This window comes from Cellulomonas sp. P4_D11, from assembly GCF_056401915.1.
In genome coordinates this window covers 55302-112972 of sequence record NZ_JBFUIK010000008.1, presented here as the reverse complement: position 1 = coordinate 112972, position 57671 = coordinate 55302, and the positions used below count along the sequence as shown (strand labels likewise).

The 57671-nt window shown below is 71.7% G+C and carries 48 protein-coding genes (2 of these 48 cut by a window edge); 19 read left to right on the top strand and 29 right to left on the bottom strand.

Annotated elements, in window-relative coordinates; translation table 11 throughout:
- Positions 1-424, bottom strand: partial view of an FAD-binding protein gene (locus tag AC1DT4_RS07355; RefSeq protein WP_477089123.1) — the start only. Its footprint begins 1598 nt before the window's first position; 424 of the gene's 2022 nt are visible here — the first part of the coding sequence; it begins with the start codon at positions 422-424; its stop codon lies beyond the left edge, outside the window.
- Positions 424-1182, bottom strand: coding sequence for a 3-ketoacyl-ACP reductase (locus AC1DT4_RS07350; RefSeq protein ID WP_477089122.1), 759 nt, complete (start codon positions 1180-1182; stop codon positions 424-426). Before AC1DT4_RS07350 ends, AC1DT4_RS07355 begins: the two co-directional genes overlap by 1 nt.
- 105 nt (positions 1183-1287) lie before the next feature.
- Between AC1DT4_RS07350 and AC1DT4_RS07345 the strand changes: the two genes are divergently transcribed.
- Complete coding sequence (locus AC1DT4_RS07345; RefSeq protein ID WP_477089121.1) at positions 1288-2247, top strand: AEC family transporter; 960 nt, start codon at positions 1288-1290, stop codon at positions 2245-2247.
- A 1-nt stretch (position 2248) separates the two neighbouring features.
- Here the strand turns inward: AC1DT4_RS07345 and AC1DT4_RS07340 are convergent, their stop codons facing one another.
- From AC1DT4_RS07340 to AC1DT4_RS07295, 10 genes are all read right to left on the bottom strand, one after another.
- Positions 2249-2905 (bottom strand): class II aldolase/adducin family protein, encoded by a 657-nt coding sequence (locus tag AC1DT4_RS07340; protein WP_477089120.1) that lies wholly within the window; start codon positions 2903-2905, stop codon positions 2249-2251.
- A 164-nt stretch (positions 2906-3069) separates the two neighbouring features.
- A complete protein-coding gene (locus tag AC1DT4_RS07335; RefSeq protein ID WP_477089119.1) occupies positions 3070-3843 on the bottom strand; it encodes an SDR family oxidoreductase in 774 nt (257 codons plus the stop codon).
- Positions 3844-3919: 76 nt separating this feature from the next.
- Complete coding sequence (locus tag AC1DT4_RS07330) at positions 3920-5392, bottom strand: rhamnulokinase (protein ID WP_477089118.1); 1473 nt, start codon at positions 5390-5392, stop codon at positions 3920-3922.
- A gap of 88 nt (positions 5393-5480) precedes the next feature.
- On the bottom strand, positions 5481-7514 hold the full coding sequence (locus tag AC1DT4_RS07325) for a bifunctional aldolase/short-chain dehydrogenase (RefSeq protein ID WP_477089117.1): 2034 nt from the start codon (positions 7512-7514) through the stop codon (positions 5481-5483).
- Positions 7511-8665, bottom strand: a complete 1155-nt coding sequence (gene rhaI, locus AC1DT4_RS07320) for an L-rhamnose isomerase (RefSeq protein ID WP_477089116.1) — start codon at positions 8663-8665, stop codon at positions 7511-7513. The genes AC1DT4_RS07325 and rhaI overlap by 4 nt, the downstream gene beginning before the upstream one ends.
- Complete coding sequence (locus tag AC1DT4_RS07315) at positions 8662-9027, bottom strand: L-rhamnose mutarotase (protein WP_477050617.1); 366 nt, start codon at positions 9025-9027, stop codon at positions 8662-8664. Before AC1DT4_RS07315 ends, rhaI begins: the two co-directional genes overlap by 4 nt.
- A 111-nt stretch (positions 9028-9138) precedes the next feature.
- On the bottom strand, positions 9139-10188 hold the full coding sequence (rhaS, locus tag AC1DT4_RS07310; protein WP_477089115.1) for a rhamnose ABC transporter substrate-binding protein: 1050 nt from the start codon (positions 10186-10188) through the stop codon (positions 9139-9141).
- A 32-nt stretch (positions 10189-10220) separates the two neighbouring features.
- Positions 10221-11267 (bottom strand): ABC transporter permease, encoded by a 1047-nt coding sequence (locus tag AC1DT4_RS07305; RefSeq protein WP_477089114.1) that lies wholly within the window; start codon positions 11265-11267, stop codon positions 10221-10223.
- Positions 11267-12295: an ABC transporter permease gene (locus tag AC1DT4_RS07300; RefSeq protein WP_477089113.1), complete on the bottom strand. Its 1029-nt coding sequence runs from the start codon at positions 12293-12295 to the stop codon at positions 11267-11269. Before AC1DT4_RS07300 ends, AC1DT4_RS07305 begins: the two co-directional genes overlap by 1 nt.
- The gene (locus AC1DT4_RS07295; protein WP_477089112.1) at positions 12292-13806 is read right to left on the bottom strand and encodes a sugar ABC transporter ATP-binding protein; all 1515 of its coding nucleotides are present in this window, start codon (positions 13804-13806) and stop codon (positions 12292-12294) included. The genes AC1DT4_RS07300 and AC1DT4_RS07295 overlap by 4 nt, the downstream gene beginning before the upstream one ends.
- A 334-nt stretch (positions 13807-14140) precedes the next feature.
- On the opposite strand from AC1DT4_RS07295, the gene AC1DT4_RS07290 reads away from it, so the two are divergent.
- The 3 genes from AC1DT4_RS07290 (at position 14141) to AC1DT4_RS07280 (ending at position 18503) form a co-directional block, all read left to right on the top strand.
- On the top strand, positions 14141-15187 hold the full coding sequence (locus AC1DT4_RS07290) for a LacI family DNA-binding transcriptional regulator (RefSeq protein ID WP_477089111.1): 1047 nt from the start codon (positions 14141-14143) through the stop codon (positions 15185-15187).
- A gap of 221 nt (positions 15188-15408) precedes the next feature.
- Positions 15409-16533, top strand: coding sequence for a Gfo/Idh/MocA family protein (locus AC1DT4_RS07285; RefSeq protein ID WP_477089110.1), 1125 nt, complete (start codon positions 15409-15411; stop codon positions 16531-16533).
- On the top strand, positions 16530-18503 hold the full coding sequence (locus tag AC1DT4_RS07280) for a beta-galactosidase (protein WP_477089109.1): 1974 nt from the start codon (positions 16530-16532) through the stop codon (positions 18501-18503). Before AC1DT4_RS07285 ends, AC1DT4_RS07280 begins: the two co-directional genes overlap by 4 nt.
- 114 nt (positions 18504-18617) lie before the next feature.
- On the opposite strand, the gene AC1DT4_RS07275 is transcribed toward AC1DT4_RS07280, so the two are convergent.
- On the bottom strand, positions 18618-19754 hold the full coding sequence (locus AC1DT4_RS07275) for a glycoside hydrolase family 3 N-terminal domain-containing protein (protein ID WP_477089108.1): 1137 nt from the start codon (positions 19752-19754) through the stop codon (positions 18618-18620).
- A gap of 57 nt (positions 19755-19811) precedes the next feature.
- Here AC1DT4_RS07275 and AC1DT4_RS07270 point away from each other — a divergent pair, with 57 nt between their 5' ends.
- From AC1DT4_RS07270 to AC1DT4_RS07250, 5 genes are all read left to right on the top strand, one after another.
- Positions 19812-20747 (top strand): ABC transporter ATP-binding protein, encoded by a 936-nt coding sequence (locus tag AC1DT4_RS07270; protein ID WP_477089107.1) that lies wholly within the window; start codon positions 19812-19814, stop codon positions 20745-20747.
- Positions 20744-21955, top strand: coding sequence for an ABC transporter permease (locus AC1DT4_RS07265; RefSeq protein ID WP_477089106.1), 1212 nt, complete (start codon positions 20744-20746; stop codon positions 21953-21955). The genes AC1DT4_RS07270 and AC1DT4_RS07265 overlap by 4 nt, the downstream gene beginning before the upstream one ends.
- A gap of 75 nt (positions 21956-22030) precedes the next feature.
- Positions 22031-23110, top strand: a complete 1080-nt coding sequence (locus AC1DT4_RS07260; protein ID WP_477089105.1) for a DUF6157 family protein — start codon at positions 22031-22033, stop codon at positions 23108-23110.
- Positions 23107-23406 (top strand): putative quinol monooxygenase, encoded by a 300-nt coding sequence (locus AC1DT4_RS07255; RefSeq protein WP_477089104.1) that lies wholly within the window; start codon positions 23107-23109, stop codon positions 23404-23406. Before AC1DT4_RS07260 ends, AC1DT4_RS07255 begins: the two co-directional genes overlap by 4 nt.
- 30 nt (positions 23407-23436) lie before the next feature.
- Positions 23437-24084, top strand: a complete 648-nt coding sequence (locus tag AC1DT4_RS07250) for a hypothetical protein (protein WP_477089103.1) — start codon at positions 23437-23439, stop codon at positions 24082-24084.
- Positions 24085-24152: 68 nt separating this feature from the next.
- On the opposite strand, the gene AC1DT4_RS07245 is transcribed toward AC1DT4_RS07250, so the two are convergent.
- Positions 24153-24638, bottom strand: a complete 486-nt coding sequence (locus tag AC1DT4_RS07245) for a MarR family transcriptional regulator (protein ID WP_477089102.1) — start codon at positions 24636-24638, stop codon at positions 24153-24155.
- A 65-nt stretch (positions 24639-24703) separates the two neighbouring features.
- Between AC1DT4_RS07245 and AC1DT4_RS07240 the strand changes: the two genes are divergently transcribed.
- The 3 genes from AC1DT4_RS07240 to AC1DT4_RS07230 are packed head-to-tail and all read left to right on the top strand — an operon-like array spanning position 24704 to position 27667.
- A complete protein-coding gene (locus AC1DT4_RS07240) occupies positions 24704-25369 on the top strand; it encodes an NAD(P)-dependent oxidoreductase (protein WP_477089101.1) in 666 nt (221 codons plus the stop codon).
- Between the two features lie 46 nt (positions 25370-25415).
- Positions 25416-27053, top strand: coding sequence for a bifunctional 3'-5' exonuclease/DNA polymerase (locus AC1DT4_RS07235; RefSeq protein WP_477089147.1), 1638 nt, complete (start codon positions 25416-25418; stop codon positions 27051-27053).
- Positions 27054-27103: 50 nt separating this feature from the next.
- Entirely contained in the window at positions 27104-27667 is a 564-nt protein-coding gene (locus AC1DT4_RS07230) for a flavodoxin family protein (RefSeq protein WP_477089100.1), read from the top strand.
- On the opposite strand, the gene AC1DT4_RS07225 is transcribed toward AC1DT4_RS07230, so the two are convergent.
- The 4 genes from AC1DT4_RS07225 to AC1DT4_RS07210 form a co-directional block, all read right to left on the bottom strand.
- Positions 27629-28138, bottom strand: coding sequence for a hypothetical protein (locus AC1DT4_RS07225; protein WP_477089099.1), 510 nt, complete (start codon positions 28136-28138; stop codon positions 27629-27631). The genes AC1DT4_RS07230 and AC1DT4_RS07225 overlap by 39 nt on opposite strands.
- 70 nt (positions 28139-28208) lie before the next feature.
- A complete protein-coding gene (locus AC1DT4_RS07220; protein ID WP_477089098.1) occupies positions 28209-28934 on the bottom strand; it encodes a cupin domain-containing protein in 726 nt (241 codons plus the stop codon).
- A gap of 25 nt (positions 28935-28959) precedes the next feature.
- Positions 28960-29877 (bottom strand): DUF6807 domain-containing protein, encoded by a 918-nt coding sequence (locus AC1DT4_RS07215; RefSeq protein WP_477089097.1) that lies wholly within the window; start codon positions 29875-29877, stop codon positions 28960-28962.
- Positions 29874-31313, bottom strand: coding sequence for a Gfo/Idh/MocA family protein (locus AC1DT4_RS07210; protein WP_477089096.1), 1440 nt, complete (start codon positions 31311-31313; stop codon positions 29874-29876). Before AC1DT4_RS07210 ends, AC1DT4_RS07215 begins: the two co-directional genes overlap by 4 nt.
- Before the next feature lie 108 nt (positions 31314-31421).
- On the opposite strand from AC1DT4_RS07210, the gene arfA reads away from it, so the two are divergent.
- Together arfA and AC1DT4_RS07200 are read left to right on the top strand one after the other, a co-directional pair.
- Entirely contained in the window at positions 31422-32933 is a 1512-nt protein-coding gene (gene arfA, locus AC1DT4_RS07205; protein ID WP_477089095.1) for an arabinosylfuranosidase ArfA, read from the top strand.
- A 40-nt stretch (positions 32934-32973) separates the two neighbouring features.
- Positions 32974-33972, top strand: a complete 999-nt coding sequence (locus AC1DT4_RS07200) for an alpha/beta hydrolase (protein WP_477089094.1) — start codon at positions 32974-32976, stop codon at positions 33970-33972.
- A gap of 8 nt (positions 33973-33980) precedes the next feature.
- Here AC1DT4_RS07200 and AC1DT4_RS07195 read toward each other — a convergent pair whose 3' ends face one another.
- The 5 genes from AC1DT4_RS07195 to AC1DT4_RS07175 form a co-directional block, all read right to left on the bottom strand.
- Complete coding sequence (locus tag AC1DT4_RS07195) at positions 33981-35363, bottom strand: hypothetical protein (protein WP_477089093.1); 1383 nt, start codon at positions 35361-35363, stop codon at positions 33981-33983.
- A 224-nt stretch (positions 35364-35587) separates the two neighbouring features.
- Positions 35588-36262 (bottom strand): hypothetical protein, encoded by a 675-nt coding sequence (locus tag AC1DT4_RS07190; protein ID WP_477089092.1) that lies wholly within the window; start codon positions 36260-36262, stop codon positions 35588-35590.
- Between the two features lie 44 nt (positions 36263-36306).
- The gene (locus AC1DT4_RS07185; protein WP_477089091.1) at positions 36307-37218 is read right to left on the bottom strand and encodes a carbohydrate ABC transporter permease; all 912 of its coding nucleotides are present in this window, start codon (positions 37216-37218) and stop codon (positions 36307-36309) included.
- Positions 37218-38135: a carbohydrate ABC transporter permease gene (locus tag AC1DT4_RS07180; protein WP_477089146.1), complete on the bottom strand. Its 918-nt coding sequence runs from the start codon at positions 38133-38135 to the stop codon at positions 37218-37220. The genes AC1DT4_RS07185 and AC1DT4_RS07180 overlap by 1 nt, the downstream gene beginning before the upstream one ends.
- 139 nt (positions 38136-38274) lie before the next feature.
- Positions 38275-39600 (bottom strand): ABC transporter substrate-binding protein, encoded by a 1326-nt coding sequence (locus AC1DT4_RS07175; protein WP_477089090.1) that lies wholly within the window; start codon positions 39598-39600, stop codon positions 38275-38277.
- Positions 39601-40427: 827 nt separating this feature from the next.
- On the opposite strand from AC1DT4_RS07175, the gene AC1DT4_RS07170 reads away from it, so the two are divergent.
- Positions 40428-41639 (top strand): alpha-hydroxy acid oxidase, encoded by a 1212-nt coding sequence (locus AC1DT4_RS07170; RefSeq protein ID WP_477089089.1) that lies wholly within the window; start codon positions 40428-40430, stop codon positions 41637-41639.
- Between the two features lie 189 nt (positions 41640-41828).
- On the opposite strand, the gene AC1DT4_RS07165 is transcribed toward AC1DT4_RS07170, so the two are convergent.
- The 4 genes from AC1DT4_RS07165 to AC1DT4_RS07150 all read right to left on the bottom strand — a co-directional run bounded on the left by AC1DT4_RS07165 (position 41829) and on the right by AC1DT4_RS07150 (position 49736).
- Positions 41829-45335, bottom strand: a complete 3507-nt coding sequence (locus AC1DT4_RS07165; RefSeq protein WP_477089088.1) for a rhamnogalacturonan lyase family protein — start codon at positions 45333-45335, stop codon at positions 41829-41831.
- Positions 45336-45585: 250 nt separating this feature from the next.
- Positions 45586-46470, bottom strand: coding sequence for a hypothetical protein (locus AC1DT4_RS07160; protein WP_477089087.1), 885 nt, complete (start codon positions 46468-46470; stop codon positions 45586-45588).
- A gap of 162 nt (positions 46471-46632) precedes the next feature.
- Complete coding sequence (locus tag AC1DT4_RS07155) at positions 46633-47790, bottom strand: Gfo/Idh/MocA family protein (protein ID WP_477089086.1); 1158 nt, start codon at positions 47788-47790, stop codon at positions 46633-46635.
- Positions 47787-49736 carry a DUF6807 family protein gene (locus AC1DT4_RS07150; RefSeq protein WP_477089085.1) on the bottom strand — a complete coding sequence of 650 codons (1950 nt, stop codon included), beginning with the start codon at positions 49734-49736 and terminating at the stop codon, positions 47787-47789. Before AC1DT4_RS07150 ends, AC1DT4_RS07155 begins: the two co-directional genes overlap by 4 nt.
- 168 nt (positions 49737-49904) lie before the next feature.
- Here AC1DT4_RS07150 and AC1DT4_RS07145 point away from each other — a divergent pair, with 168 nt between their 5' ends.
- The 4 genes from AC1DT4_RS07145 (at position 49905) to AC1DT4_RS07130 (ending at position 54510) form a co-directional block, all read left to right on the top strand.
- Positions 49905-50843 (top strand): carbohydrate ABC transporter permease, encoded by a 939-nt coding sequence (locus AC1DT4_RS07145; RefSeq protein ID WP_477089084.1) that lies wholly within the window; start codon positions 49905-49907, stop codon positions 50841-50843.
- Positions 50836-51747 (top strand): carbohydrate ABC transporter permease, encoded by a 912-nt coding sequence (locus tag AC1DT4_RS07140; RefSeq protein ID WP_477089083.1) that lies wholly within the window; start codon positions 50836-50838, stop codon positions 51745-51747. The genes AC1DT4_RS07145 and AC1DT4_RS07140 overlap by 8 nt, the downstream gene beginning before the upstream one ends.
- A gap of 65 nt (positions 51748-51812) precedes the next feature.
- Positions 51813-53123, top strand: coding sequence for an ABC transporter substrate-binding protein (locus AC1DT4_RS07135; RefSeq protein ID WP_477089082.1), 1311 nt, complete (start codon positions 51813-51815; stop codon positions 53121-53123).
- Between the two features lie 178 nt (positions 53124-53301).
- Positions 53302-54510, top strand: a complete 1209-nt coding sequence (locus tag AC1DT4_RS07130) for an MIR domain-containing protein (RefSeq protein ID WP_477089081.1) — start codon at positions 53302-53304, stop codon at positions 54508-54510.
- Here the strand turns inward: AC1DT4_RS07130 and AC1DT4_RS07125 are convergent.
- The gene (locus AC1DT4_RS07125; RefSeq protein WP_477089080.1) at positions 54503-55933 is read right to left on the bottom strand and encodes a serine hydrolase domain-containing protein; all 1431 of its coding nucleotides are present in this window, start codon (positions 55931-55933) and stop codon (positions 54503-54505) included. The genes AC1DT4_RS07130 and AC1DT4_RS07125 overlap by 8 nt on opposite strands.
- Before the next feature lie 210 nt (positions 55934-56143).
- Positions 56144-57671: the 3' portion of an ATP-dependent Clp protease ATP-binding subunit gene (locus AC1DT4_RS07120; RefSeq protein WP_477089079.1), read on the bottom strand. The gene runs 1058 nt beyond the window's last position; only the last 1528 of its 2586 coding nucleotides appear in the window; its start codon lies off the right edge, out of view — the gene reads right to left on this strand; its stop codon occupies positions 56144-56146.

Below are 57671 nucleotides of genomic sequence, written 5' to 3'. Positions count from 1 at the left end.
TCGTGTACGGGCCGACGGACGTGGCGCGACGACGAGGGTCGTGGTCGGTCTTGTAGCCGATGAACTCGCCGTACCGGTTCTGCGGGAACGGGACCCCGAGGTCGCACAGGCGCAGGAAGCCGCGGGCGCTCAGGGCGGCCTCGGCCAGCGCGTTGTCGCCGTCCATCGCGCCGCCGGAGTAGAGGGTCTCGGCCATCTCTCGCACGGAGTCGCCGTCGCCGCCGGACAACGTCAGCTTGTAGTAGGTCTGCTTGTCCGAGCCTGCGTTCCGCGACGAGCCGGCGTTGACCTTGTCGGCCACCATCACGACGTCGGTCTGGCCCAGCTCCCACAGGCGGTCGGCCGCGCAGAAGCCGGCCGAGCCGGTGCCGACGACGACGGTGTTGACGGTGACGACGGGCACGCCGTCCAGGACGTCGGCCATCACAGCACCGGGATGTGCATGCCGCCGTCGACGTGGAACACCTCGCCGGTCGAGTACGGGGTCTGCCCCGAGGCCAGGATCGAGACGGCGCCGGCGACGTCGGACGGCCGTCCCCACCGGTTGATCGGCGCCAGTCCGTTCTCGATCATCGCGTCGTACTTCTCGGTGACCCCCGCGGTCATGTCCGTCGCGATGACGCCCGGCCGGACCTCGTAGACGGCGATCCCCTCCGGGGCCAGGCGCACCGCGAACAGCTGGGTGGCCATGGCGACACCGGCCTTGCTGACGCAGTAGTCGCCGCGGTTGGTGGAGACGGCGGTCGCGGAGATGCTCGACACGTTGATGACGGTGGCGCGCGGAAGGGCATCGGACCCGACCGCGATGACCCGGTTGGCGAACGTCTGCGTGAGGAAGTACGGCCCGCGCAGGTTGATGCCGAGCACCCGGTCGAAGCTCTCGGGGCCGGCCTCGAGGAGGTCAGCCCGCACGGCGGGAGCGACCCCGGCGTTGTTCACGAGCACGTCGAGGCGACCCCAGGCCCCGACCGCGTCGTCGACGAACCGGGCGTGGTCCTCGAGGTCGGCCACCGACCCGCGCACGTAACGCACCCGGCCGGGCGCGTCCAACGACTCCAGCAGCTCGGTCGGCTCCTCGCGCGTGGCCAGGATGGAGACCGCGAAGCCGTCGGCGAGCAGCCGCTGCGTGATCCCGAGGCCGATCCCCCGATTGCCACCGGTGACCAGTGCGACTGCCGGCATCGTTGCCTTCTCTCGTGTGCGGGACGCGCGCGTGACCTGCGCGTCGCTTCCGATCGTGCCACGGGACCCGGCATCGAGGCAAGCGCTTTCCCGCCGCTTCGCCTCATGCGAGGATCGGAGCGTGACGACCCGACGCCGCCCGGCGACCTGATGGGCGGCGTCGTCGTCGCCTTCGGCACGATGGGCGCCGTCGTCGTGCTCGGCTGGCTGCTCGCGCGCCGCCGGATCCTCGGGGACCGGGCCGCGCCGGTGCTCGCCCGAGTCGTGTTCACTGTCGCGACGCCCGCGCTGCTGCTCAGCACGGTCGCGCACGCCGACCTCCACCTCCTGCTGTCCCGCACCGCGCTCGTCACCTGGACGTCGACGGCCGTGGTCGCCCTGCTCGCCGTGCTGGTGCTGCGGCTCGCGTGGCGCCGAACCTCGGCCGACGTGACGATCGGGACGCTCGCGTCGTCCTACGTCAACGCCGGCAACCTCGGGCTCCCGCTCGCCGTCTACCTGCTCGGCGACGCCGTCGCGGTGGTGCCGACCCTGCTGTTCCAGCTGCTCGTGCTCGCCCCCGTGGCGTTCGCCGTCCTCGACGCGCGCAGCGGGCCGATGCGCGTCGGCGCAGTCGCGCGGCGCACGCTGAGCAACCCGATCATCGTCGCGACCCTGGTCGGGCTCGTGCTCGCGGCGCTCCCGTGGCACCTGCCCGATGCGGTGTTCGAGCCGTTCCGGCTGGTCGGCGCGGCAGCCGCCCCGCTCGCGCTGCTGACGTTCGGGATGTCGCTCGCCGTCCCCCGCACCATCGACTCCGCCGCGCCCCGACCCGACCTCGCGCTCGCCGTCGGCCTGCGCACGGTCGCGCACCCGGTCCTCGCGTGGGGTCTGGGCACGGCGCTCCACCTGCCTCCGCACGCGCTGCTCGCCGTGGTCGCGATGGCCGCCCTGCCGACTGCCCAGAACGTCCTCGTCTACGCGATGCAGTACCGGCACGGCGAGGCCCTCGCCCGCGACGCCGGCCTCGTGACGACCGTGCTGTGCGTGCCGGTCCTGCTCGTCGTCGCCGCGACGCTGGGCTGACCTACGGCAGCCGCGCGCCCTCGGGGACCACGATGCGGTCGTAGACGAGGACGTTCGGGACGCCGGCGAGGCTCGCGTGGTGCAGCACCTCGGCGTTCTCCTCGACCGCGACGGCCACCTTGAACGCCCGCTCGAGCGTCGTGCCGACGGCCAGCAGCCCGTGGTTCGCCCAGACGACCGCGTCGACGTGGTCGCCCATGAGCTCGGCGCTCCGCCGGCCGAACTCCGCGTGCGTGGAGAACTCGAAGGGCATGACGGGGACCGGCCCCTTGGCGTACAGCACCATGTTGAGCAGCACCGGGTCGATGGTCCGGCCGAGGACCCCGAGCACGTTCACGAAGGTCGACTCGGTGTGCACGATCGCCCGGACCTCGGGACGCCGGCGATAGTGCGCGAGGTGCACGGGCAGCTCGGTCGACGGCAGCAGGCTTCCGGACAGGACGCTGCCGTCGAGGTCGACCACCACCAGGTCGTCCGGGGTCATCCGGTCGTACCGCACGCCCGACGGCGTGATCACGACGGCGTCGTCGCCCAGGCGGACGCTGATGTTGCCCTGGGTGTTGAAGTTCAGACCGGCCCGGACGGACTCGCGGCAGTAGTAGAGGATCTCGTCGCGCACCTGCGGGGTCGCTCGCGCGGTGCGGTGGGACTGCAGCATGGCCGACACCTCTCGATCTGGATGAATCGTTTCACCCCATGGTGGCGTGATCGGCGCCCCCGGGCGCGGGACCTTGGTCCCCGCGCCGACGGGAGCTCCGGCTGGACGATGGCCCGACCGGCGCGCGGACCCGTCCGCAGCGGCCCCGCGCGTCGGTCTCACGCTCACCAGGTGCTGTCGCCGCGGATCACCGCGTCGGAGCCGCCGTCGACGAAGACGAGCTGCCCGCACAGGTGCGAGTTCTCCTCGCTCACCAGCCACACCAGCAGCCGGGCCGGCACCTCGGGCTGCATGTAGCCGTTGAGCGGCATCGGCACCACGTCCGCCATCGCGGCACGCTGCTCGTCGGTCGCGAGCAGGTCGGCCGTCATCGGCGTCTCGACGATCCCCGGACCGATCCCGTTCAGCGGGATGCCCGCGGCGGCCCAGGCCGGCGTCGCCGCGGTCCGACGCATCCACCGGCTGAGCGCGACCTTGCTCGACGCGTAGATCAGGTCGCCATGGCCCGCGTCCACCATCTCCTGCGCCCGGACCATGGCCTTCTGCTCGTCGCCGGCCAGCGCGGCGTCCACCAGCAGCTCGTCGTGCGGCATGAGGCTCGCCATCGAGCTGGTCAATGCGGCTCGGGGCGCGTCGGAGCCGAGCAGCAGCGGCCGGAGGCCCTCGAGGGTGGCCAGCGCGCCGAAGTAGTTGACGGCGACGGTGGCCGGGACCGGCAGGGCGAGGCCGGCGTTGGCGACGACCGCGTCGATGGTCCCGCCGCTGAGCTCCCTGACCTGCGCGACCATGGACGCCCGGCCCTCGGCCGTGGTGAGGTCCACCGTGACGTCGGCGTCGTGGAGGTCCACGCCGATGACGCGGTCCCCGCGGTCGCGCAGGATCTCCGCGGTCGCGAGCCCGATGCCCGATGCCGATCCGGTGACGACGACGGTGCGCATGACGACTCCTTCGGGACTGGGCCCGACGCCATCGAGGGGCCTCGTCTCCCACGCTAGGAACCGCGCGCCGCGCCTCCTACGGACCTTCGTCCCGTCCCACCCGCGAGGCCGCTGTGTCCCACTGCCGGTCGGTCGGTCCACCCGTCGCGCCGGGCTCGTACCGCCGCAGCCCGAGACCGCGCGCGCCGACCGCCCGCAGCTCCGCCAACCCCCCGGACAGCGCCCCGGCCGCGCGCGCCTGGACCAGCACGTTCCCGAGCGCGGCGCCCTCGACCGGCCCGGCCACCACCGGCAGCCCGGTCGCGTCGGCGGTGAGCTGGCACAGCAGCTCGTTGCGCACGCCTCCGCCGACGACGTGCACCACGGAGACCGGCCTGCCGGCGAGCGCCGACGCCTGCCGGACCGCCCCGCGGTACGCCAGGGCGAGCGAGTCGAGGATGCAGCGCACGGTCTCGGCCTGCGACTGCGGGGGCGTCTGCCCGGTCCGCACGGCCTCCGCGGCGATGCGCGCGGGCATGTCGCCGGGCGGCAGGAACGACGGCCCGTCGATGTCGACGACCGTCGTCAGGGCGGGGACCCGGGCCGCGGCGGCGAGCAGGTCGGGCAGGTCGGCGGGCAGGCCGGCCTCGTTCCAGGTCCGGATCGACTCCTGGAGCACCCAGAGGCCCATGACGTTGCGCAGGTACCGGACCGTGCCGTCGATGCCCGCCTCGTTGGTGAAGTTGGCGGCGCGGCTCTCGTCGGTCAGCACCGGGCGGTCCAGCTCGAGGCCGACCAGGGACCACGTGCCGCAGGAGATGTAGGCGAAGTCGTCGGCGGTGGCCGGGACCGCGACGACGGCCGACGCCGTGTCGTGCGACCCCACGGTCCAGACCGGCACCGACCCGAGCAGCCCGACGTCCTCGCGCACGTGACCGAGCAGCGCGCCGGCGTCGCGCAGCGGCGGCAGGAGGCCGGTGTCGATGCCGAGCCGGTCCGCGAGGTCCGTCGCCCAGGCGCGCGTGGTCGCGTCGAGCAGGCCGGTGGTCGACGCGTTGGTCACCTCGGCCACCTGGACGCCGGTGAGCCAGTACCCGAGCAGGTCGGGGATCAGCAGCGCGCGCCGGGCCGCGCCCAGGGCGGCGGTCCCCTGCGCGGCGACCAGCTGGAACAGCGTGTTGAACGGCTGCACCTGCAGCCCCGTGCGCGCGTACAGCTCGGCGGCCGGGATCGTCGCGAAGACCTTGTCCGCGACCCCGTCGGTGCGGACGTCCCGGTAGTGGAACGGGCTCCCGAGCAGGGCGCCGTCGGCGTCGAGCAGCCCGTAGTCGACCGCCCACGAGTCGATGCCGACGCCGTCGAGCGCGCCGACCTCGCGCGTCGCGGCGCGCAGCCCGTCGAGGATCCCCCGGTAGAGCCCGAGCACGTCCCAGTGCAACGAGCCGCCCACGCGCACCGGCCTGTTGGGGAACCGGTTGACCTCGTGGAGGCTGACGCGGTCGTCGGCGACGGTCCCGACGATGACCCGGCCCGACGACGCCCCGAGGTCGACGGCAGCGAACGCGCTCATCTGACCCCGTCACGGCCGAGAACGGCAGATCGCCGCGAGAACGGCACCTCGTAGTGCCGTTCTCGCGGTGAGGTGACGTTCTCGGGGCTCATCGCAGGAAGGCCGCTGCCACGCCGGAGTCGACCGGGACGTGCAGGCCGGTGGTCTGCACCAGGTCCGGGCCGGTCAGCGCGAACACCGCCGCGGCGACGTGCTCCGGGAGCACCTCGCGCTTGAGCAGCGTGCGCTGGGCGTAGTACGCGCCCAGCTCGGACTCGGGCACGCCGTAGGTGGCCGCGCGCTGGGCGCCCCAGCCGCCGGCGAAGATGCCCGAGCCGCGCACGACGCCGTCGGGGTTGACCCCGTTGACCCGGATGCCGAACGCCCCGAGCTCGGCAGCGAGCAGCCGGACCTGGTGGGCCTGGTCGGCCTTGGTCGCCGAGTACGCGATGTTGTTCGGGCCGGCGAACAGGGAGTTCTTCGACGCGATGTAGACGATGTCGCCGCCCATGTCCTGCGCGATCATCGCCCGCGCGGCCTCGCGGGCGACCAGGAACGAGCCCCGCGCCATGACGTCGTGCTGCAGGTCCCAGTCCTTCGCCGTGGTCTCCAGCAGCGGCTTGGAGATCGACAGCCCCGCGTTGTTGACGACGAGGTCGATGCCGCCGAACGCGAGCGACGTGGCCGCGATCAGGTCGGCCACCTCGGCCTCCGACGTCACGTCGGCCCGCACCGCGACGGCCACGTCGGGCCCGCCGAGCGACGCGGCGACCTCGGAAGCGCCCTCGAGGTTGAGGTCCGCGATCACGACGCAGGCACCCTCGGCGGCGAGCCGCTCGGCGATCGCGCGCCCGATGCCCGACCCGGCGCCCGTCACCAGCGCGACGCGCGTGGCCAGCGGCTTCGGCGCCGGCATGCGCTGCAGCTTGGCCTCCTCCAGCGCCCAGTACTCGATGCGGAACTTCTCGGCCTCGTCGATCGGCACGTAGGTGCTGATCGCCTCGGCGCCGCGCATCACGTTGATCGCGTTGACGTAGAACTCGCCGGCCACGCGCGCGGTCTGCTTGTCCTTGCCGAACGAGAACATCCCCACGCCCGGGACCAGCACGATCGCCGGGTCGGCGCCGCGGATCGCCGGGCTGTCCGGCGTCGCGTTGCGGTCGTAGTAGCCCTGGTAGTCGGCCCGGTACAGCGCGTGGAGCTCCTTGAGCCGGCCGACGACGTCCTCCAGCGGGGCGTCCGCCGGCAGGTCCACCACGAGCGGCTTGACCTTGGTGCGCAGGAAGTGGTCCGGGCAGCTCGTGCCGAGCTCGGCCAGGCGCGGCAGCTCCGCGCGGGACACGAAGTCGAGCACGACGTCCGAGGCGGTGTAGTGGCCGACCTGCGGCCGGTCCGTCGACGCCAGGCCGCGGATCACCGGCGCGAGCGCGGCCGCGCGGGCGCGGCGCTCGTCGTCGGGAAGGGCCTCGGCCACCACGGACCCGAACGGGTGCGGACCCGACGCGAGCTTCGAGGCGATGAACTCTTCCGCGGTGCGCACGATGTGCAGCGAGCGCTCCTCCGCCTGATCGGACGTGTCGCCCCACGCGGTGATCCCGTGGCCGCCCAGGATGCAGCCGATCGCCTGCGGGTTCTTGGCCTTGATCTCCGCGATGTCCAGCCCCAGCTGGAACCCGGGCCGGCGCCAGGGCACCCAGACGACCGAGTCGCCGAAGACCTCCTGCGTCAGGGCCTCGCCGTCGGCGGCGGTCGCGAACGCGATGCCCGAGTCGGGGTGCAGGTGGTCCACGTGCGCGGCGTCGACCAGCGCGTGCATCGCGGTGTCGATCGACGGCGCGGCACCGCCCTTGCCGTGCAGGCAGTAGTCCAACGCGGCGACCATCTCGTCCTCGCGCTCCACCCCCGGGTACACGTCGACCAGCGCGCGCAGCCGGTCCAGGCGCAGCACCGCGAGGTTCTTCTGCGTCAGGGTGCCCAGGTCGCCGCCGGAGCCCTTGACCCACAGCAGCTCGACGTCCGAGCCCGTGACCGGGTCCGTCGCCGTGCCCTTGGCGGAGGTGTTCCCGCCGGCGTAGTTCGTCGTGCGCGGGTCCGCCCCCAGGCGGTTCGACCGTGCGACCAGCTCGTCTGCGACCGTGCTCATGCTCCCCATCCCGCCTGCGTGCCGCCGACCCGCTCGGCGACGATCTTCTCCGCGTAGCCCGACGCCTTGTACGCCCCGATCGGGTCGGGGTCGAGGCCCTGCGACTCCCGCAGCTGCGCGAGCAGCGGCCGGACGTCGGTGTTGTACGCGTCCATCACCAGGCCGTTCGCGCCCAGGACGTCCCCCGCCGTCTGCGCCGCGAGCAGCGCATCGGCGTCGACCAGCAGCGCCTTCGCCGTCGCCTCCTGCACGTTCATGACCGAGCGGATCTGCCCCGGGATCTTCGGCTCGATGTTGTGGCACTGGTCGAGCATGAAGTTCACGCCGCTCGTCGGTGCCAGGGCACCCGACTGCACGATCTCGTGCATGATCCGGAACAGCTGGAACGGGTCCGCCGAGCCGACCATGAGGTCGTCGTCCGCGTAGAACCGCGAGTTGAAGTCGAACGCGCCGAGCCGACCGGCGCGCAGCAGCTGGGCGACGATGAACTCGATGTTGGTGCCCGGCGCGTGGTGCCCGGTGTCCAGCACGACGAACGCCCGGTCGCCCAGCGCGAGGCAGTGCAGGAGCGACGTGCCCCAGTCGGGGATGTCCATCGAGTAGAAAGCCGGCTCGAAGAACTTGTACTCGAGGATCAGCCGGTGGTTCGGGTCGAGCGCCGCGTAGATCTCCGCCAGGGAGTCCGCGAGCCGGTCCTGCCGGGCGCGCAACGAGTCCTGGCCGGGGTAGTTCAGACCGTCCGGCAGCCAGAGCTTGAGGTCCGTGGACCCGGTGGCGCGCATGACGTCGATGCACTGCAGGTGGTGGGCGACCGCCTTCTTGCGCACCGCCGCGGACGGGTGCGTGAGCGAGCCCAGCATGTAGTCGTCGTCCTGGAACAGGTTCGAGTTGATCGCCCCGATGCTGACGCCGAGCCGCTCCGCGTGCGCCGCGAGGTCGTCGTAGTCGTCGACCAGGTCCCACGGGATGTGCAGGCTGACCCGCGGGGCGACGCCCGTGTAGCGGTGCACCTGCGCGGCGTCCGCGATCTTCTCGTAGGGGTCGCGGGGCACGCCCTGCTGGGCGAACACCTTGAACCGGGTGCCCGAGTTGCCGAACGCCCACGAGGGGAGCTCGATCGTCTGCTGGGCCAGGACGTCAGTGATGGTCATGCGCGGAGCTCCTGTGCATGGGTCGGGAGGCCGGCCGCGAGCAGCTGGTCCTCCAGGTGGAACACCTCGTCGAGGACCCGGAAGCCCTCGTCGGGATTGCCGTCGTCGACGAAGAAGTCGCTCATCTCGGCCTGCCAGCGCGGGTTCACCGCGGTGCGGGTCATGGCCTCCTGGGCGGCGGCGTAGTCGTCGGTCTCGAGGTAGCCGACGAGCAGGCCGTCGTCGGCGAGGAACAGCGAGTAGTCGCGCCAGCCGGTGTCGCGCAGCGCCTCGAGCATCTCGGGCCACACGGCGGCGTGCCGGGACCGGTACTCGTCCAGCCGGTCGGGCCGGACGCGGGAGATGAAGCACACGCGGGTCATGCGACGCCTTTCTCGAATCGTCTTTGAAACGATTCATGCAGCCTAGGTAAGCGCTGGCCGACCTGTCAAGGGGCCGGGTGCGCACGCGCACCCGGCCCCTTGCGCCCGACCTCAGAAGTCGAAGTCGCCGATGTTGTCCTTGTTGAACTTGTACGGCTCGCCGAGCAGCACCGTGGCGTCGGCGCCCACCGTGAAGTCGCCGAGCTTGCCGGCGGTGAAGGTGTCACCCTCCTTGCCGGTGATGTCGCCCTTGACCAGGGCGTCCGCCGCGTAGGCCGCGAGGAACCCGAGGTCCTCCGGGTTCCACAGGGCGAACTCCGTGACCGTGCCGTCCTCGACGTACTCGCGCATCTGGTTCGGCGTGCCGAGCCCGGTCACCGCGACCTTGCCCTTGTAGTCGGACGTCGAGATGTAGCGGGCCGCGGCCGCGATGCCGACCGTCGTCGGCGCGATGATGGCCTTGAGGTCCGGGTGCGACTGCAGGAGTGCGGCGGTCTTGTCGAACGACGTCTGGTCGTCGTCGTCGCCGTAGACGGTGTCGACGAGCGTGATGTTCGGGTGGTTGTCGGCCAGGTCCTTCTTCATCATCTCGATCCACGAGTTCTGGTTCGTGGCGTTCGCGCTGGCCGACAGGATCGCGATCTCCCCGGCGTCACCGATCTGGTCGGCCACCATGTCGATCTGGACCTTCGCGATGCCCTCGGCCGTCGCCTGGTTGATGAACAGGTCACGGCAGGACGCGTCCGTGTCCGAGTCGAAGGTGACCACCTTGGTTCCGGCCTGGCGCGCCTCGTCGAGGGCGTCGCAGATCGCCTTCGGGTCGTTGGCCGACACGATCAGCGCCTTGGTGCCCTGCTGCGCCGCGGTGTTGATGAACGGCACCTGCGCGTCAGGCGACCCGGTGTCCGGGCCGACCTCTGAGAACGTGCCGCCGAACTCCTCGGTCGCCGCCTTGGCGCCCTTGGTGCTCGTGTCGAAGTAGGGGTTGCCCAGGTTCTTCGGGAGCATGACGACGGAGACGTCGCCGCCGCCGCCTCCGCTGCTGGCGTCGGTCGAGCCGTCGCCGCTGCCCCCGCTGTCGCCGGAGCACCCGGCAATCGTGAGGGCGATCGTCACAGCCAGTGCGGCGAGAGCTGCGGGCCGCTTCGTGGTGAACTTCATCGTTCTTCCTTCCTGGGCGGGTACATGGTCGGTCAGGCCGGGCTGGGGCGTCCGGCCGTGGGTGTCGCGGGGGTGGACGGTGCCTTCGCGGGGCGCTGTCGTCGTCGGACGAACCATCCGACGACGCTCGTGGAGATCACCGACACGACCAGCAGGGCGCCGATGATGATGTTGATGACGTTGACCGTCACGCTCTCGAGCCGCAGGGCGCTGGAGATGACGCCGATGAGCAGGACGCCGGCGAGCACGCCGTGGAGCGCACCGCGGCCGCCGAAGATCGAGACGCCACCCAGCAGGACCGCAGCCACGACCTGGAGCTCCATGCCCGTCGCGTTGTCGCCGCGCGCACTGCCGTAGCGCAGCGTGAAGAAGACGCCGGCGAACGCCGCGACCGTCGATGCCAGGACGAACAGGATGAGCTTGGTGCGCGCGACGGGGACGCCCGAGAAGTGGGCGGTGTCCGCGCTCAGACCGATGTCGTACACACCGCGCCCGAAGGGCGTGAAGTGCAGCAGGACGATGAACACCGCGGCGAGCACGACGATCGGGATGACGACCACGGGGAACTGGCTGCCGCCGATGCGTGCGGTGGCCAGGTCGGTCCACCGCTCGGGGAAGTCGGTCACGGCCTTGGTGCCGAGCAGCCCGACGGCGATGCCGCGGTACAGCGCGAGCGTGCCGATCGTGACGGCCAGCGAGGGCAGCCCGACGTAGGCGACCAGGAACCCGTTGAGCAGGCCGCACACGACGCCGACCGCGAGCGAGACGGTCGCTGCCGCGGGCACCGAGAATCCCGCCTCGGTCAGCACGCCCAGGGTGACGCTGCTCAGCCCGACCACGCTCGCCACCGAGAGGTCGATCTCGCCGGTCACGATCACCAGCGTCATCGGGAGCGCGATGAGCAGGATGGGCGCGGTGTCGAGCACCAGGTACGGCAGGGTCAGCGGGTTGCCGAAGTTGGGCACGTTCCGCAGCGAGTAGAGGACGACCACCACGAGGAGGGCGATCATCGCCATCTCCCGGGTGAGCAGGGCCCGCTGCCACAGCGGCCTGGCGTGAGCGGGGTAGCTGCGAGCCATCAGGCATCCCTCGCTTCGACGAGCCTGCGGGCGTTGCGCCTGGCGAGCACCCGGTCGAGGACGATCGCGCCGATGATCAGGACGCCGACGACGGCCTGCTGCCAGAAGTCCGGGATCCCGAGGATCGGCAGGGCTCGGTTGATGGTGACCAGGAGCACCGCTCCGAGGGCGGCACCCCACACGGTGCCGCTGCCACCGAAGATCGCCACGCCGCCGATGACCGCGGCCGCGACCGCCTGCAGCTCGATCCCAACCCCGGCGCCGGAGCTGATGGTCCCGTATCGGGCCGCGTAGACGACCCCGGCCACGCCGGCCAGCGAGCCGCACAGGACGAACGCGCCGATCACCCGGCGGCGCACGGGCAGGCCGAACAGCACGGCCGCAGCCGGTTCCGACCCGATCGCGTACAGCTCACGCCCACCGCGCGCGGTGTACAGGTAGTAGCCGACCACGACGAGGAAGACGATCGAGATCATCGTCAGGACGGGGATCGTCGCGAGCGTCTTGGTGCCCAGGGCGAGGAAGGCGTCAGGCAGGTCGGACGCGTTCACCCGGTTGCTGCCCGCCCAGCTCAGCACGATGCCCCGGTAGATGTAGAGCGTGCCCAGCGTGATCACGAGAGCGGGGACCTTGCCGAACGCGACCAGCACGCCGTTGATCAGGCCGAGCCCCGCGCCGGCGGCCATCGCGATCAGGAACACGACGATGATGGGGATCGACGGGTTGGCGACGAAGATCCGGCCGGACAGGTACGCGGTCAACGCCAGGACCGACCCGACGGACAGGTCGACGTTTCGCGTGATGATGACGACGGCCTGCCCGACCGCCAGCAGGATCAGGATCGACGGCGTCACCAGGAGGTCGCGCCAGCTGTTCGGGCTGAACAGGAACGTGTTCGTCTTGATCGTCGCCGCCGCGATCACCACCACCAGCACGATCGCGATCGCGAGCTCGCGCGAGCGCAGCACCGTGCGCGCCGCCCGCCTCGCGGGCGAGAGCTGGCTGGGCTCGACCAGGAGCTCGGTCACGACTGGTGCTCCAGGGTCGCGGTCGCCGCGTGCATGACGGCTTCCGGGGTGGCGTCGGCGCGGGGGAGGTCAGCGGTGATGCGACCCTCGGCGACGACGAGCACGCGGTCGGCCATGCCGAGCACCTCGGGGAGCTCGGAGGAGATCATCAGGATCGCCATGCCCCGCCCGGCCAGCTCGGAGAGCAGCCGGTGGACCTCGGCCTTCGTCCCGACGTCGATCCCGCGCGTCGGCTCGTCGATGATGAGGAGCGTCGGCTCGGTGGCCAGCCACTTCGCAATGACGACCTTCTGCTGGTTGCCGCCGCTCATCGTGCTCCCGGTCATGTCGAGCGCATTCGTCTTGACCTCCAGACGCGAGGCCCACGGGCCGGCCGCCGCGCTCTCCCGACCCGTGGTCAGCAGCCCGTAGCGGGAGATCCGCGACCGGATCACCGCCGTGACGTTCTTCGCCACGGTGGACTCGGTGACGAGGCCCTGCTGGCGGCGATCCTCCGGGATCAGCGCCATGCCCGCCGCGACGGCGGCGCGGGGACGACCCGGCACCACCGGCCTCCCGTGCAGCTCCACGGTGCCGGCGTCGTACCGGTCGACCCCGAAGACCGCGCGGGCGATCTCACTGCGGCCCGCACCGACGAGCCCGGCCAGGGCGACGATCTCGCCGGAGCGCACCTCGAACGAGACGTCGTGGAACACCCCGGAGCGCTGCAGGCCGCGCACCTCCAGAGCCACGTCGCCGATCTGCGCCGGCACCTTGGGAAAGAGGTCGTCCACCTGGCGTCCGACCATCTGCGTGACGATCTCGTTCACCGACGTGTCGGCGATGGCGGACGTCGCGATGTACTCGCCGTCGCGCAGCACGGTGACGGTGTCGCACAGCTCGAAGACCTCGTCGAACCGGTGGGAGATGAAGACCAGCGCCCGGCCCTCGTCGCGGAGGCTGCGCGCCACCTGGAACAGCCGCCGGACCTCGACGCCCGAGAGCGCGGCCGTCGGCTCGTCCATCACCAGCACGTTGGCGTCCAGCGAGATGGCCTTGGCGATCTCGATGATCTGCTGGTCGGCGATCGACAGACCCTCGGCCGGGCGGAGGGGGTCGAGGTGGACGCCGAGCCGCGCGAACAGCTCGGCCGACCGCGCCCGCATGGACCGCCGGTCGATCCGGCGCCCGGACCGCAGCGGTTGACGGCCCATGAAGATGTTCTCCATGACGCTGAGGTCCGGAAAGAGCGTCGGCTCCTGGTAGATGACCGCGACGCCGGCGGCCTTCGCCTCGGCCGTGGACGTGAAGTCGACGTCCTCGCCGTTCAGGCGGAACACTCCCGCGTCCCGGCGGTACAGGCCGGACATGATCTTGACGATCGTCGACTTGCCCGCGCCGTTCTCGCCGACGAGGGCGTGGATCGAGCCCGGGTGCACGGTGAGCGAGCCGGAGCGCAGGGCGACGACGGGGCCGAACGACTTGGCCACACCGGCCAGCTCGAGCGCCGGGACGCTGCCAGCGACCACCATGCAGCGTCTCCGTTCCGACGACGGTGTCGAGAAGGTTAAAACGATTCAATCGGGTAAAACGGACCTTAGGCCCTTGTTCGGCCGGCCGTCAACGGACTGTTTGAATCGTAATAATCGGAAGCTCCAGACCCCGGTCCGCACCTCTGGCCCCCACGGGTTCGCATTGCTCGGTCTTGTGCGTGGTGAATCGATTCACTACCGTGAGCACGTGTCCTGCGCCATGGCCGCCGCAGGGACAACTAGCATCGGGCGGACGCAGTGCGGCCGAGGCCCGACGCGCCGGTCGCCTGCGGCCGCCGGTCGATCGAGTGCGTGACGGAGAGGACGACGGTCGATGTCGACGACGACACGGGGACGCGCGGACCGCCGTCCGTCCATCACGGACGTCGCCAGGCGGGCAGGCGTGTCCGTCGGCACGGTCTCGAACGTGCTCAACCGCCCCGACCAGGTCAGCGACTCCACGCGCGACCGCGTGCTCGTGGCCATCGAGGAGCTGCAGTTCGTCCGCAACGCTTCCGCGCGGCAGCTGCGCGCCGGGACCATCCAGACCGTCGGTGCGATCGTCCTCGACATCGCCAACCCGTTCTTCACCGAGGTCGCGCGCGGCGTCGAGGACCGGCTGGCCGCCGACGAGTACACGCTCATGCTGTCGTCCTCCGACGAGGACCCCGAGCGCGAGGCCCGGTACCTCCGGCTCTTCGAGGAGCACGGCGTGCAGGGCGTCATGGTCACGCCGTCCGCCGGCTCGCTCGACGGGCTGCTGGCCCTGCGCGACCGCGGCATCGACGTCGTCCTGCTCGACACCACCTCCCCGGTCGACGACATCTCGTCGGTCGCCGTCGACGACGTCCGCGGCGGCGCCCTGGCCGTCGAGCACCTCATCGCTCTCGGTCACACCCGCATCGCGTTCATCAACGGGCCGCTGACCATCAAGCAGTGCCACGACCGCCGCGCCGGCGTGCTCGAGGCGCTCGCGACCGCCGGGCTCGACCCCGCGGAGGCCCTCGTCGAGATCACGATCGGCTCGCTCAACGCCGACGGCGGCGAGGCCGGGATCGACGAGCTGTTCGGACTGGACGGCGAGCGCCCGACGGCCCTGTTCTGCGTCAACGACCTCACCGCGCTGGGCGCTCTGCGCGCGCTGCGGGCCCACGGTGTCGCGATCCCCGGCGAGATGGCGGTGGTCGGCTACGACGACGTCGTGTTCGCGTCGATGCTCACCGTGCCGCTCACCTCCGTCCGCCAGCCCACCCACCAGCTGGGCTGGACCGCCGCCGACCTGCTCCTGCGGCAGCGGTCGGAGGGCGCGTCCTTCCAGCATCAGCGGGTCCAGTTCCAGCCGGAGCTGGTGGTCCGCGGCTCGTCGGACCCGTCGGCCTGACGCGCGCGGCCGGTCGACGCTGAGCGAGCTGGTCGCGCCGACAACGGCCGGTCAACGGCCGCGAGGTCGTGAGTTTCGGACGATGTCGTGCGTTGCAGCTCGCGACTTCGTCCCGAACTCGCGACCTCGCGGTGCCGGGCGGGGGCGGCGCGCGTGGACGGATCGATAGGCAAGCGCTTACCGTTGCCGGGCACGGTAGTGGACGACGCGAGGGAGCGGACGTGACGGAGTTGTCGGAGGGTCGGCTGAGGGTCGCCCTCGTCGGGACCGGGGCCATCGCCCACGCGCACGCCGGGGTTCTCGCGGCGGACCCGCACGCGGAGGTCGTCGCGGTCGCCGACCCCAACCCGGCCGTGCGGGACGCGTTCGCCGACGAGTTCGGCGTGCCCGGCCGGTACGACAGCCTGGACCAGCTGCTGGGGACCGAGTCGGTCGACGTCGTGCACCTGTGCACGCCTCCGGGACTGCACAAGGACCAGGCGATCACCGCGCTGCGGGCCGGTGCGCACGTGGTCTGCGAGAAGCCGCCGGTGCTCTCCCTCAAGGACCTGGACGACGTGCTCGAGGTCGCCCGCGAGGTCGGCCGCGAGTACGCCGTGGTGTTCCAGCAGCGCACCGGCACCGCCGTCGGCCACGTGCAGAGGCTGCTCGCGGACGGGACGCTCGGCCGCCCGCTCGTCGGCGTCTGCCACACGCTCTGGTACCGCAAGCAGGAGGACTACTACGCGGTCCCGTGGCGCGGGAAGTGGGCGACCGAGGGCGGCGGACCGCTCCTCGGGCTCGGCATCCACCAGCTCGACCTGCTCGGGTTCCTGCTCGGCGAGTGGGCGGAGGTCGACGCCCGCGCCTTCCGCCTGGACCGCGACCTCGAGACCGAGGACACGTCCACGGCCGTGATCCGGTTCGCCAACGACGCGATCGTGTCGGTGCTGACCACGGCGCTGGCCCCGCGGCAGGTCAGCTACGTGCGGGTCGACACCACGCTGGGCACGGTCGAGGTCGAGCACCTGTACGGGCACGACGCCCGCTCGTGGCGCCTGACCGCGGCCCCCTCGGTCACGGGCGGCGAGGCTCCGGAGAACCCGTCATCCTGGACCCTGCCCGCCGACGACGAGCCCTCGGGCCACACGCCGCTGCTCCGCGCGGTCTACGACGCCCTGCGCGCCGGCGAGCCCCTGCCGCCCGTAGCGTCGGACCCGCACCGGTCGCTCGAGCTGGTGACCGCGATCTACGCGTCGGCCTCCCTCGGCCGGCCCGTCACCAAGGCCGACCTGGCGCCGGGCAGCGAGCTGCGCGACGGCTTCCTGCACGGCGTCGAAGACCTACGACAGACGAGGACCCGATGATCCAGTACGGCGGCGACTACAACCCCGAGCAGTGGCCCCTGGCCACGCGCATCGAGGACGTGGAGCTCATGCAGCAGGCCGGCGTCACGCTGGTCAGTGTCGGGATCTTCAGCTGGGCGCAGCTGGAGCCGCGCGAGGGCGAGCACGAGTTCGGGTGGCTGGACGACATCCTCGACCGGCTCCACGCCGCCGGCATCAAGGTCACGCTGGCCACCGCCACCGCGAGCCCGCCCCCGTGGCTGACGCGCAAGCACCCGGAGTTCCTGCCGGTGCTGGCGGACGGCACGGTGCTGCACCCGGGGGGCCGGCAGGCGTACCGGGTCTCGTCGCCGGCGTACCGCGAGTACGTGCTGCGGATGACGCGGACGATGGCGGAGCGCTACGGGCAGCACCCGGCGCTGGCGATCTGGCACGTCGACAACGAGCTGGGCTGCCACGTGCCGCACGACTTCTCCGACGACGCCGCGACGGCGTTCCGGCGCTGGCTCGCGGACCGGTACGGCACCGTCGAGGCGCTCAACGACGCCTGGGGCACGGCGTTCTGGTCGCAGCGCTACGACGACTTCGACGAGGTGCTGCCCCCGCGCAGCGCGCCGACGTACCCCAACCCGACGCAGCAGCTCGACTTCGCGCGGTTCTCCTCCGACGAGCTGCTGGTGCACTACCGGGCACTCCGGGACGTGCTGCGCGAGGTCACGCCGAACATCCCGACGACGACCAACCTCATGCTCAGCACGGGCACGAAGTGGATGGACTACTTCTCGTGGGCGGCCGACCTCGATGTCATCGCCAACGACCACTACACGCGCGCCCACGACCCCGACGCGCACATCGAGCTGGCATTCAGCGCGGACCTGTCCCGCGGGGTGGCCGGCGGCGAGCCGTGGATGCTCATGGAGCACTCGACCAGCGCCGTGAACTGGCAGCCGCGCAACCGCACGAAGCGCCCGGGCGAGATGATCCGGCACTCGCTGGCGCACGTGGCCCACGGCGCCGACGCGGTGATGTTCTTCCAGTGGCGGCAGTCGGCCGCGGGGGCGGAGAAGTTCCACTCGGCGATGCTGCCGCACGCGGGCACGGACACGGAGGTGTGGCGGAACACGGTCGCGCTCGGGTCGGCGCTGCGGGCGCTCGGCGAGGTCGAGGGCAGCCGGGTCCGCGCGCAGGCCGCGATCGTCTTCGACTACCCGGCGTGGTGGGGCACCGAGCTGGACAGCCACCCGTCCACGGCCGTCACCTACCCGGACCGCGTGCTCGCGCACTACCGGGCGCTGTGGCAGCGCAACATCGCCGTGGACATCGTGCGGCCGTCGGCCGACCTGTCGCGCTACGAGCTGGTCGTCGTGCCGACGCTCTACCTGGTCTCCGACGACGACGCGGCGAACATCGCGCAGGCCGCCGCCGACGGGGCGTCGGTGCTGGTCACGTACTTCTCCGGCATCGCCGACGAGCACGACCACGTCCGCCTCGGCGGCTACCCGGGCGCATTCCGCGAGCTGCTCGGGGTCCGGACCGAGGAGCTCTGGGCGCTGCAGGACGGCGAGGTGCTGACCCTGGACGACGGCTCCCCGGCGGACGTCTGGTCCGAGCAGATCCACGTCGGCCCCGACACCGAGGTGGTGCGGACGTTCGTCGACGGCGACCTCGCGGGCTGGCCCGCGCTGACGCGCCGACCGGTCGGCGCCGGCGCCGCCTGGTACCTGGCGACGCGGCTCGACGCCGACGGCGTGCAGGGCGTGACCGACGCGCTGATCGCGGAGGCGGGGCTGACGCCCGGCGACGCCCCGGAGGGTGTCGAGCTGGTGCGCCGGCACGCCGACGACGGACGGTCCTGGCTGTTCGTCCTCAACCACACCACCGACGAGGTCAAGGTGAGCGCGGCCGGGCACGAGCTGCTCCGCGACGAGCCGGTGGCCGGCGGCACGCTCGTCGTCGCACCCGGCGCGGTCGCGGTGGTGCGCGAAGGCTGACCGCCCGACGACGACGCCCGCCAGGTCCAGGACCGGGCGGGCGTCGTCGCGAGAACGTCACTTCCCCGCGACGACGTCACCGTGAGCTGCCGTTCTCACGGCGACGTGACGTTCTCAGCGCGCGTGCTTCGCGGCCAGGACCCGCAGGACCGCCGCGTCGACCTTCGCCGCGAAGGCGTCGTCGGCCTGCGCCTTCTGCGTGAGGGCCGCAATCATCGCCGGCAGGACGGTCGGGTCCTTGGAGGCCAGGACGATGTCGCAGCCGGCCTCGATCGCGTCGACTGCGCGGTCGCCCGGGCTCCAGGCGGCGACCTGTTCCGCGGCGGAGACGTCGTCCGTGATGACGACCCCGTCGAAGCCGAGGGTGCCGCGCAGCAGGTCGGTGACCACGGGTGTCGAGAACGCGGCCGGCGCGGTCGGGTCGATGAGGGCGTAGATCGCCGTCGAGACCATGACGAAAGGCGTCTCGCGGTCGACGGCGTGCTGGAACGACGCGACCTGGTTCGACGACGGGCTCGTGACGTCGTCGGTGACGTTCGCCGTCGTGTCGGTGTCGCCGGTGACGCGGCCCAGGCCGGGGAAGTGCTTCACGGCGGTGTCGACGCCCGCGGCGGACATTCCCGCGGCGAACGCGTCGGCGTGCGTGGTGACCGTGGACAGGTCGTAGCCGAACTCGCGCTGGTAGTGGCCGATCGGGGCGTTGGACGCGGCCCCCTGCTCGGTCGGGATGTCGGCGACGGGCGCGAGGTTCACGGTCACGCCCGCGGCGGCCAGCTCCTGACCCCACGTCGTGGCGGCAGCCTGCAGGTCGGCGGCCGACATCGACCCCTGCGTCAGCGCGGCGGGCATCGTGCTGAACCCGGGACCCGTGAGCGTCTGCACCTGGCCGCCCTCCTGGTCGACGCCGACGAACAGCGGGGTGCCGTGCGTCGTGTCGTCGGAGACCTGGTCGGTGAGCTCGTGGACCAGGTCGAGGACGGACTCCGTGCCCGCCGCCGATCGGTTCTGCAGGAACACGTTGCCGACGTGCGAGTCGGTCACGGCGTCGATGCTCGCCTGCTGCGGCGCCGCGAGGTTGACGCCGACCATGACGATCTGGCCGATCTTCTGCTCGAGGGTCCACCCGTCCAGCGGGTCGGGCGAAGCGGTCGGGGTCGGGAGCGCTGACGTGGGCGGTGCCGACGCCGCACCGCCGGAGCAGGCCGCGAGCGCCAGGACCAACCCGACACCCCAGACAGCGGCGGATCGCATGACTGCATCTTGCTATGGGGTCGATCCGGGTGGGTGCGGCATGTTTGGATCGAGCGCATGGGCGCACTGACGATGGAGTCCCTCAACAAGACCTACGGCGACATCCGCGCGCTGCGCGACCTCTCGATGGAGGTCCGCGCGGGCGAGATCGTCGGCTTCGTCGGCTCGAACGGGGCCGGCAAGTCGACGACCATGCGGATCGTGCTCGGCGTGCTGGAGGCCGACTCGGGCGAGGTGCGCTGGGACGGCAGGCCGGTCGACCTGGCCGTGCGGCGCCGCATCGGGTACATGCCCGAGGAGCGCGGCCTCTACCCGCGCATGAAGGTCAGCGACCAGCTGACCTACCTCGCACGGCTGCACGGGCTCTCGGCCTCGTCCGCCAAGGAGGCGATGGAGCACTGGACCGAGGTGCTGGGCATCGCGGAGCGGCGCGGCGACGAGATCCTCAAGCTGTCCCTCGGCAACCAGCAGCGCGTGCAGCTTGCCGCTGCGCTCATCCACTTCCCCGAGATCCTCGTGCTCGACGAGCCGTTCTCCGGCCTCGACCCGGTCGCCGTCGACGTGATGAGCGGCGTGCTGCGCGACCAGGCCGCGGCGGGCGTGCCCGTCCTCTTCTCGTCGCACCAGCTCGAGCTGGTCGAGGCTCTGTGCGACCGGGTCGGCATCATCAAGAGCGGGTCGATGGTGGCCTTCGGCGGGATCGAGGAGCTGCGGCGGACCGATCACCGGCGCTGGGTGGTGGACGGCGCGCCGGCGGCCGCGTGGGTGTCGGCGGTCCCGTCGGCACGCGTGGTCTCGACGGACGGGCCACGGTCGGTGGTCGAGGTGCAGGGACATGCTGCCGACGACGCCGACCAGGCGATCCTGCAGGCGGCGCTGGCCGCCGGCGCGGTCCGCGAGTTCAGCCTGCTGCGGCCGTCGCTCACCGAGCTCTACCGGCACGTGGTCAGCACGGACGCCGAGGCGACCGAGCGTGAGGCGGTGTCCGCATGAGCCCCCGACCGACCATCGTCGAGCTGTCCTCCGGGGCTGCCGTCCGGCTCATCGCGGGCCGCGAGATCAGCACCCGCGTCCGGTCCAAGGCCTTCGTCTGGACGACGATCGCGCTCGTCGCCGCCGTCGTCCTGGGCGGGGTGCTGCTCAACCTCGTCGGCAAGAGCGACTCCACGCAGCACGTCGGCGTCACGCCCGACGCCGCGGGCATCACCGACCAGATCGTGGCCACCGGCAAGGTGACCGGCGCGACGATCGAGACGCAGGACGTGTCCGACCAGGCCGCCGGCGAGGCGCTGCTCAAGGACGGGACGATCGACGCGCTGGTGACGTCGACGGAGCCGCTGACGGTCGTCGTGCACACCAAGCTCTCCGACTCCCTCGCGCCGACGTTCGCGTCGCTGGCGCAGCAGGAGGCCCTGTCGTCGGCGGTCACCGACCTCGGGGGCGACCCCGGCGAGGTGGGCCGCGAGATCGCGCAGGCGTCGCCCGACGTCACCGCGCTCGAGCCCGAGCCGGAGCGCGACGGCGGACAGATCGTCGCGGGGTTCGTCGCCGGGATCCTGCTGTTCATCTCGCTGATGACCGCGGGGCAGCTGGTGGCGCAGGGCGTCGTCGAGGAGAAGTCGAGCCGCGTGGTCGAGCTGCTGCTGGCGACGGTCCGGCCGTGGCAGCTCATGGCCGGCAAGGTGCTGGGCATCGGGGTGATCGGCCTGTCCCAGGTGGTGCTCGTCGTCGGCGCGGGCGCGGGGACCGCCGTCGCGCTCGGGCTCGTCGACACCAGCTCGATCAACCTGGGCGTGACGGCCCTGTGGGTGGTGATCTGGTTCGTCATCGGCTTCACGATGTACGCGCTGGCGCTGGGTGCCCTCGCGGCGCTCGTGTCGCGGCAGGAGGACGTCGGCTCGGTGACCGCGCCGGTCATGACGCTGATGATGATCCCGTACATCATCGGCGTGTCCATCGCGCCGTGGGACCCGACCAACCCGATCGTCGTGTGGCTGTCCTACATCCCGTTCTGCGCGCCGCTGCTCATGCCGATGCGGATCGCGCTGGGCGAGGTGGAGCCGTGGGAGGTCGCCCTCGCGCTCGGCCTGTCGCTGGCCCTCATCCCCGTGCTCGTCTGGTTCGCCGGCCGCGTCTACTCCAACGCGGTGCTGCGCAGCGGCGGCCGGATCAAGTTGAAGGATGCACTAGCGAGGTCCTGAACCTGCAGGTCAACGGCACTGTCCATCACCCGTCGGGGTTGCAGCTGGACGCATGTCCCCTAGAGGATGCCCGACATGTCCGCGCCCCCGCCGCCCGATGCCGTCGAGCCGCTCCTCCCGTCCGGGATCGCCGAGGCTGCGGCGGTCCTGGCGGCGGCGCTCGCCGACGACCCGGGGTTCGTGCACCTGTTTCCCGTCCGCGCTCGTCGTGAGCGGGAGCTGCGCGCGCTCTACCGCATGACCCTGTCGGACTCGGTGCGGTACGGGCACGCGTTCGTCACGCGGCTGGACGGCGAGGTGACCGGCGCGATCGCGCTGTACCCACCGGGGACGTACCCGATGACCGCGCTGCGCTGGTGGCGCCAGGCGTTCCGGATCGTGCGGATCGCGGCGCACACCCGTGAGCACAGCGTCGGGATCATCCGCTTCGGCGACGTGACCTCGGCGGGCGTGCCGTCCGACGCCTGGTACGTCGAGGCGCTCGGGGTGCGGCCGGACCTGCAGCGCGCCGGCCGCGGGAAGCGCCTGATGGCGACCGCCTTCGGGCTGGTCGACGCCGCCGGCGGGCCGTCGTACCTCGAGACGACCAAGCCCGACAACGTCGCGTACTACTCGGCGCTCGGCTACGAGCCCGTGCGATCCCGGGTGCCGATGGCGACCGACGAGGCGGGGCCGTGGATCTTCCCGATGAGCCGCCCGGGGTTGTCGGAGGCTCGCGCTAGCGTCGGCTGGATGGAGAACGTCGACTACACCTCCACGTTCATCGCGGTCGCGCCCGATCTCGACCGCGCGACCGCCGTCGAGCCCGTCCCCCGCGGCGACGCCCCGACCATCGCGTCGGCGACCTTCGACCTGATCGCCTCCTCGCCCTATCAGCTGCGCTCGTCGGACGTGATCTTCCGGGTCTGGGCGTCGCGGCACGACGTCGACGCCGCGTCCGCCGACGAGTGGGCCGCGTTCTACTCCACGCCGCACGCCTGCCTGCGGTCGAGCGACCTGGGCAAGCGGTACGGCTGGGGCATCCACGCCGACGCCGACGGGCGGCTGGCCGTGTATCCGGTCGGGTCGGCGGAGTACTCGTCGCTCGCCGCGGGGACGGCGCCCGACGGCTCCGCGGTCACCGTGACGGCGGCGATGCGGAGCTCGCGGCGATGACGTACTCGTACACCGGGACCACGCGGACCCTCCCCGGGCGGCGGTCCGCCGTGGTGGAGATCCTGCTGCGCGACGTCTCGGGCCTCGCCTCGGTCGGCTGCCGGTCGTACGTGGTGTCGCTCGTGGCAGACGACGAGGACCTCATCGCGGTGTCCGAGGTCTGGGAGTCGGCCGCGCACCATGCGGCGTCCCTGCAGCTCCCGGCCACGCGTGCCGCAATCGCCGAGGCGATGCCCCTGCTCGCCGGAGAGTTCACGAGCGTCGAGGGTGACGTGGTCGGTGGGTTGGGGGCTTGAGGACGAGCCGGCTCGGGCCGATAGAGCCCTGTGACGAACGCGCCGGCCCCTCCCCGCACCGCCTGGATCATCGTGGTCGCGGCTGTCGGCAACGTGCTCCTCATCGCCGGAGCGATCGCGGCCGCAGTCGCGGTCTCCCACCACGTCGAGGCCGCACCCGAGACGCCGACGTGCTGGAACCACATCGAGACGGACCCGTGCCTCCCGCTCGAGGGCCTCACCGGCGCGATGTGGGCGTTCGACCCGAACCAGGTCGTCGTCGCCGACTGCGACCGCCTCCGCGGTGACGACTACTTCCCGGAGGCCCAGGAGTCCTGGCACTGCTACTGGCCCGACCAGGCCGTCGACGTGTTCATCGCCCGCTTCTCGTCGATCGACGACGGACCGGCGATCTGGCGCGACATCGCGGACTACAACGGATTCACGGAGTACTACCCCAACCGCTGGCCGAGCGGCGACTCCCTCGGCCCGAGCTTCTCGGGGAGCACGCGGTCGACCAAGAACTTCGACGCCCCGTTCCTCACCCTCTGCTACGACGACATCCCGTACTGCATGGAGATCGACGCCGCGAGCAACCGGGGGCTGGAGGCGGCAGAAGACCGGATCGGGACCCTGGGGTCCGACGAGGTCGAGGCCTACCTGACGCAGCTGGCGGCGATGCCGTCCGGGGACATCTGAGCGGGGTCGACGTGCACCGCCGGCCGACGGAACGACGCAGGTCGGCAACGCGACACGCGTCGCACCCCTCAGTCGCGGACGAGGTCCTCGGTCGCCACGGCACCCGCGTCGCGGGCACGGGTGAGGAAGTCCGCGATCACCGACAGCTCCTGCTCCGAGTAGTCATCGAGCAGCTTCTCCATCGAGCCGTTCATGCCCGAGTACAGCTGGTAGATCTCGGCTCCGCGCTCCTTCGCGGCGCGGACGACGATGGCGCGGCGGTCCTCGGGTGAGCGCTCGCGCACGATCCAGCCGCCCTTCTCGAGTCGGTCGAGCACGCCGGTCATGGTCGCGGGGTGCAGGCCGGCCAGGCGGGCCAGCGCGGACGCGCCCAGCGGTCCGTGGCGGTTGATGAGGTCGAGGCAGTCGAGGTCGACGTCGCGCATGTCGAGCCGCTGGCCGACCTGGTGGTTGAGGAGGGCCAGCTGGATGCTCAGCTCCCGCATCGACTCGCGCACGGAGACGGCCAGGCGGCGCTTGCGGCGGCGGTCGTCGGCAGACGCTTCGACATTCATATGTTACGTTCTCCATATCTTCTTGTTCTCTGAACAGACCGTACACCGAGACCCGGAGCACACCCATGAAGCTCACGATCATCGCCGCGACCGGCGGCATCGGACGTCAGCTGCTCGAGCAGGCCACCGCCGCCGGCCACGACGTCACCGCCGTGGTCCGCGACCCGCGCAGGCTGCCGAGCACGACGGCCCGCGTGGTCACCGTCGACCTGGCGCAGGACACGGCCGCGCTGCAGAACGCTGTCGCGGGTGCCGACGCCGTCCTCTCGGGGCTCGGGGCTCGGACGAAGGCCGACGAGGGAATCGCGACCCGAGGGACGCGGGCGATCGTCGACGCCATGCGCGCGACGGGCTCCGCGCGGCTCGTGGTCGTCAGCGCGGCGCCGATCGGGACCGTGCCTTCCCCCGCGATCCCGCACCCGCCGAAGCACGACGCCGGCGACGGGTTCTTCATGCGCCACCTCGTCAGCCGCATCCCGAAGGTGCTGTTCAAGGACCACTACGCCGACCTCGCGGCCATGGAGGACGTGGTCAGGGGCAGTGGGCTCGACTGGACGATCGCGCGCCCGCCGAAGCTGACGGACAAGGCCCTGACCGGCGAGTACCGGACCGCGCTCGACCAGAACGTCCGGGGCGGCTGGTCGATCTCGCGCGCCGACGTCGCCCACCTGATGCTGCGGGTCCTCGACCAGCCCGAGACGGTCGGGCACGTGGTCGGCGCCGCGAGCTGAAGCCGTCCCCTGTCGGACCCGGCGGCGACAATGAGCTGTGCCCTTGCTGCTGCTCGCCGACGACCCGTCGCGCCCCGACGGCGTCGTGCTGCAGTCGCTGTCCGACGACGGAGCGCCGGAGGCGTCGGAACCCGTCGCGGCCGACGACCTGGCGGCGGCCGTCCGCGAGCGCGAGGCCGACCGGCCGCGGTGGGTCTGGGACGACACGTCCCGCCGGTACCCGCCGCTGCTGGCCGCGGGCGTCCGGGTCGAGCGGTGCCACGACCTGCGGCTCTGCCACGCGATCCTGCGGCGGAGCGTGTACTCGCAGTCGTCCGAGCTCGCGACGGCCGGGCCGGGCCCGTGGGACGGGCCGCGCACGTCGGCGCCCGTCGAGGTCAGCCTGTTCGACGAGCCTCGCACCGAGGTTCCCGACGACCCGCTGGACGAGCTCCGGCGCCAGCTCGCGGCCGTCGCGGGCGCGGTGGAGCCCGGCCGCCTGCGCCTGCTCCTCGCGGCCGAGTCCACCGGCGCGCTCATCGCCGCCGAGATGCAGCACGACGGCATGCCGTGGAGCGTCGAGGCGCACGACGCGCTGCTCACCGATCTGCTCGGGCCGCGTCCTCGCAGCGGTCGGCCGGCCAAGCTCGAGGCGCTTGCCGACGAGGTCCGCGCGGCGCTCGGGCAGCCGTCGCTCAACCTCGACTCGCAGCCCGACCTCCTGCGCGGGCTGCGGGCCGCCGGCTGCGACGTCGAGTCGACGAGGACGTACGAGATCAAGGCCCTCGAGCATCCCGTCCGCGATCCCCTGCTCGCGTACAAGAAGCTGTCGCGGCTGCTGAGCGCCAACGGGTGGGCGTGGATGGAGGCGTGGGTGCACGACGGGCGGTTCCGGCCCGACTACGTGCCCGGCGGCGTCGTCACCGGGCGGTGGGCCACCAGCGGGGGCGGCGCCCTGCAGCTGCCCGCGAGCATCCGGGCCGCGGTGCGCGCCGACCCGGGCTGGGCGCTGGTGGTCGCGGACGCCGCGCAGCTGGAGCCGCGCGTGCTCGCCGCGATGTCGGGCGACGGGGCCATGGCCGCGGCGGGCAGGCACGCCGACCTGTACCAGGGCGTGGTCGACGCGGGCATCGTCGAGACCCGGTCCGAGGCCAAGTACGCGATGCTCGGCGCGATCTACGGCGCGACCACGGGCCCGTCCGCGGTCCTCATGCCGCGCCTGACCAGGGCGTACCCGCGGGCGGTCGCGATGGTCGAGGCCGCGGCCCGCGCCGGCGAGCGCGGCGACGTGGTCTCCACGTGGCTCGGCCGGACCTCCCCCGCCCCGGACGCCGCGCGCCAGGCCGAGCTGCGGGCCGCGTCCGCCGAGGGCGCCGACGCCGAGGACGTGCGGGCCGCCCGGCGGCACGGCCGGGACTGGGGCCGGTTCACGCGCAACTTCATCGTGCAGGGCACCGCCGCCGAGTGGGCGCTGTGCTGGATGGCGTCGCTGCGGCGTCGGCTCCTGGCCCTGGAGGGCCGACCGCACCTGGTGTTCTTCCTGCACGACGAGGTCATGGTGCACGCGCCCGCGTCGGTGGCGGAGGACGTGGCCGAGGTCGTGCGCGCGTCCGCGGTCGAGGCCGGGCGGCTGCTGTTCGGGGACACGCCCGTGGACTTCGCGCTGAACGTGGCCGTCGTCGACACGTACGACCAGGCCAAGTAGCAGGACGTTGGACCCGGGCCGCGGGCCGCCGGCAACGGGATCGTGAGCGCATGAGTGCTCTCGTGGTGTTCGAGTCGATGTACGGCAGCACCGCCGCGGTCGCCGAGGCCGTCGCCGCCGGCATCGCGGAGGTCCGGGTCCCGGTGACCGTGTGCGAGGTCGGCGTGGCCGGCCCTCCGCGACTGGACCACCCGCCCGGCTTGCTCGTCGTCGGCGCGCCGACCCACCAGCGCGGCCTGTCCACGCCGCGCACGAGGGACACGGCCCGCGAACAGAGCGCCCGAACGGTCTCTCCGGGCGACGGCGTGCGGGAGTGGCTCGACGAGCTGGTCGGCCGCGTCGCGGGGCAGTCGGTGGCCGTGTTCGACACCGCCCTGGCCGGTCGACTCGCCGGCTCGGCAGCGCACACGATCGGGAAGCGGCTCACCCGGGCGGGCGCGCGGCTGGTGGTGCCGCCCGAGTCGTTCACGGTGAGCGGGCGCAGCAGCGGGCTGCTCCCCGACGAGCTCGAGCACGCCCGGTCGTGGGGACGCAGCATCGCGATCTTCGCCGCCGAGCGACCGGCGGCGCGCAGGTCAGTGCGAGAAGAAGTACTTGAGGGCGATCACCAGTAGACCGAACCCCGCGGCGAGGAACGTCTCGCCCGCGAGGGCAGCCCCGCGGACGCCCGCCCGGTGTGCGGCGAGCGCGGCGACCGAGGCGAGCATCGCGACCGTGAACCAGAGGGCGAGGAACGCCGCGTCGATGACGTTCATGCCGAGCAGCCGACCGATCGCGAAGACCGCGAGGACGGGGAGGCTGCCGAGGAGCACGCCGGTGTTGTTGCGCAGCGCGTGCTTGAGCCGGTGCCCCGAGCTGTGGTCGACGTCCTCGAAGCGACCGCCGACCGCGTCCGCGTAGACGTGCGCGAGCCAGTAGGTCACGGAGACGAACGCCGTCGCGACCAGGACGACGTCGCCGCTGTCGGCGCCGGCACTCGTGGCGGCGAGCACCACGCTCGACACCAGCGCCCCGTAGAGCACCTCGGCCGCTCCCTTGTGGCGCAGGAAGCGGTCGACCCGAGTGAAGTGTTGCTCCGCGCTCATCGAACCTCCGTCGTCGGACAGCCTGGGTTCCTATGGTGGCGCACCACGGACCGCGACCAGCGCCGGACGCTCAGACCGCCGTCGGCCAGGTCTGCAGCCGGCCGCACATCCCGAACCGCCGGGGGGCGGGCGCGGCCTCGACGGTCGAGACGGTCCCGCGGGCGAGGTGCGGGGCGGCCCCTCGGATCAACCCCTCGAGCGCGGCGGCGGTCGACTCCGTCTCGGCGTAGACGGTCCGGGTCCACACGTCCTGCCAGTGCGGCACCAGCGACCGCACGAGCCGCGCGGCGGCGTCGTGGAACGGCTGGAGCGCGGCGGTCGGGCCGAGGCGGTCGACCGCGTCGCCCAGCTCGGCGTACCCCTCGAGCGCGAGGTCGCGGCGGCGGCGGGCGGCCGCGGCGAGCTCGTCGTCGGCACCCTCGGGCAGCGTCGCCGCCGCGCGGTAGGCGGCCGGGTCGGCGAGCACGGACGCGGGGAACGTCAGGACCGCGTCGCCCGCCTCGGGCAGCCCGGCGTTGGACATGATCACGAGCACATCGAGGTCACCGTCGTTGACGGCGCGGTGCACGACCCCGGGGCCGAACGACACGATCGAGCCCGGACGCAGCGGGTGCACGTCGAACCCCGACGGCCCGAGGGTCTGCACCGAGCCGCTCCCGCCCAGGACGACGTACGCCTCCGACGACGCGACGTGCAGGTGCGGCGACCCGCTGCCAGCCAGGCCCACACCGTCGGACGCGGGCCAGTCGTAGACGCGCAGGTGGGAGACCGAGACGCCGCCGGGAAGTCCGCTCATGCGCCCAGCATCCCGCCGACGAGCCTCACGCCGTCAGCACGTCCACGCCCAGCGCGGCGAGCTCGGCGGCCGTCGCGGCGTTGGACGCGCCGTCGGCGACCACGACCCCGTAGCGGAAGGTCAGCGAGTCCCCCGGCGCGAAGGGCACCTCGGTCGAGAAGAACGGCGCCGGGTTGAGGCAGCCGAACAGCTCGGTCCGCGCGAACCACTGCGGCGGGTGCGACGGGTTGTCGGTGCCGTCGACGATGACGACCGTCGACGCGCCGCCGGTCTCGTCGTGCCGGCCGACGAACCCCATCCACGGTCCGCGGCTCCCGCGGATCTCCTCGCCGCCGGCGAAGTCGGGGGCCAGCAGCGTCCCGCCCGTGAACGACCGAGGCCCGCGCCAGAACAGCCCGCCGTAGCCGGCGTTCTCGCGGCCGCGCGTCGTCGGCGAGCCGATGGTGAGGTCGGCCGACGACACGTTGGTCATCGTGGTCGTGAACGTCAGCACCCAGGAGTCGTCGCGCGACGGGGGCACGACGAAGCCGAGCGACCGCTGCTCGTCGACCACGTGCTCGCGCGCCTGCGTGTGCCACGCGAGCGTGTGGGCGACGTCGACCCGGTCCGAGGACACCTCGAGCGAGGTGAGCGCGACGTGGTCCATCGACCCGTCGTTCTCCAGCTGCACGTACCCCTGCCCGTGCACGTACGTGGGGCCGCCCCAGAAGTTGTGCTCGCCGACCACCGGCAGCGACCACGCGATGCCCTTGTGCCAGACGTGGTCGTGCGGGCGGAACGCGGTGACCAGGTCGCCGCCGCGGGTGCGGACCGGGTGCAGGTACGGGCGCGGGCTCTCCAGCTGCACGTCGGTGGGGACGTAGACGTAGCGCGCGAGGGTGGTGCCGCCGACAGCGACGTCGACGGCCCGGCCGACGTCGTGGAGCGCGGAGAGGTCGGTCATCGGGCCAGGTCCGCACCGAGGTCCAGGTCGGCGATCGTCACCGGGAGGCCCGTGACGAGCGACTGGTTGGCCGCGATGCCGACCGCCACGGCGCGCAGCCCGTCGAGGTAGCCCGCCGGGCGGCCGAGGGCGTCGTCGGACACGCGCAGGTGGCGTCGGAACACGTCCTTGAGCAGGATCGCGTCGCCGCCGCCGTGACCGCCGATGCCGTCGGGGATCGCGTACTCCGTGGCCCGCTCCCAGTGCTTCTGCACGAGCAGCCGCTCGCCCTCCGGACGCAGGGAGTCGCCGACGTACGTCGGGGTGGCCGACGGGTCGAGCAGGGCGTTGCCGTCCTCGTCGAGCTCGATCGCGCCGCGCTCGACCACCTCGAGCTCGGCTCGGCCCGCGGTCCCGTTGACCGTCACCCGATAACCCTCCCAGGGGCTGTGCGCGTTGAGCGAGTAGCTCAGGGTGGCGCCGCGCCGGTAGTCGACGAGCAGCGCCATGTTGTCCTCGATGGTGATGCCGGGACCGAAGACGTCCTGGTCCCGCAGGTAGCCGTCGTGCTGCTCCGCGTCGAGGTAGAGCGACTTGAGGCGCGGGTCGTCGTTGAGGTCCAGCGTGAACGGGTCGCCGACGACGCCGGTGCCGCGTGCCGGGCGTGCGCCCAGCCCGCGGTCGGCGGCGTTGCGCTCGCCGTAGAACCGCAGGCCGCCGCGGGCGTAGACGCGGGCCGGGACGTCGCCGAGCCACCAGTTGACCAGGTCGAAGTGGTGGCTCGCCTTGTGCACCAGGAGGCCGCCGGAGTTCTTCTTGTCGCGGTGCCAGCGGCGGAAGTAGTCGGCGCCGTGCACGGTGTCGAGCGCCCACTCGAAGTGCACGCTGGTCACCTCGCCGATCTCGCCCGACGCGATGACCTCGCGCAGCGAGGAGTTCCGGGGCGCGTACCGGTAGTTGAAGGTCATCACGACGTCGCGGCCGGTCTCGCGGACCGCGCCCGTGATCCGCCGGCAGCCGGGCCGGTCGATGGTGAGGGGCTTCTCGACGACCACGTCGGCACCCGCCGCGAGCGCGCGCGCCACCAGCTCCGCGTGCGCGTGGTCGGGCGCGGTCACGACGACCACGTCGACGGACTGCTCGGCGATCATCTTCTCCAGCCCGTCCGGCGCGTACTGCGGGAGCTCGGCGGGGTGCCCCAGCGCGTCCGAGACGACCGCCTCGTAGTGCGCCATGCGACCCGGGTTCGTGTCGAGCAGCGCGACGAGCGACGCGACGTCGGCGTGCTCGCCCGTGATCGCACCGATGTACATGCCCGCCCGGTGCCCTGTTCCGGCGACCGCGTAGCGCAGCCGCCCACCCACGGGCGCGGGGGCGAACTCGGGGATGACGCCCGGGCTCGCGGACGTGCTGCTGCTCGATGCGGGACGCGGTGCGGTGGGGTTCTGGTCGCTCACGGGTGTCCTCGGTGTGTGTCGTCGCCTCGTCGCGACGGAGACGCGGAAAGCGTTGTCCGTCGGTAGGTAGCCTAAGCGGTGGACCTGTTGTTGCACAGAGGAGATCCGATGTCCCAGCGCGCCACCGTCCTGCTGCACCCCGACTTCCGCGTGGGCAAGATCGACCGCCGCGTGTTCGGCTCGTTCGTCGAGCACCTGGGTCGCGCCGTCTACACGGGGATCTACGAGCCCGGGCACGAGTCGGCCGACGAGCACGGCTTCCGCCGGGACGTCGCGGACCTGACCCGTGAGCTCGGCGTGAGCATGGTGCGCTACCCGGGCGGCAACTTCGTCTCGAACTACGTGTGGGAGGACGGCGTCGGACCCGACCGCCTCCCGTTCATCGACCTCGCCTGGCGGACCATCGAGCCCAACACGGTCGGCACCGACGAGTTCCTCCAGTGGGCCGAGCGCGAGGGCATCGAGCCGATGATGGCCGTCAACCTGGGCACCCGCGGGGTCGCCGCGGCGGCAGCGCTGGTCGAGTACTGCAACGGCGAGGCCGGGTCGCGGTGGGCCGACCTGCGCATCGCGAACGGCCGCGAGAGGCCGTACGCCGTGAAGCTCTGGTGCCTCGGCAACGAGATGGACGGCCCGTGGCAGATCGGGCACAAGGACGCCGACGAGTACGGCAAGCTCGCCGCCGAGGCGGGCAAGGCCATGCGGCTGGTGGACCCGTCGATCGAGCTCGTGGTCTGCGGGTCCTCGTCGATGATGATGGACACGTTCGGCGCATGGGAGCAGACCGTCCTCGAGCACACGTGGGACGTCGTCGACCACGTGTCGATGCACGCGTACTACGAGGAGCTCGACGGCGACCGCGCCTCGTTCCTCGGGTCGGGCACCTCGATGGACCGGTTCATCCGGCGCGTCGTGGCTTCTGCCGACGCCGTCGCCGCCCGCCGACGGTCCGACAAGCAGATCAGCATCTCGTTCGACGAGTGGAACGTCTGGTACCTGCAGTCGCGCTTCGTCGGCGAGAAGAACCTGCCGCTCCAGCGAGACGCGCCGCGGATCATCGAGGACGTCTACTCGGCGCTGGACGCCGTGGTCGTCGGCGACCTGCTGGTCACCCTGCTCAACCACGCCGACCGCGTGCCGGTCGCGTGCCTGGCTCAGCTGGTCAACGTCATCGCGCCGATCATGACCGAGCCGGGCGGCCCCGCCTGGCGGCAGCCGACGTTCCACCCCTTCGCGACGACGGCGCGCCTGGCCCGCGGAACCGCGCTCGACCTGCGCGTGTCGGCCCCGACCATGTCGACCGCCACCCACGGCGACGTCCCGACGGTCACCGCCGCAGCCACGCTCGACGGCTCCGACGCCGCGTTGTTCCTGGTCAACCGCTCCGCCGAGCCGGTCGAGGTCGTGCTGTCCCACCCGGGCGTGACGCTCACGCTGGGCCGCGGCGTGCAGGTCACGGCCGACCACGAGCCGGCGGTCGAGGGGCCGGAGCACGCCGCCAGGGTGGCCGAGGCGCACGTGTCGGAGGTCGACGGTCCGGCCGCCGGCACGGGCCGCACGGTCGTCACGCTCGCCCCCGAGTCCTGGACCGCGCTGCCCGGCAGCCTCACGCGCGACTGAATGGACCCGAGGGCTTGCACGACGGTGGCACGATCGAAGGATGAGACGCCTCGCGCTCGGGTTCGGATGGCTGGTCGGCCTGCTCGCCGCGGGACTCGTCGGGTTCGGGATCGCGGCGCGGCTCAGCCCGAAGCCGGCGTCGGTGATGCTCCGGCGCAGCTTCGACCGGCACGGCTACGAGCGGTTCACCGCGACCGCGCCGTTCGTCCCCGCGCACGTGGTGTCCGTCCTCGACATCCCGTACCGCGACGGCGACCGCGACGCCCGGCTGGACGTCCACCGGTCGACGACGTCCGACTGCACGCTCCCCACGATCGTGTGGGTGCACGGCGGCGCGTGGCTGTCGGGCAGCAAGGACCTCATCGCCAACTACCTCCGGGTGCTCGCCGGGAGCGGCTCGACCGTGGTCGGCATCGGGTACTCGATCGCGCCGCGAGCGATCTACCCCACGCCCGTCCTGCAGGTGCTCGACGCGCTCGTCTACCTGACCGACCACGCCGACGAGCTGGGCGTGGACGCGACGCGCCTGGTGCTGGCGGGCGACTCCGCGGGCGCGCAGATCGCGTCGCAGGTCGCGGGGCTCATCACCAGCCCGGCCTACGCGGCCTCCCTCGACGTCCACCCGCGGACCCGGCCCGACCAGCTGGCCGGCCTGGTCCTCTTCTGCGGCGTGTTCGACATGTCCCTCGCGCGAGGCCTGCGTGGCCGGGACCGGTGGTTCGTCGACTCCGTGATGCGGTCGTTCACGGGCAGCACCGCCTACCTCGACGATCCCCGGTTCGCCGGCATCTCGGTGGTCGAGCACCTCACCGCCGACTTCCCGCCGGCCCTCGTCTCCTGCGGCAACGCCGACTCCGCGCTGGGTCACTCGATCTCACTCGTCGCGAAGCTCGAGGAGCTCCACGTCCCGCACGAGACGCTGTTCTTCGAGCCGGACCACGTGCCGCCGCTGGGCCACGAGTACCAGTTCCATGTCAGCACCGACGGCGGGAAGCAGGCGCTCGCCGCGATCGAGAAGTTCGTCGCCGACCTGCCGTAGCGGTGGTCTCAGTCCGCCACGACCGCAGCCGACGCTTGCTTCGGAGCAGGCTCGGAACCGTCCTGGGACGACAGTGCAGTCGAGACCAGAGCGGGTGCGACGTCCTGCTCGTCAACTTCCTGGGCTGGTTCGGGTCGCAGTCGAGGCGGGGTCGCAGACCATGCTTTCAGCTGCTGGACCACCTCGAGGTAGAAGACATCGACGCCCGCAAGAACCGAGTCGATGAATGCACCACGGCCCCGACCTCGCTTCGCGCCCATGGCGATGGACATCGCCACGCGGAATGACTTGATCTCGCGCGCCGGGTCGACGACAAGACTGGCCGGATTCTCCCGGACGACGCGCAGCAGTTCAGCCGCACCGGGGCCTCGCGCGTGCATGACGAACGCTTCGACTCGCACAGTCTCGGGTGCTGCCTTGAGTTGGCGCGCGAGCCAGTTCACTCGCGTCGTGGGACGGCCTTCGCGTGGTGAGTCGATGTCGATGTGGCACGTGATCGTGCTAGCGCGAAGGTCCGCGGTGACCACGAGGTCACCGGCAGTAGCGGGAATTCTCACCGCTCCCACCAATTGACCCGTCGCGACAAGGCTCGCCACGAGCGCTTGTGTCCTCAGAGGCGGCTCCGCCAGCTCGCGGCGAGAGAGCACAGGGACAACCTCGGCTCCGAGCTGCCGCCCCAGACTCAGGCAGGCAAACCGGAGCAGCGCGTCGAACCGCGCGGCGACCTCCGTCACTCCCTTGTCGGTCGCCCGAAGCGTCCCGGCCTTCACCGCCTCGCGTACCTGGACCCAGTTGTCTCCCATGTCGTCGAACTCGAGCGCTCCCGAGCGCGGATGTTCCAGATAGCGGATCAGCTCACCGAGGATCCAAGCCTGATCGGGGTCGGCAACTCCCCGGAACTCCTTCTGCATCACTGCCTCCGCCAAGACCTGGGTCCATGAGAGGTGGTGAAGGTCGACCTTCCGCAGCTTGCGCTTGTCGATCTTGGTCGGATGCTGCCCCGCGACGGCAGGAATCTCGTTCGAGATGGTCAGCACCGCATCGAAGCCCTGCTCTCGAGCCACATCGAGGTATGACTCCAGCTGCGGCGCTGCGAGGGCATTGCCACCCGTCTTGACTTCGACGAGCGCCGTCCAGGCCTTTGACCCTCGTCGCACGCGAATCAACCCATCCGGATATACCCGCGAATCGCCGAGCATGAATGGCACCTCGATGTAAGCCTCGACCGTTCCCGACGGAGCGCCGAACGGCTTGGTCAACGATCGCCCGAACTCTCGAACCGCGCACATCACAGCAAGCAGCGCGGAAGTCGCACGACGCTCCTGCTCGTCCGCACCGTTGATCCCCGATGTCGGGATCAACCGCGCTTCGTGCCAATTCTCCTCGATCACGACGGGCTCCCTTGCTCGCGCTCATCTAGAGATTAGCCATGGGCGGAGCGGTGGTGTGGAAGCCATGATCAATTCGCCCCGAACGCCTGTCGGAGATCTGCTCGGAGCGGAGGTTGGCCGGCGCCACGATCAGCCGCCCGATCGGGGAGATCAGTCGTGCCAAAGGTGTCCGCGCCTCGGTCCCACAGCCCGGGGCGGCGCAGCGTTGAGTGCGAGCACCGTCGCTACGAACGTCTCACCGCTGCGCGGTGCTCGACGGCGACGACCGCGAGCGCCAGGAGCCCCGGCACGATCACGGCCAGCGGAGCGAGCATCCAGATCATCACGGCGCACAACCCGAGGGCGACGGCCAGCAGGAAGGTGCCGAACAGGTCGTCGCCGGTGCGCTTCGTCGCGGCCTGCACGACGGTCCCCCATGACGCCCCCGGCGACCAGCCGGCGGCGGCGCGCAGGACGACCACGAGCACCACGACCACCAGGAACACCGTCGCGACCCGCACGCCGGTGCCGCCGGGCAGGCTGCCGGTGCCGGCGAGCTGGAGGTTGAACAGGAACACGAGGAGCAGGACCGGCACACCGACCGAGAACAGCCACACCCCGCGGCAGGCCGCCCGGAAGTCCTCCCACAGCGCGGCGAGGGTGTCGGGCCGGCCGTCGAGGTGGCGGCGGACGTGCGAGACCCCCGCCGCGAGCGCGGGCACGGCGGTGACGATCGGCAGGCTCAGCACCGAGACCCCCAGCCCGACCAGCAGCGCCTCGCTGAACAGCCCGAACCGTCCGCCGCCGAGCAGCGGCTTCTCCTCGGGCCGAGGTGTGGCGTCGTCGTCGGCACCCGGGACGGACACCGCGCCGGGCGAGGGGTCGCGGCCGGCGTCGTCGTCGGGAACCTGGGAGCTCATGGCCCCCAGCCTCACACGATCCCGCGGGCGGACGGAAACGCCCGTCAGCCCTTGAGGCCCTGCGTGGCGACGCCCTCGACCAGGTACCGCTGGAACACGAGGAAGAAGATCATCACGGGCACGAGCGCGAGGACGGCCATGGCCATCTGGGCGCCGTAGTCGGACGTCGTGGTCTGGTCGACGAAGAGGCGCAGGGCGATCGGGAGCGAGTACAGATCGGGCCGCTTCAGGTACAGCAGCGGTCCGAAGAAGTCGTTCCACGACCAGATGAACGCGAAGATCGAGCTGGTCACCAGGGCCGGCTTCATCAGCGGCAGCATGATCGACCGGAAGATCCGCACGTGCCCGGCGCCGTCGATGCGCGCGGCCTCGTCGAGCTCGCGCGGCAAATTGCGCATGAACTGGACCATGAGGAAGACGAAGAACGCTTCCGCGGCGAGGAACTTGCCGATGAGCAGCGGCACGAACGTGTCCACCAGGCCCAGCCGGTTGAACACGATGTACTGCGGGATGATCACGACGTGGAACGGCAGCAGCAGCGTGCCGATCATCAGCGCGAAGAACACGTTGCGGCCAGGGAACTCGATGCGGGCGAACGCGTAGGCGGACACCGAGCACGAGATCGTGATGCCGACCACCGAGCCGACGGCGAGGATCACCGAGTTGGTGAAGAACCTCCAGAACGAGACGCCGCCGATGCCCTCGATGGCTTTCTGGAAGTTGGCCAGCGTCGCGTCGGTCGGGATCAGGCTGACGTTGCCGACGATCTGGCTGCTCGGCTTGAACGAGGACATGAGCATCCAGATCGCCGGGTAGAGCACGATCGCGACGAGCACGAGCGAGCACACGTGGAACAGCACGGCGCGGCCCCGCTTGCGGTTCTTGCTCGACCTGCGCAGTCGCGCGCTGTCCTGCGAGCTGACGAGGTTGTCGGCAGTGGCGGTGACGGTGCTCATCACTTGCCCTCCCCGGAGTAGTGGACCCAGGACTTCGAGGTCTTGAAGAAGACGGCGGCGAGGGCTCCGACGACGAGCACGAGGATCCACGCCATCGCGGAGGCGTAGCCCATCTGGAAGTCCTGGAACCCGCGGAAGTAGAGGTAGAGCGTGTAGAACAGCGTCGACCGCGCGGGCCCGCCAGTGCCGTTGGAGATGATGTACGCCGACGCGAAGATCTGGAACGCGTGGATCATCTCGAGCAGCAGGTTGAAGAAGATCACCGGCGAGAGCATCGGCAGCGTGATCTGACGGAACTTGCGGCTGGGCCCGGCGCCGTCGACCGACGCGGCCTCGTAGAGCTCGACCGGGATCTGCTTGAGCCCGGCCAGGAAGATGACCATCGGCGCCCCGAACTGCCAGACGGTCAGCAGGATGAGCATCGGCATGGTGCGCGACGGGTCACCGACCCAGCCGCCGGCCGCGAAGCCGAAGAACTGCTGGATCTGGTCGACGATGCCCTTGTCGATGAACATCGCCTTCCACACGATCGCGATCGAGACCGAGGCCCCGATGAGCGACGGCGCGTAGAACGACGACCGGTAGAAGCCCTTGCCGCTGAACGCGTTGTTCAGCAGCATCGCCACCGCCAGGGCCGCGAGCAGCTTGATCGGCGTGCCCAGCACCACGTAGGTGAGAGTGACCTTCCACGCCTGCACGTAGTTCGGGTCGTGGAACAGCCGCTGGAAGTTCTCCAGCCCGATCCACTGCGGCGGCGCGAACAGGTTGTAGTTCGTGAACGCCAGGTACAGGGAGGCGAGCATCGGGCCGGCGGTGAGCAGGACGAACCCGAGCAGCCAGGGGCTCAGGAAGGCGTAGCCGGCGCGGGTCTCAGCACGCTTCCGGCGCTTCTTGGCGGCGGCGGACGACGCGGCGATCGAAGAGCCGGTCGTCGGAGCCTCGGCGGTGAGGGTCACGGGCGTGATCCGTTCGTTGTGCGGTCGGTGCGATGCGGTCCGGCGGGCGGATCGCGACGGGGGTGGGCCGCCCGGGCGTGCGGGCGGCCCACCACCGGGATCAGGAGACGGACATCTCCGCCTCGGCGAACCACTGCGACGCGAAGTCCTCGGGCGTGATGTTCCCGTAGCCCAGGTCCTCGGCGAGCGTCTTCCACTTGGCCTCGATGGTGCCGAAGCCCTTGACGGGGATCGGCGTGGACTCGGTCACCTGGTCGGCGATCTTCTCCTCGTACGCGATCACCTGGGCGTCGACGCTGCCCTCGGTGGTGTCGACGGCGGCGCGCTGGTCGGCGTCCGCCGGCACACCCTTCGACGTCCCGAAGATCTTGCCCACCTCGGGGTCCGTCAGCAGGAAGTTGATCAGCAGAGCGGCCTGCTCCGGGTGCTTGGTGTTGGCACCCGAGGACAGCAGCATCGACGGCTTGAAGAACAGGTGCTTCTCGCCGGGCTTCACCGACGGGATCTGCGCCATCGAGAGGTTCTGCGTGCCCGAGTCGGCGACGTAGCCGGCGAGGAAGTTGTCCCAGCTCATCTCGGACGCCGTCTCGTTCACCGTGAAGCCGCCCTTCGGGGCCAGCGCGATGTTCCGGTCCGTCGGGTAGACCAGCTTGTCCTTGCGGAGGTCCGCCGTCAGGTCGAGGAACTTGACGATGTCCTTCTCCTCGAAGCCGAACGTGCCGTCGTCCTTGAAGGGCGTCTTGCCCTCCTGCAGCAGCCACTGGATGAAGAACCAGAAGGTGCCCGTGTAGTCGACCGCGCCGTACAGGCCGTAGCCGTCGGGCGTCTTCTCACCGGCGCTCGAGACGTCCTTGATGAAGTCGTTGTACTCGTCCCACGTGTACTCGGCCTCGTCCGGGAACGTCGCCCCGGTCTGCTCGATGACGTTCGGGTTCTGGAACATCGCGAACGTGTTGGTCGACGTCGGGATGCCGATCATCTTGTCGTCGAGGACGCCGGCCTTGGTCAGCGTCTCGTCGAAGCCCGACAGGTCGATCGTGCCGTTGTCGACGTACTGCTGCAGGTCGAGCAGCTGGCCGTTCTGGTTGAACTCACGCAGGTACGACAGGTCGAACTGCATGACGTCCGGCAGGGAGCGCCCAGCGGCCTCGGTGGAGCGGGCCGTCCAGTAGTCCGGGAACGCAGCGAAGCTGGTCTGGACCGTGATGTACGGGTACTTCTCCTTGAACAGGGCGAGGGCCTGGTTGTAGCGGTCGGCCCGGTCGTCGTTGCCCCACCACGTGAAGTTGAGGGTGACGGGCGACGTGTCGGGGCCGGTAGAGCTGGCCGTCGGCTCCGTGCTGCCAGAACCGCCGGAGGAGCAGGCGGTCAGGGCGAGTGCGGCGACGGCGGCAACGGCGGCCGTCTTCCAGAGGGTTCGCTTCATCGTCGTTGAGCCTCCTTGCTCGGGGTGTGAAAGCGCATTCCGGACGTTAGGCGAGCGCTTCCCGACCTGTCAACGACTCACGCTGAATCGTTACAAACCCGTGTGGCCCCGGAGTACCTTGCCACGCCGGAGGTTGCCGCTGCAGGGCGGGACGAGCGCGATCGGACGGTCACGACGGCGTCGGCGGGTCGCCCAGGCGCCGGACCTGCGGGTCCGCGCGAACGCTTGGTGTATCGGCGTTCTCGGTTGCCGGGATCGGAGCTGCGGACGTCAGCGCCGAGATGTCCGCAGATCCGGTCGTCGGGACGCTCGATCCTTCGGACGCCAGCGCGACTCGGGCGCCCGGTCCGGCGATTCCGTCGTCAGGGCGCCCGATCCCGCGGACGTCAGCGCTACCCGGGCGCGGCCTCCGCCCATTCGGTCGTCCGGGCGCTCGGTCCTGCGGACATCAGCGCGACTCGGGCACGACGTCCGCCGATTCGGTCGTCGGAGCGCTCGGTCCTGCGGACATCAGCGCGACTCGGGCGCGACGTCCGCCGATTCGGTCGTCGGAGCGCTCGAACCCGCGGACGTCAGCGCAACCCGGGCGCGCCGACCCGGTCGTCCGGGCGCCCGATCCCGCGGACACTCGCGCGACTCGGGCGGGGACGTCCGCCGATTCGGCGGTCCCGGCACTCGATCCTGCGGACTTGCCGGAGGATGCTGGCGGGAAGGGCCGGCGATCGAGGTGACCTCCCGCGATCGGGGCTGTCGGCTCGTCCGCGACGTGTTGTATCGTTTCAAAACCCGTGCAGCCCGATGATGCGCCACACACCCTGGAGTCACTGGTGACCGATCGTCAGATCCCGTCGTGGTCCGAGCTCAAGCCGTTGATGCGCCCCAAGCCGATCGAGCTGAACGGCACGAAGCGCCGGCTGGCGGACGCGCTGACGATCGCTGACCTGCGCACCCTGGCCCGCAAGCGGACCCCGCGCTCGGTGTTCGACTACACCGACGGTGCCGCAGAGGCCGAGATCAGCCTGCGTCGCGCGCGGTCCCTGTTCGCCCACCTCGAGTTCCAGCCCTCGATCCTGCACGACGTGTCTCACGTCGACCCGACCACCGACATGATCGGCGCCCCGTCGGCTCTGCCGTTCGCGTTCGCCCCCACCGGGTTCACGCGGATGATGAACCACGAGGGCGAGCGCGCCGTGGTCAGGGTGGCGCAGCGCCGCGGCATCCCGTACGCGTTGTCGACGATGGGGACGACGTCGATCGAGGAGGTCGCCAAGGCCGGTCCCGACGCGCGTAAGTGGTTCCAGCTGTACGTGTGGAAGGACCGCTCCGCCGGCGAGGACCTCATGGCCCGCGCCAGGGCCGCCGGCTACGAGGCCCTCATGCTCACGGTCGACGTCCCGGTCGCCGGTGCGCGGCTGCGTGACGCCCGCAACGGCTTCTCCATCCCCCCGGCCCTGACCGTCAAGACCGTGCTCGACGCCGCGACGCACCCGGCCTGGTGGATGAACCTGCTGACCACGGAGCCGTTGACCTTCGCGTCCCTGAGCTCGTGGTCGGGCACCGTCGCCGACCTGCTGGACAAGCTGTTCGACCCGACCATGACGTTCGCCGACCTGGAGTGGATCCGCGCGTCCTGGGACGGACCGCTGATCATCAAGGGCATCCAGACCGTCGAAGACGCCCGCCGCGTCACCGACGCCGGCGCCGACGCGGTCGTCCTGTCCAACCACGGCGGCCGCCAGCTCGACCGCGCGCCCGTCCCGCTGCGCTTGCTGCCCGATGTCGCCGAGGCCGTCGGGGACCGCACCCAGGTCTGGGTCGACACCGGCATCATGTCGGGCGCCGACATCGTCGCCGCCCTCGCCCTGGGCGCCGACGCGACCCTGGTCGGCCGCGCCTACCTGTACGGGCTCATGGCCGGCGGCGAACGCGGCGTCGAGCGCTCCGTGCAGATCCTCGAGCGCGAGATCCGCCGCACCATGGCCCTGCTCGGCGTCTCGACCATCAAGGAGCTCGGCCCCCAGCACGTCCGCCTCCCGTAGGACGCCACGACGTCCGAGCAGAAGCAGCCCCTGGGCTGCCGGTGCTCGGACGTCGTGCCGTCCACACGCCGACGTCCGAGCAGATGTAGGCCATAGCCCCCACGAGCTCGGACGTTGCGGGTTTTCGCCGACGACCGACGCCGGGCCGGCCCGGGCGAGAGAGCCCGGGCCGGCCCTTCGTCGGCTACGTCAGCGCGTGACCTTGACCTTCACCTCCACGCTGCTGCTCGAGCCCTGCGGGTTCGACAGCTCGGCGCGGTAGACGTGAGTCCCGACGGAGCGTCCGGTCACGGTGGTGACCGCCTGCTGCGCGTTGAACCCGTTGGCCACGAGGGACTGCGTGTCGATGAGCGCGCCGTCCTCGTAGAGCCGGTACTCGGTGGCGTTGGTCCCCCACCAGAGGTTGGTGGTGAGGGTGTAGGTGCCGTCGCCGTCCCAGTTGTCGTGGCTCAGCACCGGGGTCGCCGGGTTCGCCTTGGTGACCGTGACGGTCAGCGACGATGTCGTCGTGCTGCCGAGCGCGTTGGTGAGCACGGCCGTGTAGACGTAGGTGCCGTTGGCCCGGCCGGCCACCTGGAGCGCCGCCGACTGGGCGGCCGGCGTGGCGTCGACCAGGTCCTGCGTCGCCAGCGCGACGCCGTTCTCGTAGAACGTCACCGACTGGGCGTTCTGGCCCCACCACAGGTTCATCGACACCTTGAAGGTGCCGTCACCGTCCCAGTTGTCGCTGGACAGGACGCCCGCACCGGGCTTGCCGGTGGCCGGCCCGGGCACACGGTCGCCCACCGGCATGGGCTGCGTGTAGGCGATGCTCGGCGCCGGCGGCGTCGTCATCCCCTCGCCCAGGTAGTACGACGTGTGCGGCGGCTGGTTGTAGGCCGTGTTCTGCGACGAGACGCCGAGCCGGTACACCGGGTCGGACTGCAGCGTGCGCAGCCGGTAGTCGGTCAGGTCGACCGTGGTCGCGATGCGCAGGGCAGAGGAGTCGTCGAGACGAGTGACGATCTCCTCGCGCCAGTCACCGAACAGGTCCGCCTGCAGCGACGGGTTGCCCTTGGTGGTGTTGTTCGACAGCGTGCCGGTGGCCCGGTAGAGCTCGTCGGACGTCTGGGTCTCCCAGTTCCACTTCGCGATGGTCGGCACGCCGGCGGCGTTCGCCTCGCTGTAGTCGTGGTCGCCGATCTCCCGCAGGAGGTCGCCGTCCCACCAGGTGAGGAAGTTGGCCGCCGGGATCTTCGTCGACAAGAGCTCGCCCTTGGCGGACCGCAGCTCGCCCACGGGGGAGTTCCACGCGGCGTCCCCGCCGACCGCCCAGCCCTCGGCACCGAGGTACCGCGGGTCGATGTCCCCCGCGGCCGCCCGGCCCGTGTCGCGCGTGGCCGGGATCGACCAGAGGACCTTGCCCGTGGCGGCGTCGCGGAACGTGGCGCCGCGGTTGCCGGAGGACGCCATGTCCTCGTGCGCCGCGAACACCTCGAGACCGGGGCGCGACGGGTCGAGGTCGGAGACGTGCAGCGCGTCGCCGTGGCCCAGGCCGGTCGTGTACAGCGCCTTGCCGTTGTCGTCGATGGTCTGCGACCCGAAGACGATCTCGTCCTTCTGGTCCCCGTCGACGTCGGCCACCGAGAACTGGTGGTTGCCCATGCCCCGGTACTGGCTGCCCTCGACGTCGGAGTCGAACGTCCAGCGCCGGGTCAGCGAGGTGCCGTCGAAGTCGTAGGCGACGATCACGGCGCGCGTGTAGTAGCCACGGCTGACGACGACGCTCGGGTGCTGCCCGTCGAGGTACGCGACGCCGGCCAGGAACCGGTCGACCCGGTTGCCGTAGGTGTCACCCCACGCGCCGACATTCCCGCGCGGCGGGGTGTAGTCGATCGTGTCGATCGCCGCGCCGGTGGCCCCGTCGAAGACCGTGAAGAACTCGGGCCCGGACAGGACGTAGCCCGACGAGTTCCGGTAGTCGGCGGTCGCGTCCCCGATCACCGTGCCCGCGCCGTCGACCGTGGCGTCGGCCGTCTTCATCGTGACCTCGGCCTTGCCGTCGCCGTCGAGGTCGAAGACCTGGAACTGCGTGTAGTGGGCGCCGGCCCGGATGTTGCGCCCGAGGTCGATCCGCCACAGCCGCGTGCCGTCCAGCTCGTAGGCGTCGACGTAGACGTTGCCCGTGTAGCCGGCCTGCGAGTTGTCCTTCGAGTTGGACGGGTCCCACTTCAGGACGATCTCGTACTGACCGTCTCCGTCCACGTCGCCGATCGACGCGTCGTTGGCGCGGTACGTGTACGCCTCACCGGCCGGCGTGGTGCCGCCGGCGGGCTTGCTGATGGGCACGTCGAGCGTCTGCTGGTCCCAGACCCCGAACTCGTCGGTGGCCCAGCGCTCGATGCCACCGACCACCGTGCTGATCCGGTAGGTCGAGGCCGCCGTGCCGGCCGGGTCGAGCACGTTGGTGCTGCCCGTGACGGGCGTCGACGTGACGCGCACGCCGTCGCGGTAGACGTGGAAGGCGAGGTCCTGCGGGTCGAGACCCAGGAGGCGCCAGCCGACGTACACGCCGCCGTCCGTCGCCACCGCGACCGGTGAGCGGTCGAGGCGCTCGGCCTGGCGCACGTACTGGACCGACCGCGCGATCGCGACGTCCGCGGACACGCCCGACCGGCCCCCCGGCCCGACGGCCGCGACGCGGTAGACGTAGTCGACGGTCGCCTGCGCCGTGGCGTCGGTCCAGGTCCGGTCGGCGGTCCGCGCGACGACCACGGGGTCCAGCCCCGCTCGCGCCCGGTAGACGTCGTAGGCGACCGCGCCGGGCGTGGCGGCCCAGGTCAGCGCGATGCCGTCGGCTCCCCACGAGCCGGCGACACCCGTCGGCACCGCAGGTGGTGCGACGGCGGGGTCGACGACCGTCGCCGACACCTCCGCGGACCGCACGCTCTCCCGGCCGGTCGACCCCACCGTGCTGACGGCGTAGGTGTACTGGCTTGCGAGCTCGACGTCGGTGTCGGTCCACGCCGGCGCCGCACCAGGGTCGACGCTCCCGACCACGACGGCCGTCCCGCCCAGCTCGGACCGGTACACCCGGTAGCCGGCGGCGCCGTCGACCGCGGCCCAGGACAGCCCCACCGACGCCTCGGTGCTCGTGGCCGTGACCGCGGCAGTCACGCCGGTCGGCGCTGCCACCGGCTGCAGGATCTGGATCGAGTTGAGGCGGGTCGAGCTGCCGCTCAGCACGATCGAGAGCTGCCCGCCCGTGACCTGCACACCGTCGACGACGCGCTCGTCGATTACCCCGGAGTCCGCACGCCGGGCGGGCACCGCGATGCCGCCGACGGTCGCGCCCGTGTTGCTCGTCGCGATCGCGTCGCCGGTCCGCAGGATGACCGTGTAGGTGCCGTCGGGCACGTCGGCGAGGAAGGTGCTGCCCACCGCCGGGAGGACGAAGTCGTTGAGGGCCGGGTCGCTGCCGCCGCGGTCGCGGCACTGGTTCGCGGCCATGGGCGTCGCGAAGCCGAAGCCCGTCGATGCGCTGTAGGCCGTGTTGGCGTACACCGCGGTGTAGCCGGGCGCGGTGGGGTTGCCCGCGCACTGGAAGTCGAAGAGGTAGTCCTGGCCCGCCGCGGACGCGGGTCCGGCCGCGAGCGGGACGGCCGCCAGGGCAAGAGCGGCCGCCGTCACCAGGGCGGAAGTTCGGCGCAGATGCATGGTCGCCTTTCGGTGTCTCGTCGTTGAGAGTCATCGCGTGTGAATCGATTCATTGGCTGACGATCCATCCGCGCGGTGAGCCCATTCCTACAGATCCTCCGACGCACCGCGCAAGGGTTGGGGGAAAACTGGGGAAAGCGCTCGCCGCCACTCTTTCCCGCCTCCGCGCTCCCGGGAGGCGTCGGCGCGACGGCCGGGTGGTCGCGGTGCGCGGTGCGTCGCGGGCCGGTGACCTGCGGAAAGGGGCGCCTCAGCCAGCGCCGGGCATCCCGCACGACTGGCCGACGAACTCGTGCAGCGCGCCCCGCAAAAGGTCGCTCGAGGCGACGTAGAACACCGGCTGCACGACCCCGTCCACCACGGCGTGCACGCCGAAGAAGGTCCCGCGCTTGTCCTCGGCGACGGCGTGCGGGTCGCAGCGCGACGGCACGAGCTCGAGCGGAACGGTGCGCGAGGCGCCGTCGGCGGTGTCGACGTCCGCGGGCCAGCTCGTCGCGCCGCCGACCGGTGCCAGCAGGACGGTGCCGTCGACCTGCCTGATCTCGACCCGCGGCCCGCCGGCGACCGGGACGACCTCGAGGCCGACCGTCGCGGCGAGCACCCCACCGACGTCGCGCGTGGTGATCGCGTCGGCCAGCCGGAGCGTCGCCCCCTGCGCCACCGCCGCGGCCGCGCAGTCCTCGCCGTGGATCCGGGCGAGGTGGCCCTGCGGGTCCGCGGGCTCCACCACGAGGGTCGACCGGCGCCCGGCATCGTCCACGAGGTCGAGCTCCGCCTCCGCCTGCCCGGAGGCCGGGTCGTCGCAGACCGGTTCCCCGAGCGCCACCGACACGTCCCGGTCCACGCCCGCCCGCACCGGCCGCTCGCGGTCGCTCGTCGCCACGCCCTCGTCGTCGGGCGTGATCAACCGCGCCTGCGACACCGTCACGTCGCCAGGGCCCGCGTTCGTCACCCGCAGCTGGACCACGCGGAGCGCCCAGTCGCTGCGCGCCTGCCGGACCTCGACGGACAGCCCGGCCAGCACGTCGGACGGGATGGGCGTCGGGGTCGGCGGGGGGGCCGACGCCGGACCGCCGGTGCAGCCCGCGAGCGCGAGCACGCCGACAGCCGCCACCACCCGCCACCGTCCGGCCACCCCCCGATCGTGCCGCACGCGGCCGGCCCGGAACGGGTCACACACCCGCACGAGCGCGCGACAACAACGTTGCGGCCGTTCTCGGGGGTCGGAACGGCCGCACCGTTGTTCTCGTCGGGCTCGCACCCACCGCGGCGGCCGGAACGGATCCTCGCCGCGCGGTCAGTCCGCCCGGGCGAACGGGGCGCCGAGGTCCGTGAACGTCGCGCCCTCGTCGGCCACCCGCGCGCACCAGTGCTCGACGTCGGCGATCACGGGGTGCCTCGCCGGTCCCTCGCCGACCCACGACACGTGCTCGGCCGCGACCGGGGTCGGGTCGGGTCCCGTCCGGACGGCCTCGAGGACCCGCAGGAACGCACCGGTGTCGGCGACGGAGCAGCGCAGCGCGACGCCGGCGTCCGAGCGCGCGGTCAGCAGCTGGGTCAGCAGGTCGACGCGGCCGCAGCGGATGCGGCGGGTGCCGCGCGGCGACCGGACCTCGATCTCGTCGGTCTCGTAGAACAGCGTCGCGGTGCCCTGGGTGCCGCGGACCGTGACGCGGGCGGGCGAGCGGCCGGGGGCGCACAGGGTCAGCCCTGCGGAGACGCGGATCCCGGCGCGGGTCTCGACGACCACCGCCGAGGTGTCGTCGGCCTCGATCGGGTGCGCGCGGTGCAGGTCGACCCGGACGTCGGCCACGTCGTCGACGGTCCGCGCGCCGGCGACGAGCAGGGCGGTCGCGACGGCGTGCGCGAGCGGGTTGGTCACGACGCCGTCCACCACGTCGACGCCGTCGAGGGTGCGCCGACCGGCCCACGGTGCGCGCGCGTAGTACGCGGCGTCGCGCACCCACGTGCCGACCGCCCCGACCCCGGCAATCTCACCCAGCTCGCCGGAGCCGACGATCCGCGCGAGCTCGTCGACGGCCCCCGAGCCGTAGGTCTGGAATCCCACCTGGCACAGCCGCCCGGTCTCCTCGACCACCGCGAGCAGCGCGGCGTGCTCGGCGAGCGACGCGGTCGTCGGCTTCTCGAGCAGCACGTCGCAGCCGGCGCGCAGGGCGGCCGACGCCAGCGGCAGGTGCGTCGGGATCGGGGTCGCGAGGACGACGACGTCGGGTCGCGCACGCGCCAGAAGGGCGCCGAGGTCGGGGAACCAGGGCGTCGCGCCGTCGACGGGGCGGGGGTCGACCACCGCCGCGAGCGTCGCCAGCCCGCGTTCCTGCAGGTCGGCGACGTTGCGGACGTGCGAGGCGCCGTGCCCGTGCACGCCGACGACGGCGACCGTGGGAGGCCGCGTCCCGGCGTCGACCACGGCCGGCGTGGGCACCCCGCTGGTCATCCCCACGCCTGCCCGGCGAGCACCTCGGCCTCGTCGGCACCGAGGGCGCGATCCACCACGACGGCGGCGAGCCCGACGTCGAGCCGGCCGCCCGCGGGCACGTCGACCACCCGGTCCCAGGCGAGCGCGGGCCCGGCGCCGACGTACTCCGCGACCCGCGCGAACCACGGCCGGACCTGCGCTGGCGGCTGCACCAGCAAGACGGTCGTCGTCGCGACCTCGCGGCGCTGCACGAACGCGAGCCACGGGGACAGGCTGCCGTGCACGGCCTCCTCGCCGACCAGACCCTCGCCCAGCACGGTCGTCACGTCCGCCGACGGCAGCCGCCAGAAGATCCCGCCGTACCCGGCGCCGGGCCGCCCGTTGGTGCCGGGGCTCTCGATCCGGAGAGGGCCGTGGGCGGCGTGCAGCACGCTCGACCAGCGCAGGGTCCAGCCCCGGCCGTCCGGCAGGGGCACCGCCTGCAGCCGGCGGTCCTCGCGCAGCAGCGGCCGGTCGCGCTCGTCGAGCCAGGCGATGTCGTCGACGAGCGACGCGCCGTCGTCGGCGAGCCGCGTGCCCTCGCTGACCTGCCGCCCGTGGTTGGGCAGGAGGGTGGGCCCCTCGTCGCGCAGGAAGGTGCGACCGCCCCAGTACGAGGTGCCGTTGACCACCGGGACCGCCATCGAGACGCCGTAGTGGTGGCGGTGGTCGACCGGGCTGATCTCGGTGAGCGCGGTGCCGGCCGCGGAGTGCACGGGATGCAGGTACGGGCGCGGGGCGTGCACGGCCGGCAGGCGGCTGCCGGACTCGTAGCGGGCGAGCGGGACGTGCGCGTCGCGGGAGGCGCCGGTCAGCAGGTAGGAACCCAGGTCGGAGGCCCACCGCGCGGCCGTCAGCACCGGCACCTCCGGCTCCACCGGGTCCGTCGCGGCGCGCCGGCCGAGGCGAGCCGCGGGCGGGACCGGGCCGCTGCTGGCGCGCGTCGCGAGGACGGGGGCGATCAGCGGGGGGGTCGGGTCGAGCACCTCGCCGCCGACCAGCGAGCGCAGGTGAGCCCAGGCCAGGCGGCCCAGCTCGGCCTGCGGGACCGTGGCGGTGGTCAGCGAGGGCGTCGCGAACCGGGCGAGCTCGATGTCGTCGAAACCCGTGATGGACACGTCGCCCGGCACCGCGACACCCAGCTCGTTGAGCCGCGCGAGCAGGCCGAAGGCGACGAGGTCGTTGTAGGCCACGACCGCCGTGGCGCGCGAGGCCAGCACGTCCTGGGCGGCGGCGTACCCGGACTCGACCGACGAGCCGGTGGGCCGCTCGCTGAGCCGGACGTCCTCGCGCCCTGCCGCGGCGGCGCGCAGCGCCTCGAGGCGGGCGCCCTGCGAGGCGCTGTCGGTCGGGCCGGCGAGGTACAGGAGGTGCCGGTGCCCGAGCCCGGTGAGGTGCTCGACGATCTGGTCGATGCCGGCCGCGTAGTCGATCGCGAGCGTCGGGGTGACGCCGTCGGCGGCGCGGTTCACGACGACCACCGGCCGGATCTCGGGCAGCAGCGCGCGCAGGGTCTGCTCGGACATCCGCGGGGAGACCAGCACGAGGGCGTCGCAGCGCAGGCGGGCGTCGAGGGCGATGCGCTCCTCGTCGGCGGCGTGCTCGGCCGTGTCGGCGACGAGCACCCGGTAACCCTCGAGCGCCGCCGCCGACGCGACCCCGCGCAGCACCTGCTGGAACATCGGGTTGGCCAGGTCCGGGACGACGACGGCCACGGTGTTGGTGCGGCCGAGGGACAGGCTCCGCGCGGTGTTGCTGGGGCGGTAGTGCAGGTTCTCGGCCACCTCGCGGACGCGGGCGGCGAGCTCGGGGTCGACCGTGGCGCGGCCGTTCATCACCCGGCTCACGGTCGCCCGGGACACGCCCGCGGCGAGCGCAACCTCGGCGATGGTCGACGCCGTGCGCGTCCACCCGTTCTGCGTCACTGCAGCCTCCTGCGGTCCCCGACGGCCCACCCGCATGGGGGTGGCTCCGCGCCGAACATACACCACGGGAAACCGGTTCCCAAGGCACAGAATCCAGTGCTACGGTACCGCCGAGGAACCGGTTTCTCACCGGTGATCCACGGCGAACACAGCGAGGTGATCGACGACATGTCCGTAGTGACGGAGCTCCGACGGACCGCCCGGTCCGGGCGCACGCCAGCCCGGCGCGCCCTGCGCCGGGGGGACGGCCGGAGCGCTGCCCTCTTCCTGGCCCCCTGGTTCCTGGGCCTGGGCCTCATCACGGTCGGCCCCATGGTCGCGTCCGGGTACCTGTCCTTCACGGACTACGACCTGCTCCAGCCGCCGTCGTGGATCGGCCTCGACAACTACACGCGGCTGTTCGAGGATCCCCGCCTGCTCAACTCGCTGCGGGTCACGTTCACCTACGTGTTCACCGCGGTGCCGCTGCAGCTGATCGCCGCGCTGGCCCTGGCACTGATCCTCGACCGCGGCCTGCGCGGGCTGCCGTTCTACCGTTCGGTCCTGTACCTGCCCTCGCTGCTCGGCGGCTCGGTGGCCGTCGCCATCCTGTGGCGCCAGGTGTTCGGGGTCGACGGCCTGGTCAACCACTTCCTCGCCCTGTTCGGCATCGTGGGCAAGGGCTGGGTGTCCGACCCGGACACCGCGCTCGGCACCCTGGTCCTCCTGCACGTCTGGACCTTCGGGGCGCCGATGATCATCTTCCTGGCCGGCCTGCGCCAGATCCCGGAGATGTACTACGAGGCCGCCTCGATCGACGGCGCCGGCGTGGTCCGCAAGTTCCGCAACATCACGCTGCCTCTGCTGACGCCGATCATCTTCTTCAACCTGGTGCTCCAGGTGATCGGGGCCTTCCAGAGCTTCACGCAGGCGTTCGTCGTCTCGGGCGGCACGGGCGGGCCGGCCGACTCGACGATGTTCTACACGCTCTACCTCTACCAGAAGGGCTTCACGGCCCTCGACATGGGGTACGCGTCGGCCATGGCGTGGTTGCTCCTGTTCATCGTCGCGGCGATGACGGCGCTCAACTTCTTCGTCTCGAAGTTCTGGGTCTTCTACGATGACTGAGGTCCGCGTGCGCCCCACGCCCCTGGCCGTCCTCGCCGACGAGGCCCCTCCGGTCGAGCGACGCCGCTCGCCCTGGCCGGCCCGCCGCCGCTCCGTGCTCAAGCACCTCGGCCTCATCACGCTCTGCGTGCTGATGCTCTATCCGCTGATCTGGCTGCTGGTCAGCTCGTTCAAGCCGACCGAGCTCATCTTCCGCGACGTGTCGATCATCCCGACCGAGATCGACATGACGAACTACAGCCAGGGCTGGAACGCGCTGCAGTACCCGTTCGGGCGCTACCTGATGAACTCCGCGCTCATCGTGCTCGGCGCCCTCGTCGGCAACCTGGTCAGCTGCTCGATGGCCGCCTACGCGTTCGCGCGGCTGCAGTTCCGGGGCCGGCAGCTGTGGTTCTCGATCATGCTCGTGTCGATCATGCTGCCGATCCACGTGATCATCGTGCCGCAGTACGTGCTGTTCTCCCGGCTCGACTGGATCAACACGTTCCTGCCGCTGATCGTGCCGAAGCTGCTGGCCACCGACGCGTTCTTCATCTTCCTGATGGTCCAGTTCTTCCGCGGGATCCCCCGGGAGCTGGACGAGGCCGCGCGCCTCGACGGCTGCGGGCACGGCCGCATCTACCTGCGGATCATGCTGCCGCTCTCGCTGCCCGCCCTGGCCACGACGGCGATCTTCACGTTCATCTGGACGTGGAACGACTTCTTCAGCCAGCTCATCTTCCTCACCCGGCCGGACATGTACACCGCGCCGGTTGCCCTCCGTACGTTCCTGGACTCGACGGGCGCCAGCTCGTGGGGCCCGATGTTCGCCATGTCCATCGTGTCGCTCGTCCCCGTCTTCCTCGCGTTCCTCCTCGGCCAGAAGTACCTGGTCAAGGGGATCGCGACGACGGGCATCAAGTAAGCACGGCAGCTCCGTCCCTCGTCCTTCTTGACTGCACACCGTCGTCCCGTCATCCAAGGAGAACCATGCGTCCCCGACCGTCCCTCCGCGTAGGTGCCCTGATCGCCGTCGCGGCGCTCACCCTCACTGCGTGCGCCGGCTCGTCCGACGAGCCCGCGTCCACGCCGACCTCGTCCGGTCCGCCGGAGCCCGTCGAGATCCGCTTCTCCTGGTGGGGCTCCGACACCCGGCACGAGCTCACGCAGCAGGTGCTCGACAAGTTCGAGGAGAAGTACCCGTACATCACGGTGGTGCCCGACTACACCGACTGGAACAGCTACTTCGACAAGCTGAGCACCTCGGTGGCCGGCGGGGACGCCCCCGACGTCATCACGCAGGAGGAGCGCTACCTCAACGACTACGCCTCCCGCGGGGTGCTGGCCGACCTGAACGAGCTGGGCCTCGACACCTCGAAGATCGACCAGAACGTCCTGGAGTCCGGCACGATCGACGACGCCCTCTACGGCGTGGCCACGGGCGTCAACGCCTATGCGATCGTCGCCGACCCCGCCGCGTTCGAGGCGGCCGGTGTCGAGCTGCCCGACGACTCCACGTGGACCTGGGAGGACTACGTCGACATCGCCGACGAGATCTCCGCCGCCACCGGCAAGACCGTGTACGGCGCCCAGGACTACGGCTTCAACGAGCCCGGGTTCTCGATCTTCGCCCGCCAGCGCGGGGAGTCGCTGTACACGAAGGACGGCAAGGTCGGGTACGACGAGAAGACCCTCGCCGACTGGTGGCAGTACTCGCTCGACCTGCAGGCCGGCGGCGGAGCGCCCGACGCGGCCACCACCGTCGAGGTCGACGCCGGCGGCCCCGAGCAGTCGCTCGTCGGCACCGGCAAGGGCGCGATGGCGTGGTTCTGGACCAACCAGCTCACCGCGATCGCCAACGCCTCCGGCAAGGAGCTGAAGCTGCTCCGCGTGCCCGGCGAGTCGGAGGAGGAGCGCACCGGCATGTACTTCAAGCCGGCCATGTACTACTCCGTGTCGGCCAAGTCCGAGCACCCGAAGGAGGCCGCGCTGCTGATCGACTTCCTGCTCAACGACGAGACCGCGGGCGACATCCTGCTCTCCGACCGCGGCCTGCCCGCCAACACCGACGTCCGCGCCGCCGTGCAGTCGAAGTTCTCCCCCACCGACCAGCAGGCCGCCGACTTCCTCGCCGACCTCGAGGACGAGATCGTCGACGGACCCGCCGTCCCGCCCGTCGGGGCCGGCCAGGTCGCGGAGATCACGCGGCGCATCAACCAGGAGGTCCTCTTCGGCCGCATGACGCCCGAGGCCGCCGCCAAGCAGTTCACGCTCGAGGTGGAGTCGGCGATCGGCAGCTGACCCCGCCGACACCACCGCAACGTCCGCACTCCGGAGGGCTCCGGCCCGCAGGAGTGCGGACGTTGCTGCGTGGTGGAGCCGCCGTATCTCACCCACCCCCTCGCGACTCCTTCGTGGCACCCTCGACAACAGGGGTGCCGCCCGTGGAGGTGCGGCTCGCGGGACGAGAGGGACGTCGATGACGGAGCAGGTCCTCACCCGGCGGGCGGTCAAGTTCGACCCGGCCACCCACGGCTTCGCGTTCCCCAACGCGTTCGTCAACGAGGTGCTCACGCTGCCCAACGGCGCGAAGATCACGACCGCGGGCCGCTGCGGCGGCATGGCGTACGCGGCGCTCGACTACTTCCTCGCCGGGCAGCCCGTGCCCCGCTGGCGCTCCGACCTGTGGGCGCCCAGCCGCGTCCCGCCCGACAGCCACTGGCTCGCCCAGCTGTTCACCCAGCGCCTCCGCGACTCGTTCTTCACCGGGTCCGCCGCCAAGTTCGTCACGTGGTCCATGCACTCCGACGACGAGACGTGGGTGTTCAAGGGCGTCACACGGTGGACCAAGGAGGAGGAGCTCCCCCGGGTCATGAAGTCGATCGACGCGGGCCGTCCGGTGGTGCTCGGGCTCGTCGTCGCCCGCTCCCTGGCCGCCATCGGCGACAACCACCAGGTCATCGCCTACGGCTACGAGCAGGACCGGTCCACCGGCCGCGTGACCGTGCTCATCCACGACAACAACACCCCGGGCAAGCCCGTGACCCTGACGTCCGACAAGGACCAGCACGACTGGACCGCCTCGAACGGCCACCCGTGGCGCGGCTTCTTCGTGCAGGACTACACGCCCAAGCGCCCACGGGTGCTGACCAAGCACGCGCCCGACGTGAAGGCCAAGGTCTCCACCGGCGACACGGTCAAGCTCTCGCACGTGTGGACCGGCCTCACCCTGCACTCGCACGAGCACCCCTACGTGCACCCCGGCACCGACGGCCTGCAGCAGGTCACAGGCTTCGGGGGGGCCGACGACAACGACCGCTGGCTGCTGGTCGGCACCGCCGGGACCCCGGCCGGGACCGACCTGCAGGACGGCTCGGTCGTCCGGCTGCGGCACGTCTCGACCGGCCGGTGGCTGCGCAGCGTGGCGGGCGTCCCGTCGCCGCTCTCCCACCAGCAGGAGGTCAGCGCGTCGGACACCGCCGACGCCCACGCCGACTGGCGGGTCGAGGTCGCCGACGACCGCCCGTGGACCGCCGGCGCCCGCGTCCGCCTCGTGCACGTCGCGACGAACGCGGCGCTGCACTCGCACCACGCCTCCGACGCCCGGCTCACCGCGGGCCAGCAGGAGGTCACCGGCTACGCGAAGCGCGACGTCAACGACTGGTGGACGGTGCTCGAGCTCAGCTGACGACGGTGCCGGTGAGCGTCGGGAGCTCCGTCGGCCCGAAGGCCACGTTGAAGGCGCTCGCGACGCTGACGTCGTCGCCGGTGACCGTCGCTGTCGCCGTGAGCACGAAGGGCGACTCGACGAACCGGCACGTCACCACGTAGGTGTCGGGGGTCGTCCACGCGCCGCTGACCAGCACGTCCTCGGGATCGCGGCGGCGCAGCGTCGTGCGGGTCAGAGCCGGCTGCGCGTGCCCGACCGAGACGATGACCGTCTCCTCCTCGTGGTCGACCGTCAGCCGGTCGTGCCCGTCGCCGACCTCGAGCACGGCGTTGCGGACGCCCAGCGTGTTCGGCTCGAACGTGATCGTCCGGCCGCCGAGCCGGGCTCCGGTGGGCGTCGTCGGCGCGCCGTGCGGCGGCTCGAGGCGCAGCCCGTCGAGGCATTGCGTCAGCAGCCGTCGGCCCGCGTGGTCCTCCGGCAGCGGGCCGTCGGCGAGCCCGGGCAGCAGGTGCTCCCACACCAGCGCGAGCTCGCCGTGCATCTCGTCGACGCCCGACGTGATCGCCACGACGACGTCCTGCTCGGGCAGCACCACGCAGTACTGGCCGAACGCGCCGTCGCCCCGGTAGCTGCCGTGCCGACCGCGCCAGAACTGGTACCCGTAGCCCTGCGCCCAGTCGATGTCGACGTTCCGGTCGTTGGGCACCTGCTTCGCCGTCGCCTCCGCCGCCCAGCCCGCCGGGAGGACGCGTCGACCGTCCCACACGCCGTCCTGCAGGTAGAGCTGGCCCAGGACCGCGATGTCCTCCGTGGTCCCCGACATCCCGGTGCCGCCGGCGTCGATGCCGGCGGGCGACTGCTGCCACGTGGCGCCCTCGATGCCGAGCGGCTCGAACAGCCGCGGGCCGAGGTAGTCGAGCAGGCACTGCCCGGTGAGCCTCTGCACCAGCGCGGAGAGCAGGTGCGTGGCCGCGGTGTTGTAGACGAAGAAGGTGCCGGGCTCGTGCGCGACGGGCTGCGCGAGGAACGCCGCGACCCAGTCGTCCGTCGCGGACACGCGCGGCGTCGGGTCCTCGTCGTGCCCCGTGGTCATGGTCAGCAGGTGCCGGACCCGCATCCGCCGCACGTTCTCGTCCGGCTCGGCCGGGGCCACGTCGCCGAAGTGGTCCAGCACCAGGTCGTCGACCGTCAGCAGCCCCTCCGCCACCGCGAACCCGACCGCCGTGGACGTGAAGCTCTTGCTCAGCGAGAACAGCTCGTGCAGCCGGTCCGGCGCGAACGGGTCCGCCCATCCCTCGGCGACCACCGACCCGTGCCGCACCACCATCACCGAGTGCAGCTCGGGCCACGACTCGAGCGCGTCGACGAGGTTCAGCAGCGCCTGGGGGTCGACCCCCTGCTCTTCGGGCGTGGATCGGGGCAGGCGTCGACGTCCGGGCATGCCCCCACCCTGCCACCCGCCCCGACCCACCGCGCGCAGCCGCGGACGTTCGGGCCGGTCGACCTGCACGAGCCCGACGGCCCGCGCCTCCGCACCGCCAACCCCGGGCCGTTGGGGGCACTGATGCAACCCCCGGACGCGGCGAAGCCCCGGTCCGCGAACGGACCGGGGCTTCGTCGAGTCGAGCTGTGCTGTGCGGTGCGGTGCGGGTCAGCCCACCTGGGGCAGGGTGCCCGTCCCGCCGTCGCTGACGCTGGGGCCAGCCGCGGGCAGGTCGGTGCCCGAGCTCGGCGTGCCGTAGGACGACGCGGCGCCGACCGCGACCGGCTCCGGCACCGTGGCGCCCTTGGGGACGCCGCGGAACGTGAACTCCCCGAGCAGGCCTTCGCCCTCGGCGTCCACGATCACCAGCTGGCCGGCCTTGAGCTCGCCGAACAGGATCTTCTCGGACAGTGCGTCCTCGATGTCCCGCTGGATGGCGCGGCGCAGCGGCCGAGCACCCAGGACCGGGTCGTAACCCTTCTCGGACAGCAGCTTCTTGGCCGCGGGCGTGATCTCGATGGCCATGTCCTTGTCCCGCAGGCGCTTGTCCAGCTTGGCGACCATGAGGTCGACGATCGCGAAGATCTCCGGCTGGGACAGCTGCGGGAACACGACCACGTCGTCGACGCGGTTGAGGAACTCAGGCCGGAAGTGCTGCTTGAGCTCGTCGTTGACCTTGGACTTCATGCGCTCGTACGACGTCGACAGGTCCCCGCCGGCCTGGAAGCCGGTCATGAGGCCCTTGGCGATGTCCCGGGTGCCGAGGTTCGTGGTCATGATGATGACGGTGTTCTTGAAGTCGACCACCCGGCCCTGCGAGTCGGTCAGGCGACCGTCCTCGAGGATCTGCAGCAGCGAGTTGAAGATGTCCGCGTGCGCCTTCTCGACCTCGTCGAAGAGGACCACGGAGAACGGCTTGCGCCGCACCTTCTCGGTCAGCTGGCCGCCCTCGTCGTACCCGACGTAGCCGGGGGGCGAGCCGAACAGCCGCGAGACCGTGTGCTTCTCCGAGAACTCGGACATGTCGAGCTGGATGAGCGCGTCCTCGTCGCCGAACAGGAACTCCGCGAGCGCCTTGGCCAGCTCGGTCTTCCCGACGCCCGTGGGGCCGGCGAAGATGAACGACCCACCGGGACGCTTCGGGTCCTTGAGGCCCGCACGCGTGCGACGGATGGCCTGCGAGAGCGCCTTGATGGCGGCGTCCTGGCCGACGACCCGCTTGTGCAGGTTCTCCTCCATGTGGAGCAGGCGGCTGGACTCCTCCTCGGTGAGCTTGAACACCGGGATGCCCGTGGCGATCGCCAGCACCTCGGCGATGAGCTCCTCGTCCACCTCCGCGACGGCGTCGAGGTCGCCGGACTTCCAGGCCTTCTCCTTCTCCACGCGCTTGAGACCGAGCTGCTTCTCGGCGTCGCGGAGACGGGCTGCCTTCTCGAAGTCCTGCTCGTCGATCGCCGACTCCTTGTCGCGGCGCGTCTCGGCGATCTGCTCGTCGAGCTCGCGCAGCTCCGGGGGAGCCGTCATGCGGCGGATGCGCAGGCGGGCGCCGGCCTCGTCGACCAGGTCGATCGCCTTGTCCGGCAGGTAGCGGTCGTTGACGTACCGGTCCGCCAGGGTGGCGGCGGCGACCAGCGCGGCGTCCGTGATGGACACGCGGTGGTGGGCCTCGTACCGGTCGCGCAGACCCTTGAGGATC

Bases quoted from the DNA above. Each gene is read 5' to 3' on its own strand.
- AC1DT4_RS07350 (WP_477089122.1), bottom strand. From the start codon at position 1,182: ATGCCGGCAGTCGCACTGGTCACCGGTGGCAATCGGGGGATCGGCCTC.
- AC1DT4_RS07345 (WP_477089121.1), top strand. From the start codon at position 1,288: ATGCGAGGATCGGAGCGTGACGACCCGACGCCGCCCGGCGACCTGATG.
- AC1DT4_RS07340 (WP_477089120.1), bottom strand. From the start codon at position 2,905: ATGCTGCAGTCCCACCGCACCGCGCGAGCGACCCCGCAGGTGCGCGAC.
- AC1DT4_RS07335 (WP_477089119.1), bottom strand. From the start codon at position 3,843: ATGCGCACCGTCGTCGTCACCGGATCGGCATCGGGCATCGGGCTCGCG.
- AC1DT4_RS07330 (WP_477089118.1), bottom strand. From the start codon at position 5,392: ATGAGCGCGTTCGCTGCCGTCGACCTCGGGGCGTCGTCGGGCCGGGTC.
- AC1DT4_RS07325 (WP_477089117.1), bottom strand. From the start codon at position 7,514: ATGAGCACGGTCGCAGACGAGCTGGTCGCACGGTCGAACCGCCTGGGG.
- rhaI (WP_477089116.1), bottom strand. From the start codon at position 8,665: ATGACCATCACTGACGTCCTGGCCCAGCAGACGATCGAGCTCCCCTCG.
- AC1DT4_RS07315 (WP_477050617.1), bottom strand. From the start codon at position 9,027: ATGACCCGCGTGTGCTTCATCTCCCGCGTCCGGCCCGACCGGCTGGAC.
- rhaS (WP_477089115.1), bottom strand. From the start codon at position 10,188: ATGAAGTTCACCACGAAGCGGCCCGCAGCTCTCGCCGCACTGGCTGTG.
- AC1DT4_RS07305 (WP_477089114.1), bottom strand. From the start codon at position 11,267: ATGGCTCGCAGCTACCCCGCTCACGCCAGGCCGCTGTGGCAGCGGGCC.
- AC1DT4_RS07295 (WP_477089112.1), bottom strand. From the start codon at position 13,806: ATGGTGGTCGCTGGCAGCGTCCCGGCGCTCGAGCTGGCCGGTGTGGCC.
- AC1DT4_RS07290 (WP_477089111.1), top strand. From the start codon at position 14,141: ATGTCGACGACGACACGGGGACGCGCGGACCGCCGTCCGTCCATCACG.
- AC1DT4_RS07280 (WP_477089109.1), top strand. From the start codon at position 16,530: ATGATCCAGTACGGCGGCGACTACAACCCCGAGCAGTGGCCCCTGGCC.
- AC1DT4_RS07275 (WP_477089108.1), bottom strand. From the start codon at position 19,754: ATGCGATCCGCCGCTGTCTGGGGTGTCGGGTTGGTCCTGGCGCTCGCG.
- AC1DT4_RS07270 (WP_477089107.1), top strand. From the start codon at position 19,812: ATGGGCGCACTGACGATGGAGTCCCTCAACAAGACCTACGGCGACATC.
- AC1DT4_RS07265 (WP_477089106.1), top strand. From the start codon at position 20,744: ATGAGCCCCCGACCGACCATCGTCGAGCTGTCCTCCGGGGCTGCCGTC.
- AC1DT4_RS07260 (WP_477089105.1), top strand. From the start codon at position 22,031: ATGTCCGCGCCCCCGCCGCCCGATGCCGTCGAGCCGCTCCTCCCGTCC.
- AC1DT4_RS07255 (WP_477089104.1), top strand. From the start codon at position 23,107: ATGACGTACTCGTACACCGGGACCACGCGGACCCTCCCCGGGCGGCGG.
- AC1DT4_RS07245 (WP_477089102.1), bottom strand. From the start codon at position 24,638: ATGAATGTCGAAGCGTCTGCCGACGACCGCCGCCGCAAGCGCCGCCTG.
- AC1DT4_RS07240 (WP_477089101.1), top strand. From the start codon at position 24,704: ATGAAGCTCACGATCATCGCCGCGACCGGCGGCATCGGACGTCAGCTG.
- AC1DT4_RS07230 (WP_477089100.1), top strand. From the start codon at position 27,104: ATGAGTGCTCTCGTGGTGTTCGAGTCGATGTACGGCAGCACCGCCGCG.
- AC1DT4_RS07225 (WP_477089099.1), bottom strand. From the start codon at position 28,138: ATGAGCGCGGAGCAACACTTCACTCGGGTCGACCGCTTCCTGCGCCAC.
- AC1DT4_RS07220 (WP_477089098.1), bottom strand. From the start codon at position 28,934: ATGAGCGGACTTCCCGGCGGCGTCTCGGTCTCCCACCTGCGCGTCTAC.
- AC1DT4_RS07215 (WP_477089097.1), bottom strand. From the start codon at position 29,877: ATGACCGACCTCTCCGCGCTCCACGACGTCGGCCGGGCCGTCGACGTC.
- arfA (WP_477089095.1), top strand. From the start codon at position 31,422: ATGTCCCAGCGCGCCACCGTCCTGCTGCACCCCGACTTCCGCGTGGGC.
- AC1DT4_RS07200 (WP_477089094.1), top strand. From the start codon at position 32,974: ATGAGACGCCTCGCGCTCGGGTTCGGATGGCTGGTCGGCCTGCTCGCC.
- AC1DT4_RS07190 (WP_477089092.1), bottom strand. From the start codon at position 36,262: ATGAGCTCCCAGGTTCCCGACGACGACGCCGGCCGCGACCCCTCGCCC.
- AC1DT4_RS07185 (WP_477089091.1), bottom strand. From the start codon at position 37,218: ATGAGCACCGTCACCGCCACTGCCGACAACCTCGTCAGCTCGCAGGAC.
- AC1DT4_RS07175 (WP_477089090.1), bottom strand. From the start codon at position 39,600: ATGAAGCGAACCCTCTGGAAGACGGCCGCCGTTGCCGCCGTCGCCGCA.
- AC1DT4_RS07165 (WP_477089088.1), bottom strand. From the start codon at position 45,335: ATGCATCTGCGCCGAACTTCCGCCCTGGTGACGGCGGCCGCTCTTGCC.
- AC1DT4_RS07155 (WP_477089086.1), bottom strand. From the start codon at position 47,790: ATGACCAGCGGGGTGCCCACGCCGGCCGTGGTCGACGCCGGGACGCGG.
- AC1DT4_RS07145 (WP_477089084.1), top strand. From the start codon at position 49,905: ATGTCCGTAGTGACGGAGCTCCGACGGACCGCCCGGTCCGGGCGCACG.
- AC1DT4_RS07140 (WP_477089083.1), top strand. From the start codon at position 50,836: ATGACTGAGGTCCGCGTGCGCCCCACGCCCCTGGCCGTCCTCGCCGAC.
- AC1DT4_RS07135 (WP_477089082.1), top strand. From the start codon at position 51,813: ATGCGTCCCCGACCGTCCCTCCGCGTAGGTGCCCTGATCGCCGTCGCG.
- AC1DT4_RS07130 (WP_477089081.1), top strand. From the start codon at position 53,302: ATGACGGAGCAGGTCCTCACCCGGCGGGCGGTCAAGTTCGACCCGGCC.
- AC1DT4_RS07125 (WP_477089080.1), bottom strand. From the start codon at position 55,933: ATGCCCGGACGTCGACGCCTGCCCCGATCCACGCCCGAAGAGCAGGGG.